At 39.5% G+C, this 55167-nt stretch carries 71 protein-coding genes (2 of these 71 only partly in view); 32 read left to right on the top strand and 39 right to left on the bottom strand.

Going from position 1 to position 55167, the window contains the following annotated elements; translation table 11 throughout:
* The 3 genes in view from JZ787_RS12495 to JZ787_RS12485 are tightly spaced (at most 3 nt apart) and all read left to right on the top strand, a layout consistent with a single transcriptional unit that may run on beyond the window.
* Nucleotides 1-306, top strand: the 3' portion of a protein-coding gene (locus JZ787_RS12495; RefSeq protein WP_346312465.1) for a glycosyl hydrolase 108 family protein. 216 nt of this gene lie to the left of the window's left edge; 306 of the gene's 522 nt are visible here — the last part of the coding sequence; its start codon lies off the left edge, out of view; its stop codon occupies nt 304-306.
* Nucleotides 307-309: 3 nt separating this feature from the next.
* A complete protein-coding gene (locus JZ787_RS12490) occupies nt 310-705 on the top strand; it encodes a phage tail protein (protein ID WP_346312464.1) in 396 nt (131 codons plus the stop codon).
* Entirely contained in the window at nt 706-1146 is a 441-nt protein-coding gene (locus JZ787_RS12485; protein WP_346312463.1) for a phage virion morphogenesis protein, read from the top strand. It begins immediately after the preceding gene.
* A 2-nt stretch (nt 1147-1148) separates the two neighbouring features.
* Here the strand turns inward: JZ787_RS12485 and JZ787_RS12480 are convergent, their stop codons facing one another.
* Genes JZ787_RS12480 through JZ787_RS12470 form a run of 3 tightly spaced genes read right to left on the bottom strand, consistent with a single transcriptional unit; the run spans nt 1149 to nt 2628 of the window.
* The gene (locus tag JZ787_RS12480) at nt 1149-1553 is read right to left on the bottom strand and encodes a protein-export chaperone SecB (RefSeq protein ID WP_346312462.1); all 405 of its coding nucleotides are present in this window, start codon (nt 1551-1553) and stop codon (nt 1149-1151) included.
* 11 nt (nt 1554-1564) lie between these two features.
* Complete coding sequence (locus JZ787_RS12475) at nt 1565-1972, bottom strand: hypothetical protein (protein WP_346312461.1); 408 nt, start codon at nt 1970-1972, stop codon at nt 1565-1567.
* Nucleotides 1969-2628, bottom strand: coding sequence for a hypothetical protein (locus JZ787_RS12470; protein ID WP_346312460.1), 660 nt, complete (start codon nt 2626-2628; stop codon nt 1969-1971). The genes JZ787_RS12475 and JZ787_RS12470 overlap by 4 nt, the downstream gene beginning before the upstream one ends.
* Before the next feature lie 528 nt (nt 2629-3156).
* Between JZ787_RS12470 and JZ787_RS12465 the strand changes: the two genes are divergently transcribed.
* From JZ787_RS12465 to JZ787_RS12380, 18 genes are all read left to right on the top strand, one after another.
* Nucleotides 3157-3975, top strand: a complete 819-nt coding sequence (locus JZ787_RS12465) for a Rha family transcriptional regulator (RefSeq protein WP_346312459.1) — start codon at nt 3157-3159, stop codon at nt 3973-3975.
* A 297-nt stretch (nt 3976-4272) separates the two neighbouring features.
* Nucleotides 4273-4791 carry a phage baseplate assembly protein V gene (locus JZ787_RS12460; protein WP_346312458.1) on the top strand — a complete coding sequence of 173 codons (519 nt, stop codon included), beginning with the start codon at nt 4273-4275 and terminating at the stop codon, nt 4789-4791.
* Complete coding sequence (locus tag JZ787_RS12455; RefSeq protein ID WP_346312457.1) at nt 4788-5153, top strand: GPW/gp25 family protein; 366 nt, start codon at nt 4788-4790, stop codon at nt 5151-5153. Before JZ787_RS12460 ends, JZ787_RS12455 begins: the two co-directional genes overlap by 4 nt.
* Nucleotides 5150-6049 (top strand): baseplate J/gp47 family protein, encoded by a 900-nt coding sequence (locus JZ787_RS12450; protein ID WP_346312456.1) that lies wholly within the window; start codon nt 5150-5152, stop codon nt 6047-6049. The genes JZ787_RS12455 and JZ787_RS12450 overlap by 4 nt, the downstream gene beginning before the upstream one ends.
* On the top strand, nt 6042-6566 hold the full coding sequence (locus JZ787_RS12445) for a phage tail protein I (protein WP_346312455.1): 525 nt from the start codon (nt 6042-6044) through the stop codon (nt 6564-6566). The genes JZ787_RS12450 and JZ787_RS12445 overlap by 8 nt, the downstream gene beginning before the upstream one ends.
* Nucleotides 6567-6574: 8 nt before the next feature.
* Nucleotides 6575-7498: a phage tail protein gene (locus JZ787_RS12440; protein WP_346312454.1), complete on the top strand. Its 924-nt coding sequence runs from the start codon at nt 6575-6577 to the stop codon at nt 7496-7498.
* Nucleotides 7483-7878, top strand: coding sequence for a hypothetical protein (locus JZ787_RS12435; RefSeq protein WP_346312453.1), 396 nt, complete (start codon nt 7483-7485; stop codon nt 7876-7878). The genes JZ787_RS12440 and JZ787_RS12435 overlap by 16 nt, the downstream gene beginning before the upstream one ends.
* A gap of 98 nt (nt 7879-7976) precedes the next feature.
* Nucleotides 7977-9008: a hypothetical protein gene (locus tag JZ787_RS12430; RefSeq protein WP_346312452.1), complete on the top strand. Its 1032-nt coding sequence runs from the start codon at nt 7977-7979 to the stop codon at nt 9006-9008.
* A 2-nt stretch (nt 9009-9010) separates the two neighbouring features.
* Nucleotides 9011-9619 carry a phage tail sheath subtilisin-like domain-containing protein gene (locus tag JZ787_RS12425; protein WP_346312451.1) on the top strand — a complete coding sequence of 203 codons (609 nt, stop codon included), beginning with the start codon at nt 9011-9013 and terminating at the stop codon, nt 9617-9619.
* Nucleotides 9620-9638: 19 nt separating this feature from the next.
* The gene (locus JZ787_RS12420) at nt 9639-10145 is read left to right on the top strand and encodes a phage major tail tube protein (protein WP_346312450.1); all 507 of its coding nucleotides are present in this window, start codon (nt 9639-9641) and stop codon (nt 10143-10145) included.
* 44 nt (nt 10146-10189) lie between these two features.
* Nucleotides 10190-10516, top strand: coding sequence for a phage tail assembly protein (locus tag JZ787_RS12415; RefSeq protein WP_346312449.1), 327 nt, complete (start codon nt 10190-10192; stop codon nt 10514-10516).
* Nucleotides 10513-10650: a GpE family phage tail protein gene (locus JZ787_RS12410; RefSeq protein WP_346312558.1), complete on the top strand. Its 138-nt coding sequence runs from the start codon at nt 10513-10515 to the stop codon at nt 10648-10650. The genes JZ787_RS12415 and JZ787_RS12410 overlap by 4 nt, the downstream gene beginning before the upstream one ends.
* Nucleotides 10647-13229, top strand: a complete 2583-nt coding sequence (locus JZ787_RS12405) for a phage tail tape measure protein (RefSeq protein WP_346312448.1) — start codon at nt 10647-10649, stop codon at nt 13227-13229. The genes JZ787_RS12410 and JZ787_RS12405 overlap by 4 nt, the downstream gene beginning before the upstream one ends.
* 10 nt (nt 13230-13239) lie before the next feature.
* Nucleotides 13240-13665 (top strand): phage tail protein, encoded by a 426-nt coding sequence (locus tag JZ787_RS12400; RefSeq protein WP_346312447.1) that lies wholly within the window; start codon nt 13240-13242, stop codon nt 13663-13665.
* Nucleotides 13662-14648, top strand: a complete 987-nt coding sequence (locus tag JZ787_RS12395; protein WP_346312446.1) for a contractile injection system protein, VgrG/Pvc8 family — start codon at nt 13662-13664, stop codon at nt 14646-14648. The genes JZ787_RS12400 and JZ787_RS12395 overlap by 4 nt, the downstream gene beginning before the upstream one ends.
* 94 nt (nt 14649-14742) lie before the next feature.
* A complete protein-coding gene (locus JZ787_RS12390) occupies nt 14743-15999 on the top strand; it encodes a DNA cytosine methyltransferase (RefSeq protein WP_346312445.1) in 1257 nt (418 codons plus the stop codon).
* Nucleotides 15999-18212, top strand: coding sequence for a sensor histidine kinase (locus tag JZ787_RS12385; protein WP_346312444.1), 2214 nt, complete (start codon nt 15999-16001; stop codon nt 18210-18212). The genes JZ787_RS12390 and JZ787_RS12385 overlap by 1 nt, the downstream gene beginning before the upstream one ends.
* Nucleotides 18209-19285 carry a response regulator gene (locus JZ787_RS12380; RefSeq protein WP_346312443.1) on the top strand — a complete coding sequence of 359 codons (1077 nt, stop codon included), beginning with the start codon at nt 18209-18211 and terminating at the stop codon, nt 19283-19285. Before JZ787_RS12385 ends, JZ787_RS12380 begins: the two co-directional genes overlap by 4 nt.
* A 51-nt stretch (nt 19286-19336) precedes the next feature.
* On the opposite strand, the gene JZ787_RS12375 is transcribed toward JZ787_RS12380, so the two are convergent.
* Together JZ787_RS12375 and JZ787_RS12370 are read right to left on the bottom strand one after the other, a co-directional pair.
* On the bottom strand, nt 19337-20062 hold the full coding sequence (locus JZ787_RS12375) for a hypothetical protein (RefSeq protein ID WP_346312442.1): 726 nt from the start codon (nt 20060-20062) through the stop codon (nt 19337-19339).
* Nucleotides 20063-20338: 276 nt separating this feature from the next.
* Nucleotides 20339-21409, bottom strand: coding sequence for a hypothetical protein (locus tag JZ787_RS12370; RefSeq protein WP_346312441.1), 1071 nt, complete (start codon nt 21407-21409; stop codon nt 20339-20341).
* Nucleotides 21410-21850: 441 nt separating this feature from the next.
* On the opposite strand from JZ787_RS12370, the gene JZ787_RS12365 reads away from it, so the two are divergent.
* The 4 genes from JZ787_RS12365 (at nt 21851) to JZ787_RS12350 (ending at nt 23342) form a co-directional block, all read left to right on the top strand.
* Nucleotides 21851-21994 carry a hypothetical protein gene (locus tag JZ787_RS12365; RefSeq protein ID WP_171264921.1) on the top strand — a complete coding sequence of 48 codons (144 nt, stop codon included), beginning with the start codon at nt 21851-21853 and terminating at the stop codon, nt 21992-21994.
* A gap of 186 nt (nt 21995-22180) precedes the next feature.
* Complete coding sequence (locus tag JZ787_RS12360; RefSeq protein ID WP_346312440.1) at nt 22181-22873, top strand: hypothetical protein; 693 nt, start codon at nt 22181-22183, stop codon at nt 22871-22873.
* Nucleotides 22863-23168, top strand: a complete 306-nt coding sequence (locus JZ787_RS12355) for a hypothetical protein (protein WP_346312439.1) — start codon at nt 22863-22865, stop codon at nt 23166-23168. The genes JZ787_RS12360 and JZ787_RS12355 overlap by 11 nt, the downstream gene beginning before the upstream one ends.
* Nucleotides 23169-23180: 12 nt before the next feature.
* Nucleotides 23181-23342: a hypothetical protein gene (locus JZ787_RS12350; RefSeq protein WP_171494584.1), complete on the top strand. Its 162-nt coding sequence runs from the start codon at nt 23181-23183 to the stop codon at nt 23340-23342.
* Between the two features lie 30 nt (nt 23343-23372).
* Here JZ787_RS12350 and JZ787_RS12345 read toward each other — a convergent pair whose 3' ends face one another.
* Entirely contained in the window at nt 23373-24146 is a 774-nt protein-coding gene (locus JZ787_RS12345; RefSeq protein WP_346312438.1) for a hypothetical protein, read from the bottom strand.
* Between the two features lie 77 nt (nt 24147-24223).
* The gene (locus JZ787_RS12340; RefSeq protein ID WP_346312437.1) at nt 24224-24580 is read right to left on the bottom strand and encodes a helix-turn-helix transcriptional regulator; all 357 of its coding nucleotides are present in this window, start codon (nt 24578-24580) and stop codon (nt 24224-24226) included.
* Nucleotides 24581-24686: 106 nt separating this feature from the next.
* On the opposite strand from JZ787_RS12340, the gene JZ787_RS12335 reads away from it, so the two are divergent.
* From JZ787_RS12335 to JZ787_RS12320, 4 genes are all read left to right on the top strand, one after another.
* Complete coding sequence (locus JZ787_RS12335) at nt 24687-24860, top strand: toxin-antitoxin system HicB family antitoxin (protein ID WP_004984342.1); 174 nt, start codon at nt 24687-24689, stop codon at nt 24858-24860.
* A gap of 131 nt (nt 24861-24991) precedes the next feature.
* Nucleotides 24992-25387, top strand: coding sequence for an ogr/Delta-like zinc finger family protein (locus JZ787_RS12330; protein WP_004984341.1), 396 nt, complete (start codon nt 24992-24994; stop codon nt 25385-25387).
* Between the two features lie 9 nt (nt 25388-25396).
* Nucleotides 25397-28132 (top strand): toprim domain-containing protein, encoded by a 2736-nt coding sequence (locus tag JZ787_RS12325; RefSeq protein WP_004984340.1) that lies wholly within the window; start codon nt 25397-25399, stop codon nt 28130-28132.
* 94 nt (nt 28133-28226) lie between these two features.
* On the top strand, nt 28227-28415 hold the full coding sequence (locus tag JZ787_RS12320) for a hypothetical protein (RefSeq protein WP_004984339.1): 189 nt from the start codon (nt 28227-28229) through the stop codon (nt 28413-28415).
* Nucleotides 28416-28442: 27 nt separating this feature from the next.
* On the opposite strand, the gene JZ787_RS12315 is transcribed toward JZ787_RS12320, so the two are convergent.
* Complete coding sequence (locus tag JZ787_RS12315) at nt 28443-29591, bottom strand: tyrosine-type recombinase/integrase (RefSeq protein WP_346312436.1); 1149 nt, start codon at nt 29589-29591, stop codon at nt 28443-28445.
* A gap of 349 nt (nt 29592-29940) precedes the next feature.
* Complete coding sequence (locus JZ787_RS12310) at nt 29941-30732, bottom strand: restriction endonuclease (protein ID WP_346312435.1); 792 nt, start codon at nt 30730-30732, stop codon at nt 29941-29943.
* A gap of 386 nt (nt 30733-31118) precedes the next feature.
* Between JZ787_RS12310 and JZ787_RS12305 the strand changes: the two genes are divergently transcribed.
* Together JZ787_RS12305 and JZ787_RS12300 are read left to right on the top strand one after the other, a co-directional pair.
* A complete protein-coding gene (locus JZ787_RS12305) occupies nt 31119-31346 on the top strand; it encodes a hypothetical protein (protein WP_346312434.1) in 228 nt (75 codons plus the stop codon).
* Between the two features lie 106 nt (nt 31347-31452).
* Nucleotides 31453-31800: a hypothetical protein gene (locus JZ787_RS12300; RefSeq protein ID WP_346312433.1), complete on the top strand. Its 348-nt coding sequence runs from the start codon at nt 31453-31455 to the stop codon at nt 31798-31800.
* Nucleotides 31801-31955: 155 nt separating this feature from the next.
* Here the strand turns inward: JZ787_RS12300 and JZ787_RS12295 are convergent, their stop codons facing one another.
* The 30 genes from JZ787_RS12295 to JZ787_RS12150 all read right to left on the bottom strand — a co-directional run bounded on the left by JZ787_RS12295 (nt 31956) and on the right by JZ787_RS12150 (nt 54365).
* Nucleotides 31956-32750, bottom strand: a complete 795-nt coding sequence (locus tag JZ787_RS12295; protein WP_346312432.1) for a glycosyl hydrolase 108 family protein — start codon at nt 32748-32750, stop codon at nt 31956-31958.
* 56 nt (nt 32751-32806) lie between these two features.
* Nucleotides 32807-33193 carry a hypothetical protein gene (locus JZ787_RS12290; protein ID WP_004980415.1) on the bottom strand — a complete coding sequence of 129 codons (387 nt, stop codon included), beginning with the start codon at nt 33191-33193 and terminating at the stop codon, nt 32807-32809.
* Nucleotides 33194-33282: 89 nt separating this feature from the next.
* The gene (locus JZ787_RS12285; RefSeq protein ID WP_346312431.1) at nt 33283-34077 is read right to left on the bottom strand and encodes a leucine-rich repeat domain-containing protein; all 795 of its coding nucleotides are present in this window, start codon (nt 34075-34077) and stop codon (nt 33283-33285) included.
* A gap of 3 nt (nt 34078-34080) precedes the next feature.
* Nucleotides 34081-37017: a vWA domain-containing protein gene (locus JZ787_RS12280; protein WP_346312430.1), complete on the bottom strand. Its 2937-nt coding sequence runs from the start codon at nt 37015-37017 to the stop codon at nt 34081-34083.
* Nucleotides 37001-37180: a hypothetical protein gene (locus JZ787_RS12275; protein WP_278345396.1), complete on the bottom strand. Its 180-nt coding sequence runs from the start codon at nt 37178-37180 to the stop codon at nt 37001-37003. The genes JZ787_RS12280 and JZ787_RS12275 overlap by 17 nt, the downstream gene beginning before the upstream one ends.
* Nucleotides 37181-37188: 8 nt before the next feature.
* A complete protein-coding gene (locus JZ787_RS12270; RefSeq protein WP_339420854.1) occupies nt 37189-37434 on the bottom strand; it encodes a hypothetical protein in 246 nt (81 codons plus the stop codon).
* Nucleotides 37435-37446: 12 nt separating this feature from the next.
* Nucleotides 37447-38301, bottom strand: coding sequence for a phage BR0599 family protein (locus JZ787_RS12265; RefSeq protein WP_346312429.1), 855 nt, complete (start codon nt 38299-38301; stop codon nt 37447-37449).
* Nucleotides 38298-39509, bottom strand: a complete 1212-nt coding sequence (locus JZ787_RS12260) for a hypothetical protein (protein ID WP_346312428.1) — start codon at nt 39507-39509, stop codon at nt 38298-38300. Before JZ787_RS12260 ends, JZ787_RS12265 begins: the two co-directional genes overlap by 4 nt.
* Before the next feature lie 23 nt (nt 39510-39532).
* The gene (locus JZ787_RS12255; RefSeq protein ID WP_346312427.1) at nt 39533-41992 is read right to left on the bottom strand and encodes a phage tail tape measure protein; all 2460 of its coding nucleotides are present in this window, start codon (nt 41990-41992) and stop codon (nt 39533-39535) included.
* Between the two features lie 59 nt (nt 41993-42051).
* Nucleotides 42052-42444 carry a hypothetical protein gene (locus tag JZ787_RS12250; protein WP_346312426.1) on the bottom strand — a complete coding sequence of 131 codons (393 nt, stop codon included), beginning with the start codon at nt 42442-42444 and terminating at the stop codon, nt 42052-42054.
* Between the two features lie 92 nt (nt 42445-42536).
* Complete coding sequence (locus tag JZ787_RS12245; RefSeq protein ID WP_346312425.1) at nt 42537-43256, bottom strand: hypothetical protein; 720 nt, start codon at nt 43254-43256, stop codon at nt 42537-42539.
* A gap of 79 nt (nt 43257-43335) precedes the next feature.
* Nucleotides 43336-43539 carry a hypothetical protein gene (locus JZ787_RS12240; RefSeq protein WP_110975126.1) on the bottom strand — a complete coding sequence of 68 codons (204 nt, stop codon included), beginning with the start codon at nt 43537-43539 and terminating at the stop codon, nt 43336-43338.
* A 17-nt stretch (nt 43540-43556) separates the two neighbouring features.
* Nucleotides 43557-43997, bottom strand: a complete 441-nt coding sequence (locus tag JZ787_RS12235) for a hypothetical protein (protein WP_346312424.1) — start codon at nt 43995-43997, stop codon at nt 43557-43559.
* Nucleotides 43998-44006: 9 nt separating this feature from the next.
* Complete coding sequence (locus JZ787_RS12230; RefSeq protein ID WP_346312423.1) at nt 44007-44477, bottom strand: phage tail tube protein; 471 nt, start codon at nt 44475-44477, stop codon at nt 44007-44009.
* Between the two features lie 73 nt (nt 44478-44550).
* On the bottom strand, nt 44551-44904 hold the full coding sequence (locus JZ787_RS12225) for a DUF3168 domain-containing protein (RefSeq protein ID WP_346312422.1): 354 nt from the start codon (nt 44902-44904) through the stop codon (nt 44551-44553).
* Nucleotides 44901-45419, bottom strand: coding sequence for an HK97-gp10 family putative phage morphogenesis protein (locus tag JZ787_RS12220; RefSeq protein ID WP_346312421.1), 519 nt, complete (start codon nt 45417-45419; stop codon nt 44901-44903). Before JZ787_RS12220 ends, JZ787_RS12225 begins: the two co-directional genes overlap by 4 nt.
* A gap of 10 nt (nt 45420-45429) precedes the next feature.
* Nucleotides 45430-45765, bottom strand: a complete 336-nt coding sequence (locus tag JZ787_RS12215; protein WP_346312420.1) for a phage head closure protein — start codon at nt 45763-45765, stop codon at nt 45430-45432.
* 2 nt (nt 45766-45767) lie between these two features.
* The gene (locus JZ787_RS12210; RefSeq protein WP_336956716.1) at nt 45768-46055 is read right to left on the bottom strand and encodes a head-tail connector protein; all 288 of its coding nucleotides are present in this window, start codon (nt 46053-46055) and stop codon (nt 45768-45770) included.
* The gene (locus JZ787_RS12205; protein WP_346312419.1) at nt 46033-46236 is read right to left on the bottom strand and encodes a hypothetical protein; all 204 of its coding nucleotides are present in this window, start codon (nt 46234-46236) and stop codon (nt 46033-46035) included. Before JZ787_RS12205 ends, JZ787_RS12210 begins: the two co-directional genes overlap by 23 nt.
* Nucleotides 46237-46283: 47 nt before the next feature.
* On the bottom strand, nt 46284-47480 hold the full coding sequence (locus JZ787_RS12200) for a phage major capsid protein (protein WP_346312418.1): 1197 nt from the start codon (nt 47478-47480) through the stop codon (nt 46284-46286).
* Nucleotides 47473-48132: an HK97 family phage prohead protease gene (locus JZ787_RS12195; RefSeq protein WP_336956719.1), complete on the bottom strand. Its 660-nt coding sequence runs from the start codon at nt 48130-48132 to the stop codon at nt 47473-47475. Before JZ787_RS12195 ends, JZ787_RS12200 begins: the two co-directional genes overlap by 8 nt.
* Nucleotides 48125-49360 (bottom strand): phage portal protein, encoded by a 1236-nt coding sequence (locus JZ787_RS12190; protein WP_346312417.1) that lies wholly within the window; start codon nt 49358-49360, stop codon nt 48125-48127. Before JZ787_RS12190 ends, JZ787_RS12195 begins: the two co-directional genes overlap by 8 nt.
* Nucleotides 49357-51042, bottom strand: coding sequence for a terminase large subunit (locus tag JZ787_RS12185; protein WP_346312416.1), 1686 nt, complete (start codon nt 51040-51042; stop codon nt 49357-49359). The genes JZ787_RS12190 and JZ787_RS12185 overlap by 4 nt, the downstream gene beginning before the upstream one ends.
* A gap of 8 nt (nt 51043-51050) precedes the next feature.
* On the bottom strand, nt 51051-51608 hold the full coding sequence (locus JZ787_RS12180) for a terminase small subunit (RefSeq protein ID WP_346312415.1): 558 nt from the start codon (nt 51606-51608) through the stop codon (nt 51051-51053).
* A gap of 237 nt (nt 51609-51845) precedes the next feature.
* Nucleotides 51846-52094 carry a hypothetical protein gene (locus JZ787_RS12175; protein WP_346312414.1) on the bottom strand — a complete coding sequence of 83 codons (249 nt, stop codon included), beginning with the start codon at nt 52092-52094 and terminating at the stop codon, nt 51846-51848.
* Between the two features lie 2 nt (nt 52095-52096).
* Complete coding sequence (locus JZ787_RS12170; protein WP_346312413.1) at nt 52097-52390, bottom strand: HNH endonuclease; 294 nt, start codon at nt 52388-52390, stop codon at nt 52097-52099.
* 2 nt (nt 52391-52392) lie between these two features.
* Nucleotides 52393-52569: a hypothetical protein gene (locus JZ787_RS12165; protein ID WP_171522828.1), complete on the bottom strand. Its 177-nt coding sequence runs from the start codon at nt 52567-52569 to the stop codon at nt 52393-52395.
* Nucleotides 52570-52620: 51 nt separating this feature from the next.
* The gene (locus JZ787_RS12160) at nt 52621-52794 is read right to left on the bottom strand and encodes a hypothetical protein (protein ID WP_262470321.1); all 174 of its coding nucleotides are present in this window, start codon (nt 52792-52794) and stop codon (nt 52621-52623) included.
* A gap of 118 nt (nt 52795-52912) precedes the next feature.
* A complete protein-coding gene (locus JZ787_RS12155) occupies nt 52913-53737 on the bottom strand; it encodes a restriction endonuclease (protein WP_346312412.1) in 825 nt (274 codons plus the stop codon).
* A gap of 331 nt (nt 53738-54068) precedes the next feature.
* Nucleotides 54069-54365, bottom strand: coding sequence for a hypothetical protein (locus tag JZ787_RS12150; RefSeq protein WP_346312411.1), 297 nt, complete (start codon nt 54363-54365; stop codon nt 54069-54071).
* 351 nt (nt 54366-54716) lie between these two features.
* Here JZ787_RS12150 and JZ787_RS12145 point away from each other — a divergent pair, with 351 nt between their 5' ends.
* Nucleotides 54717-55167: the 5' end (the start) of an AAA family ATPase gene (locus tag JZ787_RS12145; protein WP_346312410.1), read on the top strand. 1778 nt of this gene lie beyond the right edge of the window; the window shows 451 of its 2229 coding nt (coding positions 1-451); it begins with the start codon at nt 54717-54719; its stop codon lies beyond the right edge, outside the window.

The following is a 55167-nucleotide window of genomic DNA, read 5'->3' as shown; positions in this document are numbered from 1 at the left end:
TGGGATCGGATTAATGCCGATGACCTTCATCCAGCAATTGTGTTTCAGGTTTGGGATTTTGCCGTCAATGCAGGCATGGGAACGGCTAAACGTAAACTGCAAAAAGCCGTCAATGTGGCCGAAGATGGGGTCATTGGTCCAATGACCATTAAAGCCATCAAAAAAGCAGATCTCAATGATGTTTTGTTGAAATTCAATGCTTCAAAACTCAAGCACTACACCAGTTTAAGCACTTGGCAACGCTATGGCAAAGGCTGGACAAACCGCACCGCTGATCAGCTTCTTTATGCGGCATTGGACAATTAAAGTATGAAAGCTTTAATTCCCTTGAAATCATTTCTTGCAGAAAAATTGCCTGAAATGAGCCAAGACAAATGCCATTTACTCATCGTAAATGGCAACCAAGCTCATGGCTATATGGAATATACAGTACGGATTTTATTGCTGGATTATCGCGGTGATCCAGTTCAAGTCTTAATGTTAGTGCGTAATTGGCTGCAGTCTAAAAATCTTCATTTGGATGCGGCAAAAAAGGACATTCAAATTTCGTTTAGCAGCGAAATTATTGATACCAATACCTTTGACCTTGAAATTGACTTCCCACAACGAGACAAAATTGTTTCGGGTGAAAATGGGTACCATGTTTGCCCCGAAATGGTCTGGAGTGATGACCAGGATAAATTTGTCCCAGTAGGAACTGAATAAGTGGATGCGATCTTTGGCTTAAACCATTGGCTTGACCAAATTGCCCTTCGTTTAGAACCAGGACAACGACGAGAGTTAATGCGTAGACTGGCTCAAGGTTTAAGAGTTCGGCATCGTGATCGAATCAAGCAGCAGCGTGATCCTGATGGCTATCGATTTATTCCACGCAAGCGCAATCAGATCGGTCGGATTAAGCGTCAAGGCGCGTTGTTTCAAAACATTGGAAAGCAACTTAAAACGGAATATTCATCCGACCATGCTGCTGTTGGTTTTGGTGGACGTACAGCATTTGTGGCCAAAGTTCACCAAGAGGGGGAAAATATTAAGCCGAATAAATTTGCCAAGGCTACACAATACCCGATTCGAAAATTGGTCGGTTTAAGCAAAGACGATCAAGAATTGATTAAGCAAATTGTTTTAAAATATCTAACTCAAAAATAAATCTACTCATCTTTATTTTTGAACTTAGTAAAGTTAATTGAAGGCAAAATAATTGGTTCAAATCCAGCATTTAACAAAAATGTAGAAATAAATGCCCTAAAATAAGGAAATGCTATCGCAGGAGCATTAATTTTAGGGAAATTAGAATTCTGAAATTCATCATTTAAAGCCACATTTGCTGTAAAAGTAGAAGTATATGTTAATTTTAAAACAAATCCCTCCTTTAGCTTTAACTCAGATATAAAGGATATTAAAAAATGATTCAACTCTTGATCTATAGGGAACCTTGTCTCTACACCTAAAGAGAAGTCCATTGTCTCTTCTGAGTCTGGAATTTGATCATCCAATCTTTCTAAATGCAAACTTTCAACTTGTGAATCATGCAATTGAATACTTAAGTTATCCATTTTAAATCCTATTAAGCAGCAAGAGCATACTTTTCATCATTTTTGTCATCATACTTTTGAGGATATGCATTATGGACATCTGTATGCACGATACTTATTGATACACCATACTCTTCAGTTTTAGATGAAATAGGAGGGATCAAAGAAATAGTACGTAATTCAGCTGATGATTTTTTTGCTGATGCAGTATGCTTTAACTCTTTAATAAATGTGGTTTTGCTGACTTTAGTCACATAATGACTAAGATTTAATTCTAAATCTTTATTTTGGTTTAAGAATTCACCAATAGTAGTGCCACAGTAATTATTACCAAGACTGTTAAAATCTTCTAAAAATTCTTCTTTACTGACAGCATCAAACCATTCAGCCATTAACTTTAAAGATAGATCTTCTGGGGATAATTTTTGTAAGTCTTTCATAACTCATTCGTCCTATTTCTCAAGTTGGCCAACCTTTCAGCTGATGAAACTTGAATATGCCACTCGGAAACTACAATACAATCTCTATGATTACTAAATAAACAAAGTTGTTGCCTTGTTGGCAATATAACAACTTCACCATATCCATCATTAACAAATAAGAAATTCAAACTATCTCTAGGTTTATCAGCAGCTTTAATAGCAACATAGGGAAAAATGTTAAAATTTCCAGTTTTCTCTACTACCAATTTCAAATGTTCAATAACTTTAGAAATTGGGGTATTTAAAGCTGTACTTCTATCCAACCCTTTGTTTTCTGAGCTTCTTAAATATTGTTCAACTTGCTTATAAAAATAAACTTGCTGATGAACATTACCTACCAAATCTAATAGCTGAGTTACAGGAATACATATGTCAAATTTCGTAATGATATAACCATTAGGATATTTAAACTTTTTGCTTCCTTTACCATCATCTATTTTTAAACAGCCCCATTGATGAGCATAATGATTTGAATCAGTCCAAAAATAGTAACCCTGCCCTAACCATTGTTCTTTACTTACATCTGAATGGTAAGGAACTTCAGAGAGAATCTGTGTTTGACTCTTTCCACTCGCTAAATGACAAGTATGAAATCCCGAAATCGTTATACTCATCAAAAATAAGCCCTTACTTCCTGTCCCAGATAAATAAAGCTAAAGCATGTACAATGCAGTCTCTAGACTGCATTGTACATGGTAAAAAAATAAACATCTACCATTTTAACGACTTAACAAATTCATTGACATGAATTAGACAACATTGCTACATTGATAAGACCACCCACATGGTGGTCGAGATTGGCGTCTCGTTTGAATTTAGAGCAGACAAACCACTGCTTAAGTGGTATTTTTTTGTCTGAAGGTTTGATATGCCTTTTTATGGTAGATCGGACGATGGGACCTCGTGTCCACCGTCTTTGCTTTAAGTTCAGCGGTACGCCAACTTCGTTCGGTCTGCCACCTATTGGCGTGGGTTGGCAGAATTACCAGTTGAACTTAAAGGTAAAATGCTATGAATAACCATGTTCAGGTACAATCTCACCTTGATAAAATTTGTTATCAACGCATCCTATCAGCGGATTTCGCTCACCCTTCTATAAAAATAAAACTTATTGCCCTTCTTAAAAATATCGGAGGTGCAAAATGAATTCTTTAGACCTCAATACCGCAGTATTCATTCAAGATCAACAGATCAAAACCGATAGCCTGAAAGTTGCTGACGCATTTGGTAAACGTCATAAAGATGTATTAAAAAGGCTTGAAAGCTTAGATTGCCCGCCAGAATTCACTGAGCGCAATTTTGCGCCCAGTGAATATAAAGACGTGACTGGTCGAACATTACCAATGTATGAAATGACTAAAGACGGTTGGATGTTTTTAGTCATGGGCTTTACTGGAGAAAAGGCAGCTCAAATTAAAGTTTCGTTTATTGAAGCTTTCAACCAAATGGCAGATCTACTGCAAAAGCAGTTATTACAAATCCCACAACTGACAGCGGGTTCACTGGTACAACTCAAATCAGGCAGTCAGCAACTAACTGTCAGCCAAATAGAAAACGACATCGCTCAAGTCCATTGGTTTAAAAATGGCAAACTTTACGAACATTCATTCTCTGTTCATTGTCTTGTCCTAGACCGTGCCTTACCTCAAATAGAACAAGCTCAACAGCGCCTAAATGAATTTTGGAACGCCTTATTTGAAGCAGATATTCAAAAGTTTAATCATTCAAGCCAGTCCAATATTTTGGCGCTGAACCTGACTCAAATTTATAACACCATTCCAAACCTACCATTACGACAAAACATGCTGACTGATTTAGCCAGTAGCAATGCTCCATTTCCTCAGTATCTAAATCGAAATTTGCCTTATCGAAGTGCTATAGACCACCAAGTGTATAAATGCTGGATTTTTAAAAATCCGAAAACGGCTGTAGCAAATACTGACCTAGAGGCTGAATCATGAGAAATATCATTTATCAGCTTACAGAAGAAAACTATCAGGTGATCAATGAGGTTCGAGCGACTCTAAACATGATGGCAAGTATGGGATTATCAGATTCAAACGACAGTTGTAATGACCTATCAAAAGAAGATTTAATCTGCGTGCTCTCACAGGCTGAATGTAGACTCAAACAAGTCCTACAAAATACAACGTACAAATAAAAAATCCTGAATAAACGTTAAACAGGATACAGCTTCTCGCACTTTAAAACTAAATTGCCCATGATTTCGGTCATGGGCAATTTACGTTTATATGAGCATGAATAATCAACTTTTACGCCAGTTTCAGAATCTCGCTTGCATCGGTACAGTCATTGCCGTCGATGCATCTGCATGGAAAATGCGCCTAAAAATTGATGAAAATGAAACGGATTGGATTCCCATTCCAACGATGGCTGCAGGCATCGTCAAAATTTGGCGATGCCCATCGTTAGGAGAGCAATTTTCCGTATCAGCACAAGGCGGTGAGCTCACCAGTGCGGTACCACAAATCAGCCTTTTCTCTGAAACATTCCCACCTCCGAGTACAGATCCCAATGAAGTATTTGTACAAATCGGTGAGTATTTTTTTAAGGTCAATATCACTTCAGGCGAAGCTGTTTTCAAACTGAGTAAATGCATTTTTGATGTGCCTGAAACAGTCTTTACTGGAACTGTTCATGCTGAAAAAACTATTTCGTCAGATGTCGATGTCAAAGCTAAAACTATTAGTTTAGTTGGACATAAACATCTCAAAGTACAAAGCGGAAATAGCGTATCGGGAGAGCCTCAACCATGAAAGGTATGTCGCGTCATACAGGCAGGGCTATTTCAGATGATGGCCAGCTTCCTGCTCATTTACAGCAATCTTTGCATGATCTTTTAACGACTTTGATTGGTACACGTTTATGCCGTCGCCACTATGGCTCACTGGTACCTGATCTGATTGACCAACCCTGCAATGACTTTACCAAACTTAAAATAATGAATGCTTCGGCGACAGCAGTCATCCGTTTTGAACCACGTATCAAAATCAAGCAAGTTCAGGTTTCAAGCACAGACCAAGCCAGTGCTTGGGATATTACCATCATTGGAAATTACATCAGCCAATACCGCGTACTAGCATTTTCTCAGGCCTTTACTATTGGAGCTGCTGCATGAGTTCTCTCAATCGCGTCGATCTTTCGTCACTCCCCTTTCCAAATGTCCTCGAGCAGCTCGATTTTGAGGACGAACTACAGCAGTGTAAAAATGATATTTTGGCGCGTGATCCTGAGCTTGCTGAGGCACTTAATTTTGAAAGTGAACCGATTGTTAAAGTGCTCGAAACATTCGCCTATCGTCTTTTGCTTAAAACTGGCCAAATCAATGCTAAATCCAAAGCACTTATGTTGGCCTACGCAACAGGATCGGATTTAGACCATTTAGCTGCCAATCGTGGTGTATATCGACTGACGATTCATCCTGCACAGCCCAATGCAAATCCGCCTATTGAAGCAGTGATGGAGTCAGATGAATCTTTACGTCGTCGAACACATTTACAGCCTGAAAGCATGTCTGCTGGCTCAGTGGGTGCATATCAGTTTTGGGGACTGAGTGCGCATGGTCATGTCAAAGATATCTCCGTCGAAACGCCACAAGAAGGTCATGTCAATATTTGGGTTCAAAGCCATATTGATGAGGTTGCAGCCCAAACCTTACTGGATGCGGTAGACCAATCGCTTGATCCTGATACGCGTCGTCCTTTTACGGATGAAGTCGATATCAAAGCAGCCACACCACATGAATGGCAATTGAACGCGACCTTGGTGCTTTTCCCTGGTCCTGATTCTGCCGTGGTTAAAGCAGCTGCTGAAGCGGATGCTCAAGCGTATATTGAAACAATTTCTTCACTTGGTTATGACGTTGCTCGCAGCGGACTGTTTCATGCATTGCATCAAGGTGGTGTTCAAAATGTCCTTCTGAATAGTCCAGCTGCAGACATTATTTTGCCGAAGAATAAATATTCAAAATGCACAGAGGTCACAATCAATATTGTGGAGTTCCGCGATGTCTAAATTATTGCCTCCCAATGCAACCAAACTTGAAAAAAACATAGAGCAGCTTGGTGAAAAGATTTCCAACCTTCCAGTACCTTTTGTCGATTTACATCGTATTGATCGTTGTCCTGTTGCTCATTTACCGTGGCTTGCATGGCAACACCGCGTCGAATATTGGTTACCTGAATGGAGTGAGCAAGAAAAGCGAAATGCGATCCAACAAAGCCAATCCTTTAATGCGCAGCGCGGAACACGATCGTCCATTAAAAGCCTACTCAGTACCGTTGTCACGTTTTTCCAAATCAAAGCATGGTACGAATTTACCCCCAAGCACCAACCTTTTTCATTCGTGGTGATTATTGATCCACTCCACCTACTCAGTATTGATCAACTGTTACAAGTACAAACCGCAATTGAGGCAACCAAATCTGCGCGGGATAACTATTCCATTTCTGCCCATGTTCAATCCGAAGGCTATTTATGGTTGGGTGGTGCATGCGTCACGGGTGAAACGGTTTATATGGAAGCAATTTAGGAAAACATATGCCCTCTAAATATTATTTGACCTTGACCAATTATGGCTCGGATCTCATTGCCCAAGCACATGAGTCTACCCCACTCAATTTAAAAAACTTAGTGATTGGCGATGCCAATGGCATCCCCTATGACCCATTGACTGCAATTGACCGTACGCATTTGGTCAATCAAAAAGCCAGCGTCCTTATTCAAAATATAGATAAAGTTGAAAATGTTGTTCGTGTCACCGCCACTGTTGGGGCGAACATTGGGGGCTTTAATATCCATGAAATTGGACTGACAGATGAAACTGGCCAGTTGGTGTACATTGGCAATTACCATGGTGGCTATAAGTCTCTTTTTGAAGATGGTGCAGGTGGTGAACTTTCATTTTCAATCGACATCAAAGGCGAAGCTGCCAACAAGATTAATTTGACTATCGATCCCAATATTATTACTGCAACTCAAGCATGGGTAGCACGTAACTATGTCAAAGTCATAGATGTAATCGACAATTTAACGAGTGAAGATGCTGATAAACCCGTCTCTGCCAAGCAGGCTAAACATCTACAAGACCACAAGTTAGATAAAGATGAAAATGCTGTCAGTGCATCCAAATTAGAAACAGCCCGCATGATCAATGGCATTGAATTTGATGGAACACAAGACATTAACTTGCCCACATTAGGAACAAGGTCACCCGTTGATGTCACCGCTCTTCGTGCTTTAAATACGGTATATACCAACACTGATCCTACACCAAGATTTGTCTTCATCTTTGGTGGCCGCTCCAACAGTGCTCGTAACGAGATCATTGTAGATGGCGTCATCGTATCTGAAATCCAAGCAGCAAATAATTACTACGACTCTTCCACTATGGTTGGCGTCGTGAACCCGGGTAAAGAATATGAAGTTACAGGATCAGACATTTCGAGATGGGTGGAGCAATGAGAAATTTTTTTAAAAAAGATGGACGAATATATGAATTTGAGCCTGATGGTTCTCAAGATCATTTAATCACAGATGGGATGATTAGATTAACTGAAGATGAGGTTTTCCTGCATTTGAATCCTGTGCTTACGCAAGCTGAAAAAAGATTACAAATGCCGTTTCTCAAGCCCGCTGACTTTGAAATTAAACTGTATCAGGCGGGCAAGTATGAATTAGTTAAGGACTACATCGATACTCATGCCAGTCTACCCGTTCAAATTGCGTATAACAGAGCCACTTATTACAACCGAACCGACCCTTTTATCTTGGTGATTATGAATGATTTAAACATTACAGATGATGAAATGGACGCAATATGGGAGTCAGAATTAAAATTCTAAAATCCTGATTAAAGCTTATTCAGGATTGCCTTCATAGCAAAAGATAGCCCTTCAATTCATGATGATTTCAAAAGTAATTCAACTTTTATGGAGTCATCATGACAGAGTTTCACCACGGTATTACAGCGCGAGAATCCGCTGCTGGAAAAATTCCAATTCGCAATTCTGATACCAATATTATGGCGATGGTTGCCTATGCGGATGATGCAGATGAAGACGCATTTCCGCTGAATACCCCCGTACTGGTTACCTCGGTCAACCGTGTTTTACCCAAAGCCGGTGCAATGGGAAATTTACGAAAAAACCTAGAAATCATTAGCGCAATAACCTCTCCAACCTTGGTCGTGATTCGTATTGCTGATCCATATGCAGAGGGTGAATTTGATCAATCAGTCGTGATTGGTACTACCGCAGACAATGGCCAACGTACTGGCTTACAAGCCTTGCTCACCGTCAAATCACAATTAGGCATCACACCGAAGATTATTTGTGTTTCTGATACTGAAACCATCGATGTTGCAAACGCCTTAGGTGCAATCTGTAAAAAATTACGCGCTTATTCTTATATCACTCCGCGTGATGCTGATGGCGTGGTTTTTGAAGATCCTGAAGATGTGGTGAATTTCCGAAATATGTTGGCATTTCGAGAAATTGAATTGATCTGGCCTGAATGGACCAGTGGCAATGTACTGCTTGGGGAGGATACAAATACGGTCTTAAGTCCGACAAAGATTTATATTCAGCAAACGGATATTGATGGCGGAAATTTAACCTACGACCTCTATATTCAAGGCAATAAAATCGAGAGTAACGAATTCGTCAACACAATGGGGCAAGCTGACTCCCGTGCCGTCTTTTTTGATCTCGTTAAAAAAATTGTAGCCAATTACATACCGCCTATTCGTGTTGTTGATGCTGGCGGTGGTATCGGGCACTTTCAAGCTGTAGCTAACTACGTGACTGGTGGAAACGGTTTATCAGCACATGGCCTCATTCGAATTGTCTTAAAACGTAACTCCCAACAAGAACAAGACATATTCCCTCTGTTTATTGACCAAGACACAGGCCTTCCACTCGCTAGTCCTGTGGAACTTGTTTCACTTGGCGAGTCTATGTTCCCAGGATTTTAATTATGGCTCTTAAATACGGACCAGGCATTTTAACCGCTGCCGTTGTTGCTGCAGCGCTACGTGCAGAAACTGACAAAAAAGTCGGTTGGCATAAATCGCTTTCAAATATTCCAGTCGTCGGTCCGACTGGCATTAGTCAGCCGATTACATGGGATCTTGAAGATCCCGATACCGATGCGGGCTATCTCAACAGTAAAGATATCACCACCATGATTTTGCATGATGGTGCTCGTTTTTGGGGTAACCGCAATTGCTCAGACGATCCACGCTTTGCTTTTGAAGTGGCGACCCGAACTGCACAGTTCTTGTTAGACACCATCATTAATGGCTGTTTTCCATTTGTCGACCAACCGCTTACGCCTTTCTTGGCCAAAGACATTATTGATTCGATCAATGCCAAATTGACCGAGCATGTCAATGCCAAGCGCCTGCTTGGGGCTTCTGTTTGGTATGACCCTGCTGAAAATACTATTGAAAACTTATCGCAAGGTTTGATGTGGATTGACTACGACTACACCCCCGTTCCAACACTAGAAAACTTAGGTCTCAATCAACGCATTACCGACCGTTATTTGGTCAACTTTGATCAACTCATCAATAACGCGGCATAACGTATAGGAGCTGGATGCAATGCTTCCACGTACTTTGAAAAATTTTAATGTGTTCGTAGATACACATTCATGGGCAGGTGTCGCAGAAAGCGTCACCATTCCCAAAATCACCAAGAAAACCGAGGACTTTCGTGGCGCAGGCATGATTGGTGATGTGGCACTGTCAATGGGCTATGAAAAACTTGAAGGTGAAGTGGTTTATGCAGGCTTTGATGTCAAACAGTACCGCCAGTTAGGTGTCTGTGGCACATCGGATCTGCCTGTCCGTTTTGTTGGAATGTATGAACGTCAGGACAATTGCACAAAGCAAATTGTAGAAATTTATACCCGTGGCCAAGCGATTGAACTTGATCCTGGTGATTCCAAAAATGGCGAAAAGACAGAAATCAAAATGTCTTACAACTATACCTATTACCGCATGGAAGTGGATGGTGTAGTCGAAGTCGAACTGGATTTCATTAATGGTACTGAACGTTTCGGTGAAACGGATGTAGCCAAAAGCATCAAAGAATTGCTTGGTCTATAAGATCAGGCATTCCCTCTCCCTAATATTTCTAATGAGCATATGACATGACCCCTGAAGCACAGCAACAAAACCAAGACACGATTCAAGACCCAAACCTCCGCACCATCACTTTTGACGAAGGCTTTAAGCGCGGTGAACAGACCATTCTCGAAATCGTGATCCGTAAACCTAAAACCCGTGCCCTTCGTGGTCTGACATTGGTGAACGTGTTGCAACTCGATGTCGACACTTTGGCAAAACTGGCTCCACGTATTACCACACCGACCATGACTGAAAATGACGTTTATGAACTGGCACCTTCGGATCTCACCAAGTTGTCAAAGGAAGTGATCGGTTTTTTTGTGAAGGCCGAGGACGAAGACTTCCAATAAGTACCGATGAAATTATTGCAGATTTAGCCGTGGTGTTCGGTTGGACACCCGACGTCTGTGATGACTATGAACTGGATGAATTGATGGACTGGCATGAACGTGCGCGGGCACGTTGGGAAACAGAGAGCAAATGAGTCAAATTAGCCTAAAAGCCATGTTAGAACTGGTGGACAAAGCCACTGCCCCACTTAAAGACATCATGGGTTCAAGTGAAAAGACCTCAGATGCCTTGCGTACCCAACGCGAAGAATTAAAGAAATTGAGCAAGTCTCAATCTGATATTACCTCTTTCCGTCGTTTATCCAGTGCACTTAAAGGTACTCAAAAGGACTTAGAATCGGCACAGCAGACCGTTGCCCAACTTGCCCAAGAACATGCCAATGTTGCCAAACCTACTCGGGCAATGACCAAAGAATTTGAAAAAGCCAAACAAACGGTTAAGGATTTAAAACAAGCAGAGCAAGATCAACTTCGGCAATTGCAAATGCTTCGTACAGGCTTAAATCAAGCAGGTATCAGTACCAAATCGCTGAGTCGTGATGAACGTGACTTAAAGGCCAAAGTGGATACCGCGACCCAAGCTTTACAGCGCAAGAAAGCTCAACTCGATAAACAGGTTGCCAGTCAAAAACGACTCAATGACCTCGTTCAGCAACATAAAAATGCACAGGACTTAATTGGCAAAGTCTCTGATACTGGAGTACGTTCAGGTGCAGCAGCTGCAGTCGGTGCGGGTGCTTTAGGTGTCCCAATCAAAGCTTTTGCTGAAGCAGAAGATGCAGCGACGACTTTAAAAGTCTCCATGATGCAATCGAATGGCCAAGTGGCCAATGAATTTACAGCCATCAATGAACTGGCCAATAAGTTAGGCACACAGCTTCCTGGTACAACAGCAGACTTCCAATTAATGATGGCTAAGCTCGTCCAGCAAGGTATCAGCTACAAAGCCATTCTTGGCGGTGTTGGTCAGGCTGCGGGCTATTTGGCCGTACAACTGAAAATGCCTTTTGAAGATGCTGCTGAGTTTGCTGCAAAAATGCAGGATGCCACCAAAACCTCAGAAAAAGACATGCTCAGTTTAATGGATACGATTCAGCGATCGTATTACTTGGGTGTCGACTCCACCAACATGCTACAAGGTTTTTCCAAACTATCGGCAGGGATGAAAACCATTAAAGCCGAGGGCTTAGAAGGCGCTCACGCGATGGCTCCCCTCTTGGTCATGGCAGATCAAGCAGCAATGGCGGGTGAATCTGCAGGTAACGCCTACAGTAAGATTTTTGCATCGATGATGGACAGTAAAGGCATTAAAAAGGCCTTGAAAGGTTCAGGTATGGCCATGAACTTTACCAATGGTAAAGGTGAGTTCGGTGGACTGGACAATATGTTCAAGCAGCTTGAAAAGCTCAAAGGCCTTTCAACCGAAGCACGTTTACCGATCTTGTCGGATATGTTCGGCAATGATGCAGAAACTATCCAAGCCTTGAACCTACTGATCGACAAAGGCAAAGCGGGCTATAACGAAACCTTGGCAAAAATGAATGCTCAAGCCGACTTACAGACACGTGTTAATGAGCAGCTCGGCACGTTAAAAAATCTATGGGATGCAGCTTCAGGAACATTCACCAGTGCCATGACGAGCTTCGGTGCTGCAATCGCACCTGAGCTAAAACAAGTCGTCACTGGCTTAACGGATATGACTGAAAAATTGGGAGCCTGGTCTAAAGAAAATCCTCAATTGTCGAATGCCATTATGAAGACCATTGCCATTATCGTGATTCTGCTCGCTGCGTTTAGTGCCCTATCGCTTGCACTGGTGACCATACTCGGTCCAATGGCTTTATTACGTCTGACGTTTGGCGTACTTGGAGCCAAAGGCTTCGGTCTGATTAATATCATCAAGCTGATTGGCTCGGCCTTTATGTGGCTCGGTAAAGGGATCTTTTTTGTCGGTCGCTTAATGATGGCTAACCCTTTATTTTTAGCGATCGGACTTTTGGCCACGGCAGCCTATTTGATTTATCGCAATTGGGGTTCGATCAAACAATTCTTTGTGGACATTTGGAATTCCATTGGCACGTCGGGCATGACGACCACACAAAAGATCGTTTTATTTTTTCAGCTTGCCCTCCAAAAAATTACCACCTTCATTTTGAACTGGTCTCCGATCGGATTGTTTTATCGCGCCTTTGCTGCGGTGATGAATTACTTTGGGGTGCAATTACCAAGTACATTTACAGGCTTTGGCCAAATGCTCATGCAAGGACTGGCCAACGGGATCAGTAACGGCATTGCGGGTGTGATTGGCAAAGCCAAAGCTGCTGCAGCTCAAGTCACCAATACAGTAAAAGGTGCTTTTGGCATCCACTCCCCTTCCCGTGTTTTTACACAGTTGGGGGCATATAACATGCAAGGTTTGGCGAACGGGATCTCAAACAATAGCCATCTGGCCAGCAATGCAATCGGCACAGCCAGTCAGGATATGTTGGGCTTTTTTGATACCAGTGCTTTTAGTTTTGACCAACGTCCATCTATTTCAGCCAGTACCAAAAATGTCTCTGCAACAGCAGCTCCAGTGCAACAAATTTTTAATATTTATGCTGCACCAGGTATGGATGAAAATGCGTTAGCACAATTGGTGGCAATGGAAGTGGCCAAGGCGCAGCGCATGCAACAACCAAGCAACGTCCGCAGCTATAGCGACAACGATTAAGGGGACAATCATGTTGATGAGTTTAGGACAATTCATTTTTAAGACCAGTACATTGGCCTTTCAAGAGATCCAACGCCAACGTTCATGGAGCTATGCCGAAAATGCCGTGGCGAATGGACGTGCGAAAAAGCAGTTCACTGGTGCAGGTTCAGACACGGTGACAATGCCTGGTCTCATTTATGAAGAATACGGCTTCGGTACACGCTTTGCGCTGGATGAATTGGCGAGCATGGCTGATACAGGACAAGGCTATGTGTTGATGGACGGTTCAGGTTATTTATACGGTGTCTTTGTCATCGACAGCATCGACGAAACCAAATCCATTTTAATGGACAACGGTGTCTCGCGTAAGGTTGATTACACCCTCAAGCTGAGCCGTGTTGATGACGAACGCATTGAAATGCAATCTGCTCCACAGCAAGAAGGTTCAGCATGATTAAAACGCCTATTTGTATGATTAGCGCAGACAATAAACCGTTAAATGAGCTTATTTCTAAGCGAATTTTAAGCGTTACTGTGACAGATAATCGCGCCAATGAAGCAGATGAGTTGAGTATCGTTCTTGATGACCATGACGGTGCATTACAACTGCCGAAACGTGGTGTACGTCTTAACTGTCTGATGGGTTTTAAAGGCGAAGGCTTACACGATAAAGGCGATTTTATTGTCGATGAGACTGAATGGTCGGGTACACCCGATCAAATCACCATTAAGGCATCTAGTACCAATTTTAAAAGCAATATCAAAGAAGCTAAGTCAAAGTCATACCACCGCAAAACCTTTGGGGCTATTGCAACTGAAATCGCGCAAAACCATAAACTGACTTTGGTCATGACCGCAGCTCTAAAGGCGATTACTTTAAGCCACATTGACCAAACCAATGAGTCGGATCTCAACCTACTGCAACGACTGGCCAAACAAAATGGTGCAGAGATGGCTGTGAAAAAAGATCGGCTTTTAATCTTTACCGCAGGCAGTGCAAAGACGGCTTCAGGTAAAGATTTACCCACCATCATTTTAACTAGGAACAGTGGCGACCAATTCCGTTACAGCGAACAGGATCGCGAGTCTGACCATACTGGTGTATCAGCCAGTTATCAGGACACAGGTAAAGCCAAACGCGAAAAGGTGGTGACTGGTGATAAAGGCAAGGTTAAGCACTTAAAAGGGACGTTTGCCAACAAAGCTGAAGCGGAACGTGCCAGTGCTGCAAAGATGGCTGAGATTAAGCGTCAAATGGCGAAATTCAGCATCAATTTGGCTTATGGGCTACCTGAGATCAGTACGGAGTCCCCAATCAAAGTAGAGGGTTTTAAGGCTGAGGTAGATAAGCTGAAATGGATCGTTGAAAAAGCCACACATAACTATGCTAAAAATAGCGGTCTAACGACCCAGTTAGAATTAGAATCGCAAGTATAAATAATAGCTTTTCAACAAATTAACAGTCTATAATGCCTGGTAAAGATAATCCTTTATTGTTATCCTGGTTTAAATAATTAATTATAGTCTGTATATGTCTAATGTCTTAAAATTTCTGGATTTATTCGCTGGCGCTGGGGGACTTTCCGAAGGTTTTATCCGTGCTGGCTTTGAACCAGTTGCCCATGTTGAAGCTGATGCGTCTGCGTGTTATACCTTAAAAACACGCCAAGCTTTTCATTGGTTGAATAAGAATAATAAAAGTAATATTTATACAGATTATCTAAATAATAATATTACGAGAGATGAGCTTTATAAAGCTGTGCCTCAAAATGAGATTAATTCTGTTATCAATAAATTTATCGATAAGGAAACATTGCCTGGAATTTTTCAGGAGCTAGATAATATTTTAAATAATGAAAAGATCGATTTAATTATTGGTGGCCCACCCTGCCAAGCTTATTCGCTCATTGGCCGTGCGCGTGGCAACATGGTCAACGATGCAAGGAATCACCTCTATATTTATTATGCAGAATTTCTAAAACGCTATTCTCCTAAATATTTTGTTTTTGAAAACGTACTTGGCCTACTTACAGCTAAAGATCCCAATGGACATTTATATTTCGACAAGATGAAGGCCTTGTTTGTCGAAATTGGCTACACGATTGAGTATAAAGTTCTTTCTGCCAATGAATACGGTGTATTACAAAACCGTAAGAGAATTATTTTAGTCGGCAAAAAGGATCATTTATCTGATGACTCTTTCTATCCTGAGCCTGAAAAATGGAGTCCCGAAGTCAATGTATGGGAACTCTTTGCTGACTTACCCAAAATTCAAGCTGGTGGCGGTACGCCAGCCCCTCAAAAATATGTTCGTTATAAAAGTGAGTGGCTCGAAAAATCAGGTATTAAAGGAAAATTCCCTCTTACTTGGCATCAAGCTCGCCCTCATTCTGAGCAAGACTTAGAGATTTATCGTTTTGCTGTCAATTTATGGAACGATGAAAAAAGGCGCTTACATTATAATGACTTACCTTCACGCTTAAAAAGCCATAAAGGTACCGACTCATTTGTCGATCGTTTTAAAGTTGTTGCTGGGGACCTTCCTGCAACCCATACAGTTGTTGCTCACATTTCTAAAGATGGACATCACTATATTCATCCAGACATTGAACAAAACCGTTCAATTACTCCAAGAGAAGCAGCGCGAATTCAAACCTTCCCTGATGATTATTATTTTGAAAATGTTTCGCAGAGACCTGCACGTACAAGTGCATTTAAACAGATTGGAAATGCTGTACCCGTTTTACTTGCACAAAAAATTGCAGAACAATTATTAAGGAATTGGTAATGACTGATCAAAATATAGTAGAAAATAAAACTATTGGCTCTTATAAAATTCGTCCAGCTGGAAGACACCTTGCAACTATTGGCAAAGAGCTAATACAAAATGAAGCTGCTGCAATTATTGAACTAGTAAAAAATGCATACGATGCAGATGCAGATGAAATCAAAGTTGAAATTGAATTAGATAGCCAATGTAAAACTGTTGAAATCACTATTAGTGACAACGGGCATGGTATGAACCTAGAAACGTTTTTACATAAATGGATGGTTCCCTCAACAAACGATAAACTCATCAGAAGAACTAGTAGTCATAAAAATCGTATCATGCAAGGTCGGAAAGGCATTGGGAGATATGCTGTTGCCGTATTAGGCAATATATTAAAAATTAATTCTGTCACTAAAGATCTAAGTTCAACAACTGCGGAAATTGATTGGGATATCTTTAATAAAGTTGATTATTTAGATCAAATAGATATCAAAGTTGAGAATGAAACATTAAGCGTAGGAGACCAAGGTACTATTCTGAAGATATATGGAAATGAGGAATATTTTGAGTCATGGACTAAAGACAATATAAGAATTTTAGAGTTTGAATTAAAAAAACTTATTTCTCCATTAGATTCAAAGAAAAATGATTTTAAAATTTATTTAAAAATTAGTGGTGCCGACACCTCAACACTTAATGATGAAATATTTCAGGAACAAAGTAGTTTCAGAGAAATTAAACCTTTTCCAATTGTTGATTTTTACGATTATCGAATACATGGTGAAATAGGTAGTGATGGAAAAGGAAAGCTGACTTATTCTTGTCAAAAAGAACCAAATTTACCTTCTATTGAGATCGATTATAACTATTACCAACCAACTAACTGTGGTTCACTCAAGATTGACTTTCGTGTCTATGATAGAGAAGTTGATGCTTTAGATGATTTAATTGAAAGAACAAAAGAAACTGATAACGGGGCCCTAGCAAGAAAGGATATTCGTGCCCTTTTAGATACATATCATGGTGTGGGTGTTTTCAGACACGGCTTTAGAATCAGGCCACTTGGAGATGTTGGATATGATTGGATGGATCTTAACTTCCAACGTGTAAATAACCCATCATTACGAATCAGTGTGAATCAAATTATTGGGTACGTTGTCATTGAGTCAGAAGAACAATCAAATTTATTTGAAAAAAGTGCTCGTGATGGATTACGTGATAATGAGGCTTATAAAAACCTTATAGCAATTTCAGGTCAAGTCTTAAAACAATTAGAAGTAAACCGATTTAGATATCGTGAAAATACGGGTAAATCCAGAAAAAAAGAAACTATTGAAGAAAAATTGACTAATATTTTTTCAAGTGAAAAATTGTCTGAGAAAATTCAGACTACCTTAGGTAAGTCAGATATTGATAATGAACATAAAGATAAAATTTCTCAAGATATTTTAAATCTTGTTGTTGAGGATGCTAAACAAAAAACAAAAGACTTAGAATACATTAAAAGAGCAATAGCAATTTATCAGGGTGAAGCAACGCTAGGCAAAATTATCAATAGACTAGTTCACGAAGGACGTAGACCTCTTAACTTTTTTCAAAATGAAATTCCAATTTTAAAAAAATGGAAAACCATGTTTGATAAAAGCCATGATGAAAAGCACTTAGCGAAGGTGATTGAAAAGGTTGATGGCGTTCTTGATAATTCAAAACATTTTGTTTTACTTTTTAAAAAAATAGATCCACTTGCTACAGCAAGAAGACCTAATCGAAAAGATGAAAATTTAAAGGATATTATTAATCAAGCAATAGGTGTTTCCGAAACAGAAATTAATGAGAACAATATTCAAATAACGGTTTCATGCCCTGAAAATTTAAGTTTCTTATGCTGGAAACAAGACATTATAGCAATTTTATTTAACTTACTTGAAAACAGTATTTACTGGCTAACTTCAACGAAATGGCCAAATAAGCAAATAACCATCAAGGTGATTGAGAATAATGGTGTATTTCAATCTCTAACTTACCAAGATTCTGGTCCTGGTCTCAAAGCAGAGGATATCGAAAGCCATACTATTTTTACTCCTGGCTTTTCTGGAAAACCTGATGGTGGCACAGGCTTAGGTCTTGCTATAGCTGGTGAGGCAGCTATTAGAAATAATCTAAAGCTGCAAGCTGAAGAAAGCGATGATGGTGCGCTGTTTAAACTTATTAATAAGGGGGATGTAAAATGAGCAACTTAAACATATTATTAGTAGAAGATAACGATACTGATATTAGTACATTTGAATCCTCATTAGAAATCTTTGAGGTAGAGAATCAAATATCAATCAGTTTAAGTATTGCCAAAGATTTTGAAACTGCTAATAGTCTAATACAACAAAATATTTTTGATGGAATTGTTTTAGATCTATCATTAAATGATGGTGATCAAGGTGGCAAGCAAATTGTCACAACTATTCTAGAACAAAAAATGATTATCCCTATCATTGTATATACAGGCACACCTGATGATATTAGTGAATATAGTTTCATTGATGTATACAAAAAAGGGGAAAAAGAAAGTGTTATAACCGATATTTTAGAAGATCTAAAAAAGACTAAGGACTTTGGTTTTAACGATTTATTCAATGCAAAGGGGGAAATCCAAGATTTCCTAAAAGAAGTTTTCTATCAAAATATTTATCATCAGAAAAAGCATTGGATTGGGTATGAAGATAGAGAATCTGTTAAAAAAGCAATTCTACGCCATACCTTAAACCATTTGACACAACATATTGATAAAACAGACAATATGTATTTTCTCGAAGAAATGTATATATATCCACCAATTGATAAAACAATAAAAACAGGAAGTATTATCAAACAAAATTCAAATAATAATTACCATATTGTATTAACCCCTGCTTGCGACTTTGCCAATTCGAAAGCTCGATGCATTCTTCTTGCAGAAATTATTGCACCATTAATATACATTAGCCAAAATTTCCCTGGAAATACAGCAAATAATAAACGAAGTGATAAATTAAAAACCTTAATTAACAATAAAAAGCAAGAATTTCATTATCTTCCACCATTATCACCATTTCTTGGAGGCTTTATTGATTTCACGTCAGTTGCAAGCTATTCATTAGAAGAGCTTCAAGGCCAGTTCAGTGAAGTAAAGATCCAAATCTCGCCATATTTTATTAGTGATATTTTAGGAAGGTTTTCAAGCTATTATGCTAGACAGGGCCAACCGGACCTAAGACATAAAGATAGTTATATTTCAGAATTATTGTCTCAAGACACAAGACCAACAGAATAATTATTCTTTAAAAGAAAAACTGGGCTTTACGCCCAGTTTTCTGTGGAAAGTTCAAACGTATTGCTCACTTTCTCTCAAAATTTCTAATGCCCTAGATCTTAAACTATCTAAATCATTGGGATTCAGTCCATTCTGTGAAATTAGCATTTCAAGTTGATAATCAATATCACCACCCAAATCAATGATTCTTGAAGTGATAAACATCATCCTGTCATCATCAGTTGAGTCAAACACTGTAGCTACAAATGAATATTTCTTGTCAGGCTTTTCTTCACACATGTATATGTGATTATTGTCTTCAAAGTAATATCGAGTAAACAGTACTTGCCTTTCGCCTCTATTAGGTGAAATAAGAGGAAAATGACCATGACTGTAGCTATGCACTGCATGGAAAACTATTCCATGTTTCAGAATATTTTGTCCATTTTTTGCAGGATCATAACAAATAGGGGTTCCATCACTATATAAGTTGTGTTGACCTATTTCTTCTAACAACCTTTTATAAGCACTTTTACTTAATAAGATTTTTAAAATACAGCGCAATATATCATTTAAGTCATTTGGATCCCAAAAGTCATTAATTTGATTATTGAAAATTTTTTCAAGTAGAAATTTTCGATTACTCTTAAACTCCTCAATATAAACTTCTCGTTTAGCCGATTTAGCGACTAAACCATCAATAATCTTTTCAATTAGCGAATCTTGGGTTAGACCTAGTTCCTTAACTGATACATTAAGTCGTTCAATCAATACATCACTTTCAGCATAGTTAATCATGCCTTACTCCTAATCATTAAGAAATTTGAAGCACGCTAATCATATTCATGGCTATAAATATGAGTAAACTTGCTAGATAATAAAATTTTCAACAATTAAAAGAATGAGTAATTCTGATCTATCCACGACTATACCAATAGCATCTTTAATTTTTTTAGCAAGAAAACTTTGTTAAATTTATATTGCAATTAAACCAATTGTATTTTTTTTAAACACTTGGCTTAATTTACTCAATAAAAAAGCTTTCCACGGAGAGCTTAAAAATTCATATACAGTTTAACCGTCACCTTCAGACTTGGTCTTATCTTCAGCTGAAGTGTTATTTGGTTTGTTGCTTATTGTCTTATCTACACTTGTACTAAGTGTTTTCACATTCTTAACCATTTCAGCACTTGCCTTAATCAATTCGGTACCTGCTGCTAGCTGATCTTTCATCAAGTCCCCAACTTTATCATTCTGAGTTTGATCAATTTCTTTACCAAAATACTTTTCAGCTAAATTCTTATAAATTACAGAATGCTCGGCCTCATCTACATTTCGTAAATAGAGAGGCAAAGCTTGCAACTCCAGTGATGTTTGATTCGCTTGATCATGTAATTTTCGTAAATGACTAGCTTTCCGTAGAAAAATTGTACCAGTTGTAACAATAATAGAAACAGTTAAAACTTTATAAAGAACATAGTCAACAATATCTGTTGAACCATATGGAAAATGAACCAGACTTACTATCGTTACCAGTATTGCAGCAAAAAAAATTAAATAGAAAGACCACTCGTAAATTCTGGCAGTTTCAAGATAATTTTTGCTCGCTTGTGAATATATTAACTCAGTTCTTTGGCTGTTAATTCTTTGTAATTCAGCTTGCGATGCTTTGATTTTTTTATTTAAACTTTCTATTTTTCTATCATGCAAAATTTGAGTATTTAAAAATATTTTGTATGAAGTTAACCATTCGCTAAAGTCGTAACTTGCTTGAGCTACATCATCTAAAACTAGCAAAGCAATGTCTCTGTCTACTTTTTGGCAAGCTTTAAAAGCTTCAAGTAAAACTCGTTTTAAACGGAACAACCGTAATCTTAGAGTTCTATTTTTATGACTTGTAGTAATATACGATCTGTATTCAGATATTTTAAGAAATTCCGCATATTCTTCCAACATATTTTCTATGTCTAAAAGATAATTCTTTAAATCATTTTTTTCTTCTTGGTTGAAATACGTGCTGCTCTCTAGATTCAATAATATACGAAATATATTTTTTAGATTTTCCATTATATCTTGAGTATACCCAGTGACTACTCTGACTTCTTTTTCAAAATCCTCAACTGGTACTATTTTAGAATTTTCCATTAACGACCACTATAAAATTATATAACCTGCCCCCATGCATCGTATCAACATGACCCGATCCATTAGCTCACAATGAGCCAAAGCATTGTATCAAAAAGAACTTTTCTTCTATATATAAATAGAATAAAGAATAGAGTTATAAAAGAATGATCAAAGTTAAAAACAGTTGACTAAAAAAATATTTAAATTATATTGTCCATATCACAGCAAAATCTGTGATCAGATGTGGAAGTCTGTTTATTATCTAGAAGCGCAAAATCACAGTCGCTTATGCGGCATTTTTTTTGCCCACTGTTTAGTCAGTCGTTATGGCAGGCTATGCAGGGCAGCCTTGTGCTGACCGTTACTTCTAGAACGGTACTTCCACCCCTGTGTAGTCTGCCACCATTCTGTGGAAGGAATGTTGGTAGGTGTTAAAACTTACTAGAAGAGTAAACGACTATGAACACTCAAAATAAAAGTGTGCATTCAGCACCTGTACGCCTCGACACCCTCTGTCTACAACGCTTACAAGCATCTAACTTTGCTCAACCCCAAATTCATAAACAAATTTTAAATTTTATTCGCCTACGTTTCACACGTTAAGGGGAATCGTATGCCTAAAATTTATATCAACACTGAACTCGGTACAGAAAAACGCTGCACTCTATGTGGCGACTACTATCCTCTCGACACAGACTTCTTCTATAAAAATGGTATTTGGCGGGGCAAAACACAATGGCGATCACATTGTAAAGCTTGTTTCACTGAAACCTATCGGGGAGAAAAATAATGAAAAATATCCTCCTTCAACACCAAGAATATCCACTCATTGCCTCCCCTCAGCTCGCTAAAGAGCTGGGGACTGCAGCAGCCACATTCTTGCAGAAATTGCACTTCCTCATCAGTGAAACACGTAAGTACAAACAAAAGAAAAACCTCACTGTCTACCTAAACCGTAAGTGGTGGTTTCACACCTTTGAAGAATGGCAGTCGACACTGGGTTTGTTCAGTATTTCGACCATCAAAAGAGCTGTGGCCAAACTCAAGGAGCTCGGCTTAATCGAGATCAATAAGCTCTCAAAAATTAAGTCTATGCGGGTGAATTACTACACCATCAACTATAAAAAATTAAAGCAACTCTTTGGCATTGGCACATCACAGCCAACTAAAAAAGATCCTAGTACTCCATCCCCGGCTGAGCCAATCAATGGGACTGATACTCCAATTAATCCAGTTGCAGCAAAAGAAGATTTATCACTTTTCCATAGCGACTATCGCTCACTGTATTTACAGCTTCGCCAGTACAAACTGGACATTGCCCATGACGATCCTCGACTAAACCAGTGGCTTAACATCGCCCGAAAAATAATTACCTACACTGCTTCAGCACCAACAAGGTTAAACATCAACAGATGGCAATGGCACACGCCAGAACAAATACTACCAACCGAATTTTTACGAGGGACTGATCATGGGTATTGAAAAGCACGTTATGCGCCTACAAGAGCCAAGTACCAAGAAGCGTAAGTTCTTCATCAGTTCAAAGCATTTGTACCGCTTGCTCGACACGGACGTGTCATACAAAACATTTGTTGAAACCAACATTACCTGGTCTCGCCTTCGTGAGCATATCGACTACCATTTCAATGAGCAGCATGAGACCTACAACCTTTCTATCTGTGCTGTACAGGCAATTTTGATATTAGAAAATACAGAAAAAAGCTGGCGATTCTTCAATGAACTGTCCGACCTGATAAACAACGGTTTTAACCGTTAGAGGGAAAATATCATGGATATTCAAACAAGATTATCATTATTAGATCAGCACTTATCTTTACTCATTGAGTCGACGGAAAGCTGTGATTCTTTAACTGGAGAATCGGTAGCTGCGACATTATTTATTATTCAGGAACAGGTACGACAGATTCAAAAAGCTGTAGATAAAGAGTGATAAAAAAGCCCTCTTAGGAGGGCTTTTTTATTAGTAGCGTCTTCTATATTCACTGTAGTTTGAACAAGTAGAATTACTTTGCATATCTAATTTTTCTCTGTCTTCTTTCTTCTTTTGTTCATCATAAATTCTATATGCATTGTAAAACCTGGACAAAAACATGGATGTATCATCCATTGCAATAGCTAACATCGGAAAAAGAAAGGCTAAGAAAAAAGTAATGGTTCCAAAAATCACAGGAAATGCAAAATCATAAAAGTTTGTCGAAGTTAAAACTAAATATGAAAAAAATAGTGAATATAAAATCAACACTATAAAAAATGCATAGAAGCTTATGCTTGCCATTTTTTTTGTATTTTTGACTTTTTCAACATTTGAATAATATTGCAGGCTATTACTTTTACTAAATCTAAAGCTAAAACACTCATAGATATCGATATTTTTTTCATATTTTAAATATCCAAATTTGTATCCTCTTTTGAACAAATACATCATTTCGTTTAAATCTATAAGCTTTCTTTCATGTAACTCTAAGAATAGATCAACTAAAAATGAATCTACATCTTTACTGCCAACTAGATCACAAGCAGCTGCATCTTTAACGTGCTTGGAAAAATTATTTTTTCTAGCATTCTTAGAAAATTTTTCATCATACTCAATGCTAGATTTAAGCTTCTTATTCAAAGAATTTTCATGATGATTCTCAAACTCTTTAAATTTGTAAAAAATCATGGCTATAGCAGTTAATGCAGAGAAAAATACACCTCCGAATGCCAATAAATTTTTTATATCTTCTGGAGCCATAAATACCACATATTATAAAGATAATTTTAATTATGAATTGAATGAGTAAATTCTCACTTACTCATTGTTAAATATGATTATTTTTTACCAAAACTTTCCGCAAAATTACGCACTAAAGTCATTAAAGTTTGACGCTGTTCAGGATCAACCTGATCCCAATATTTCAACAACTCTTTTGCTTCATCAGAAAGTAAATCAGGCTGGGTCCGTTCACCAGTGATCAAGTACCAAACATCCACACCCGCTTTATGCAGCGCTTCTAAGTCTTCCTGCCCCATAACGCGCTCGCCTTTCTCGTAGCGCATTACAGCCATGTTTTTCTTACCAAATAACGCAGCGAAATCTTTTTGCGACAGATCTAAGCGTGATCGTTCCTGACGAAGGCGTTCGCCTCTTTGATCGTTATTCTCATTTACCATTTGGGATAAATCCATATATTAATTATCCCAATTGGGATAATATTGCTTTGCTTATTTACCATTTTAACAAAGTTCTCTATTCACCACAGTTTAATAACTGTGGACTCAAAAGGAAACAAACATGGCTACTCAAGAGTCTCAAAAAGAAGTACAGATCAGCTTTCGCACTACACCAGAAAATCGTCGTCTCGCTCGTATCGAAGCAGCAAAGCTCAACATGTCACTGAACGAATGGATTAAAAGCCTTGTTGAAGCTGAACTAGAAACTTCACCTCAAGAAACAAAATCATCATAAGGCACACCTTTTGAGCCACTCACAGATTTACGGGGTTCTGTTTACATATTTTTACAATTCTGTGTAAAGCAAAAAATATTAAGTACTTGGTGTCGGGAGCAACAACTACTTAATTCAATTCAGAGGTAATGATGAGTAAATCAATTGGTTTCTACTGCCCGCACTGTGGAAGACGTATGTATGTATCTAGTCGTAAAAAGCCCTCTCCTCTTTTACACGAACTGATTGTGAGCTGTCAGAACGACCAGTGCCTTGCCAGCTTTGCAGCCAGTCTAGAAATGGTTCGCCCAATTCAAAACAGCATCAATCCAAACATCGAAGTTCAAACCGGGTTACCGCAGCACAAACGTCAATGGGAAGTAGAACTAGAACATCACCTGTCCAGTTTAGAAATGATGACTGTGATCGACAAACAACAAGAAAACTATGTTGAAGGCTTTATCTCTGCCTTATTCCACTCATCCACGATTGATTTGACCAAAGCCAGTGTCTACCGCAATCGGCTTAAACAAATCAGACTCTTATAAGGCGTAGATATGTATCACCTACAGCAACGGATAGATGACCGACTCAACCAGTTATTCCATTTCAAGAAAAAAGGTGAATGGTATCGAGAGGGAGTCTGTCCGAAATGTAAAGAAAAAGAACTCTATACGCATGCAATCACCCCACGTATGGTGAAGTGTGGACGGATCAATAAATGTGGCTACGAAGAACATGTCAAAGAGATCTGTGAGGAGCTTTTTAAAGACTGGTCTGAGTATCACCCGCAAACAACAGCAAACCCACATGCAGCAGCAGATGCTTACCTCAAAGAAGGCCGTGGTTTTGATATCTCAAAGCTCAAGGGGCTGTATACCCAAGAGCTGTATCGTTCACCTAAAAACCGAAGCCTCGTTACAGCGACCGTTCGTTTTAAATTGGCTGAAGGTATTTATTGGGAACGCCTGATCGACCGCCCTGAACGCTTCGAACGCATGAAGGCTAACTTCATTGGAAAGTGGTCTGGCCTTGCTTGGACAGTGCATGATTTAGATGCACTGTGTAACGCAGGCAGTATTTGGATTACTGAAGGTATCTTTAATTCGATCGCACTTAGTCAATCAGAATTGATCAGTATGAGTAATATGAACAGTGGGAATTACCCTGCTGTACTTTTAGAGCAAATTAAGAACCGCTGTCATGAACTCAATAAAAGTAGACCGCGTTTAGTTTGGGCTTTGGACAATGATCCTGCAGGGAAAAAATATCTAGCGAAACACCATAAACGCGCAACGGATGAAGGGTGGATTTCTACTGCTGCCCTACCACCTGCGCCAATGAATGGTAAATCAGTCGACTGGAATGATTTGTTCCAAAGAGGACAGCTCACAGAAAAAGACCAGGATAAATATCTGCACTTCGGAAAGTTACAGATTTCAGAAACGCCTGAAGAAACAGGTTTATTAATTTACAATTTTTACGGTAGCAGTTTAAGCCAATTCTTTTTTAATCACCGTTTCCGTACCTACTGGTGGGAGCTTGATTATGAAAAATATAACAAGGCTGTTCAGTATGTAGAAGAATCTCAAAGCACTGTACTGACTGAAGAAGAAATACGGATTCAAGCATTAAAGACCTGCTCTTCAGCAAAAGAGATTTGTAATGCTCAGCTTGAGCCACTTTATTTCCAACGAAATGAAATTACCGATGAGTCCTGGTACTACTTTCATATTCAGTCACCGTGGGGTGAAGTTAAAACCACATTTACCGCAGAGCAAATGTCCTCTCGCAGCAAGTTTAAACCACGTGTATTAGCCGTATTATCGGGAACTATTTGGTCAGGTAACGACCATCAGCTAGAAACATTCATCAAGCGTAAAACAGAGCGTCTACGTGAAGTAAAAACTATCGACTTTATTGGCTACTCTAAAGAATATGAAGCCTATATTTTTGATAAGTTTGCTGTGCATAAAGGTCAAGTTATCCACAAAAATCAGCATGACTTTTTTAAAACAGGCAATAAGGAAATCAAAACCTTAGCTGCATCCCCTGTTATTCATTTAAATGCGAAACAAGAGTTTTCACCGACATGGTGGAAAGACTTTTATGCACTTCAAGGAGAGAAAGGATTAATCCTTTTAGCTTGGTGGACAGGCACATATTTTGCCGAGCAGATCCGCGCTATCAATTCCTCTTATCCATTCTTTGAGTTCGTCGGACAAGCTGGCTCAGGTAAATCTACCATCATTGAGTTTTTATGGAAGCTGAGTGGCCGTGAAGCCTATGAAGGTTTCGATCCAAACAAATCAACCAACGTGGCGATTTACCGTAACTTTGCCCAAACCTCCAATATGCCAATCGTACTAATTGAAGGTGACCGTAACGACCAGGCTGGATCTCAAAAAGCAAAGTTCAGTTGGGACGAATTAAAAGATGCTTATAACGGTCGAGCAATTCGCTCTAAAGGCCTAAAAACCGCAGGAAATGAAACCTACGAGCCACCTTTCCGTGCTGCGGTAATGATTAGCCAAAACACCCCGATTCAAGCATCTGAAGCAGTGTTATCTCGTACGTTGCATATTTCTGTAGACACTAAAAATCACAGCTTAGAGAAAAAGCACGTTGCCACTCGACTGACACAGATGAGTTTAGAAGATGCATGTAAATACATGACCTTTTGCTTAAAGAATGAGGAAAGCATCCTCAAAACTTATACCGAAAAACATAAAGAAATTGAAATTGAGCTACATCAAAAAGGCATTACCAATACCCGTATCGCCCTCTGTCATGCCCAAGTGTCAGCCATGATTGATGCCATTGCGGAGCACGTCTTTAAAGATGCAATCGATTTATCTGACATCTGTGATGCCAAAAGATATTTAGAGGGTATGGCCATGCGACGTATTGAAGAAATTGCAGCAGATCATCCATTTGTTCAACAGTTTTGGGATGCATTTGAATATCTCAATAGTATTCGTGGTACCAGCTTCCAATTGAACCATTACGCAACTACAGATTCGCAGATCGCCATCAATCTGAATGAGGTCTACAAAGTTGCTGCACGTAATTATCAGGCACTACCTGAGATCAATGAAATGCGGAATTTATTAAAAACAAGTAAGCGCTACAAATTCATTGAGGCAAACAAAACCGTTCGTTCATCACACCAACCTGCAGATGAAAGTAAAGCTATTCAAGGCTATGGCAATCAACCAAGTATTAAAGAAGACCGTATCGTCAAATGCTGGATTTTCTCTAACCCTTATCAAGCTGCAGGTGGGAAAAAATGAATATGACCGAAGTAACAATTTTATTAAGCACTTCAAGCTTTTGTGGTGCTGTCTATTTTTTGACTGAAACAGTTAAGTAAAGAGGGAAACTATAATGAAAGAAACTTCATCTACGATCGTAAAATGGTACTCAATGAGACAAGTGGCTGCTGAGTTAGGTATGGCAGTCAATACATTTAAAAAACACTATTTGGAAAAATACCCACCTGATCGATCATCAGATAAATATAAAGGATGGACCGAAACGTCCTTAAATAAGATCAAAAAAGAAATAGGCGCTTAAAGCGCCTTTTTTACTTTCTTTTAATTGTTAGACAATCCACTTTTCAACTTCATTGCTATACCAGTTCATTAATTCAACGCGCTCTGGCCAGTATTCAGCTCTGTTATAAATCTTGCTCGTTTTATCTGCTTTTGTCGTTTTATTGACATGCGCAATTTGATAATCAATCACTTCTGCCCTAAACAGCTTACTTTCATTTGCATGGGTAGAAAATAATGTCCTAAATCCATGTGTGACCATCTCATTTGCATAACCGTTTCTTTTTATGACTGCCAAAGGCGTTTCAGAAGTCATATGCTTCCAAGGCTCACGTGTATGTTTGAAGATAAAGCCGTCATCACTCCGGGTGTGAAATAAAGCCATAAATAGATCATAGACTTGAGGTGATAAAGGAACCATTAATTCCTTTCGTCGTTTCATACGAAATGCTGGAATTAGCCACACTTTATTTTCAAAATCAATTTCACCTGAATCCCATCTCGCTTTTAAAAGCTCGCTGATTCGAGTACCAGTAAAACAGGCCAGTTTTAGAACAACTTTAGTAATTGGAAACGCATTACATTGCTCTAAACGTCTAAAAAACTCAGGCATTTCACTCGCAGGTAAGCACGGATAACTTTGAACCTCATGCTCAGGAATAAGCTCACCGACTAAAATACATGGGTTCTTTTCTGTATATCCTGATGCGATCGCAAAGTTAAAAACTGCATTGAGTAAACGTAGACAACGTGTGGCTGTTTCGAGTGTTCCTTTGGCCACAATTTCTTTTACTTTGGATGAAACCTGAAAGCGAGTGATTTCATCTAAAGGCAACTCTAAAAAATCTTCAGTGATGTAGTCCAAACGGTATTTAACCGTGCTGATATATTTTTCACTAGACCACTGCGGACTCATTAATTCAAACCATTCATCACACACTTGTTTTAAATGATGAGAGACCTTTGATTTACCTGAAACCTCGGCCTTAAAGTCCCTTGCAATTTTTCTTATGTCTTTACAGCCTACTTCGGGATATTCACCCAGTTGTTTTCTGGTCTGCTTTCCTTCAATTCGATATGAAAGTACCCATTTCTTTTTCCCAGTAGGAAAAACCTCAATAGAAAGCCCTTCCCCATCTGCTATTGAATATCGCTTTTCTTTTGGTTTAAGACTTTTAACTTGGATGTCTGTAAGCATTCTTATTGTTACACGCGTGTCACTATTGTGTCACAAGTATATTTGATAGAAAGCAATTATCAATGACTTACAATAACAGACGCTGATAAACAACAGGCAGAAAAAAAGCCCTGATTTATTTCTAAACCAAGGCTTTTATTCACTTTTTTGATTAAATCTGATCATTAGCGATCATCTTTAATCGGGAATTTTGGTGGAGGTGGCGGGAGTTGAACCCGCAAACATCCAACACAATAAAACTCAATCAAACTTAGACCTTTTAAATACAAGGGTTTGTACTTTTAATTTCTAATAGAATGTGACTGTTTTACACGTCAGTCTGTCAAAAAACCTGTCACTTTTGATTCCCTTAGGCCTTTTCAAGAACTGGCATTTCACCTATATAGTATTGGTCACCCAGCACCTCACTTGACGTACTCAAACAAATAAATGGATCTCTCTTCGACATTTCAGGTGCAGCAAATAAAATTGATACCCCGCAACCTCGGCTTTCAAAAAACTGAAGCGTTAAGAGAAAAGCCCTAAATACATATTGTGGCATACCCCTGATACACCAATTTTTAGTATCAAGTTCTGCTTCTTTAAAGAATCTTTGTGCATGTTCCTTAGAGTAAAATAAAACTAACTCATCACGATTAGTTTTAGAATTATTAAATGCGTAATAGCTACCAGTAACACTTCCATTTCGTAATTCCATGATTGTCCAAAATGGTTCGCCAACAGTTGTTTCATCTGGCAATGCTACTGATTTAATGCGCCCAGCTATTAACTCATTTAACTTAGGAAGATCATCAATAGTTAGCAATAAAACATCATTATCTTCTGCAATTTCCTTAGCTAACTTCTGATAGCCAAATCTTGAAATCATTACTTTTCTTATATCACCAGCATTTTGTAATTTCCCATAAAACGCTGCAACTCGATTATTACAAATTGGCCTTTTATGGTCCTTGCACTCTATTGCTACCTTATGAATTACCCCAGCTTTTTCAAATTGGTAAAAAACATCAACCTGATGTGGTCGCCCAAACTTGTCAACAATTTGGACATTATGCCCGACCACAATTCCTTCATCCTTCATATTTAAAAGAAAGGAATACACTTCCTGAACATGTTTCTCTAATTCCTTCCCATTATTCATACTTTTTCAGACCATATAAGTGAGCTTTATTCAACTTTATATAACAAATATCAATAAAAGGCTGAAAATTAACTTTATCTTTATGTTTTTTCTATAATTTGTATAAGTGCCTGCAAAATAAATGCAAAATTCCTGCAAAACTATTATCGAAAATATAGAAAAGATTGACCTTTTTGACGTATGGAAATTGCTATAGTTAGACTCGGATCCCAGCATTAAAATAAGAATGAATCAAAAATGAAAAACTGGCTTTACTATCACATTCAACATACTTTGAGTATTGCTGAACCTTTCTACAAATACCTCGGATATGGAGTACTTAATACGCACCATGTACACCATGTGCGAGCTATAAATGAATTTGTGTTAAGCGAGGTAAAAAGCTGATGGCCTACATAGTAAAAGACGGCAAATGGCTTGCCTATCGAGATGCAACACAAGAAATACTGGAATATGATGATTTTTCAGATATCCAGCAAGTCTATGAGCCCGAATGGTTTTGGGTTGATGATAAGGATCATGCCAAAGTATTTCATGCTGAAAGTATCGCGAGATCATTTCTGATTCGACGACGCGGGGAGTTTTGGAAAGGCGCAAAGGTTGTTAGTAAGTAAAATTCTAAAATATTTATTTTAAATGTTAAAATTCAAGGATTTTATATAAGATATTTAATACCAAAAAATCAAAATTATACTTCTGAAATTTAAATATGAGGAAAATATGAAAACTTGTCCAAAATGTAATTCCAAAAGCATTGAAAAGCGTAATTATGGAAAACGAACTGGTGCCGTTATTGGTGGGACTTCAGGTGCTGTTGGTGCTGCTGCGGCGACGCTAGCTGGAGCAGCAGCTGGTGGGAAAGTTGGTTCAGAGCTAGGTGCTTTTGCAGGTCCGACAGGTAAGCTTGCTGGTCTCGCAATTGGAACTGTAACAGGAGCAATTACAGGGGCCCTTACTGGTGGAGCAACTGGTGTTGCACTTGGGTCATTTACAGGGCGTCAAATTGATAAGCATATTCTTGATAACTATAAATGTCTAAAATGCGATTATACGTTTAATGAGGCGTAGCCCTCATGCTCATTTGATACGATAGGACTAATATAAAACAACCTTTAGTTAGTGAACTTTCTTAATTCACACACTGCACACAAACACTGATATGAACTTTTGTCGAAATCGAATGCGTTGTGCAGCCTGATAGTAGACTGCACAACAACATGTGGTTAGTTATCCTGAGCAGCATATTTCAAGTTATCCGCTACACGATTCGTCCAGCCTTTGCCATATGTAGACCATGTACCTAGTGAGGTGTAGAACTTCAACCGTTCTGCAGTAAGGCTGAGCAATACATCATTCAGATCAAGTGCATTCACAGCAGCAATAGTTTTAGGACCAATCATGCCGTCAGCAGCCACACCAGCAACTTGTTGTAGCTCAATGATTGCTCGCTTCTTCCCGGCATTAATTGCAAAGTCCCAAAGCTGAAATGTAATGGCTGAATGCAGACCGTGACCACCTAATTTATCCCACCAATCTTTCTTATAAATTTGTTTTGCTTGGGCTAATGTGATGTTTTTAATATCAAGGCTTGGATAGGTGTTAGCAGCCAAGCCGAACTTTGTGCCTTTTAATGTGCCGACACCAACCTTCCCCCCAGTCCAGTTCCCCGGATCACGCTCATCACTGCTGTACCCACCTTCATGGCCAATCAATCGTTGAAAGGCCTGATCAAAGGTAATCGAATTTGTGGGCAGTGTGGTAAAACCTAATAGCTTTGGTACAGGGTGAATTTCAGGTTGCTTTTTCAAACGTGCAAGAACCATGGCCACACCAACAAACATCCCCATCCACTCAGCAACGTTTTCAGGGATCTTATTTTTAAGGTCTTGTGGGATTAAATTCCACACTCCTAAAAACTGCTCTGATAATAAAATCAAGGCATAAAAAAAGGCGCTTGCTGCGCCCACTTGTACTGACTTGAGTTTCCAAGCCTGTTGCCAATTTTCAATTAATTTCATTTCGCTTTCCTTCAATTATTAAAAAACCGCCCTAAGGCGGCATATCATTTGGTACATTATTTCTTCAAATCTTCTCTGGCTTCTTTAAGCTCTTTCACCACTTCAATAATGGTCTTCCCTTCCTGTTTATTGATGAAGTTAAAAGTCCAACGAACCACAGCCCAACCCGGTAACCCACAGACGAAGAAGAATCCACCTAAAGCAATCATCCCCCAAATATCTGTCACCCACTCATGTAACCCCCATTTCACGATAATGAAAGCTCCACCAGTCAGACTTGATACAACCGTACAAATTAAACCCACAGCCCACTCTTGTGGTGAACGTGGCAAACGCATCATGATGACAACTGTTGCAACTAGTGCTATCGCTAAAGTGACCATAATTGCTGCACCGTAGAACTTTAAAAACGCAGCAAAACCACTTGTAGACACTGGTTCCATTTATTTCCCCTAATTTTTGGCAATAAAAAAGCACCTTGAGAAATGCTGTTTTGCAAGGTGCCAATGTTATTAAGTTCACAACTATTTACTTACACACCTACCAGTTTACTGGCATGTGCTGACCACCCATTTGCTGCTTGATACGCAGATAAACTTGCCAGCGGCACTTTTATTACACAAGAAGAATTAATATTTGTAAGTGCGTTTGGAGCCAAAGTAGGAGGTGTTATGGAGAGTACTATCAGCTCAATTAAACTGGTACACCCACTAAATACTAAACTTCCAATATTTGTTGTTGAAGCAGGGAGAGATGCACTTATTAGAAATGCACATTGATAAAACATGCCAGCAGGAATAACGGATAACCCATTAGCAATGGTTGCTTTTGTTATTTTTGCGCCATTAAAGACATAATTGCCCCATGTTTTACCTGCTGGAACAACAACTTCTTGAGATTTAATAACTAATTTAAATGCATAATCACCTATTATCTGTAAGTTAGAAATTGCGAGTATGTCTTGAATTAAAACATTCGAAAATTCAAAAGCATTCCTTCCTATTTCACTACACCCAATAATATTTATTTTCGTTGCTGCTCTAGCAATCATGCCATCATATGCAGTTCCAGTACCAATACAAGAAAATGCATAATCTTGTAACCGACCAGACATAATTATATTAACTTCTTCAATATTTTTTGGGAAATCTTGCATACTCCCACTGAAGGTTAAGCCTGGAAGTTGACTTGGTGCATTAAACTCAATTGATTTTGTTGCACCATCTTTTTCCGCTGTAACAGTAACTTTTTGGCCACTTGTATACGAAGACGAAAAAGGGACAATAAAGTCCCCATTTGCATCAGCTACTCCCGTGTACATTGTCATTTTTTATTCCTCAATATCTACAGTAATTGTTGAACCTGGTTCGGCTTTACCTGAGATGCCTGCTGCATCAAACGTTAGATTTGCGCTTAGTGATTCATCTACATCTACCGTCACATTAGCAAGCGGAACTGTATTTCCTGCAACATGATTACCATCTGTTGTTGCTGTCAGAATCAAGCTAGCAGATTCAACAAAAAATGAATGTTCAAAAAAATTGTAAGAGGCATACCCATCTCGAACAGACCATATTCTTAGCCGGTGTGGCTTGTTTTGAATCAGCACAGCAGCTGGAATTACATAGGTATTCGCACTTATATCAACTGCTTGGTGTAGTACTGTTTCATCTGCATAGATTTCAATAGAATAAGTCACACCTGTTTCTAATGTGATGCCTCCTTCGTAGAATCCTAAAATCTCACCACCAGTTTGCTGTAGTCGATTTCGATGAACCCAAGTCAAAACAATGTCATTTGAAATGACGCTTGTTTCAGGGAAATATGCATCATTTATTTTCACATTTGCCGGTGGATAAGGTCGGATCGCACGTGCTTTGATTTCAACTTGCTGCATATCAACATCATCAATCCCTAAAACACCACTTGGAGTAGTAGTCAGCGCCTTCACGCCAATCACTTCACCTGTGACATATTCAGTAGAATCAACAGTGATAAAGCCATCCGCAAAATAGAGTAAACTGCCTGCGATATGCTTTAGAGGTATGCTATCTAGTGCACCACGTTTTACAGTCAGCAATCCCGTTTCATTCTCATAGGATTGATACACCATGATTTCGTTATTCACGATAATCTGTGTTCCGGTAGTAACCATGTCAATATCACCCGCATTCTTTACAATAAATGCAGTATCTGTTTGCAAAATGTCTTGGTCTAACTCAGCTGTTTCACTGTACTGAATCGTTCCAACCCGCTCAATATCATTGCCAATCCCTGTGTACATCAATGCATTTAATGAATTATTTTGTGGACGTTTCGCCATTACAGCGACATAGCCTGTATCTGAATTAAATGCTAATTCGTCATCTACTGCCTTTTGTCCATTTAATTGCACTGCCTCTAGATAAGACAGCTCTATAGCCTTAAATAAAGCAGGCTGTGGAGGTTTAGGTGTGGTATCGACTGGCGTATCAATCACAATGTTCGAAGAAAGATTGCTTGAATAAGGCACGATTTCTACAAAATCAATGGATACTTCTGTCCCTGTACCCAAGTTGATTTTCATGATCCGAACCAAAATGGTACCACTCCAACGTCTTGGCCATTCAAGCTTTAATACATCATATCGATTCCACTTCCGAGCTTCATAAAATCCCGTACTAAAAGTTCCTTGCCAAACAGGAGTAGATATTTGTTTCAACTTCCATTGGCTCACAACTGCAGCATTACGCTGTACCATGAAGTATGGAAACTTAGCCTCTTCTGGGTTTTCATGACCGTTTAAATTGCGAATAGATGCATTTTCCGATATGGAAAAAGATGAATTTTTAATTGATTCACGATTGTAATAACTCACATTCAACTTATTAATCAGCTCATCTGCAGATGTTGCTCCATCCAACTGCATACTCTTAATTTTGTTGACAGGCAGTGTGTGAACTTCATTCTCTGCAAACCAATCATCACGAAATAGAACCATCTCATATAAGCCAGTTTGACGATTCATTCGGACACCTGCTTCAATGTGTCCGCACAATTCATTGATTGCCTCAAGGCATGATTTCTCTGTTACAGACCAAGATATTCCCAGTTTTTCGGTATAAAGCACATCTGCGGCTTTTTTGAAGTTAACATCGTTGATATCGGACTCAGGCTTATTCATAGCCGTATCATCTGTGAGAATTTCACGAATTTTATGGATAGGATTTATGTCAAAATAGCTGACCTCAGTTTTTGAAATGACATATAAAATAGCATCGGTGATCTGAGTAGATTCCCCCTGTACGATGGGGATTTCATGCTCCATATTATGAAAAGATGCAAGACTACCTATGGTTCCAACGCCTACACCCGCAATTTTTACAATACTACTCACTGATGCAATGTTTTGCTGAGCTGCGCCTACTTCACTCATTGCGCCATCAGATACGATAACCACTAAATCACTTGTGACAGGATTTGTCAGATAAGCAGGTACATCTGCAAATGCCTGTACTGCGTTGGTTAATCCACTCGCATTTAATGCACTAATTGCCCTTGTTAAAATAATAAGGCACTCATTTTTGTTGGCGGCATAAAAACTTTCATGGCTACTTGAGAAGATCGTAATCATCATTTGACTAATTGCAACCACACCAGATTCAATCGAAGAAGCCAAATTCTCAAGCGCTACTTTTAATGCATTTAGTTTAGATCCACTCATCGATCCTGAGTTATCGAGTATGAGTGCAAATCTATTAACTCCTCCTTGCACTCCTTTGATTGTGCCTGCAAAAATTGCAGCCTTGCTGTCATACCACTGCGGTTGCCCATCATTACGCACATGGACGCGTTGTGGCCAAAGCAACATTTCTTTCATGTAGCCTGAGTTGCCATGATAAAACGAGTTGTTATAGTGCTTAGGCGAACCCTGTGTAAATTGACCGATCCCTCCGCTTGTTGCCGGCTTTTTTCCAAGACCACGGAACAACAAATAAGATTGAAAGGGATAACCTGACACCTTTGGAAAGTCAGCGCTATAAGTGGTGTTAGGCAACTGATTTGCAGTTCCTGTATGAATATCAATAAACCCAGCAACCCCACCTTCTTTATCCCCGTATAGATTTGGACTTTCTACACGCAGAAAGGATTCATCATTATCGGGTTTAAAAATCCAGCCGCGATTATCAAAGTTAATCCCAATAAACTTTTCAATTGGATTTCCAATAAAGGTCGTGAGTTTGGCGAAGTATCTTTGACCAATTGTTTGCTTACTGCTTCCGCCCATTTTTTACATACTCCACAACTTGCTGCGCCATGGCATCATTGGTTTGTTCAACAATTTCGATATCGATGCCGTTTTCAAGAAAGGTTGACCAGTCCCAACCTTGAGATAAAAAAAATGCCCGCGATCCGCGAGCACACATTCCTGCTTTTCGAATATCTGACATGTAAATTTTCACTTGCCACCTTTCTGTTTGATATCCGTCGTTGTATGCCCCCAAATATGCGTAATGTTTCCATACATGTGTGGGCTTCCTGCTACGTCTGAAAAAGAAACACCTTCATCAGCAATCGTTCCATCAAGCTGATTGGCGGTTTGCTGGTTTTTCTTTTGCGCTTTGCGCATGGCGTAGTAGCTATAGGCTGCTGTGACCACCATCAGCGCAAGCATGGCGTAAATCACCCAAGGTGCAATAACCATTCGACACCTCGCTTACTTAATCAATTGGGTAAAGATTGGATTGCTGTTCGGGATGAATTGATGCCCGGCATAACGCGCCCAATTGTTAAACTTTTCATCACACATTTTTTTAGATTGGTCGCAACCAGGTACAACTGAGAAAACATCACCCACCGCTAAACCCACATGTTGACGATACAGCGTAAAGCTATTCGTGGTACTAGTCGTGATTAAGGTATGTACTCCACCTTTCAGCATCAACCCCAAATTCAGCCATTGTTCTGGGTAACTCTTGGTTTCCATTATGGCTTGTCCTTCTTCATCAAACATTGGATTGCCATCTGCATCCAGAACCTGAGTGGGAACCACATTGAAAGAAACCTTTAAGCCGTCAATCGCAGTCACTTCAACCTCAAATGACCACTCCTCAAACTTAAGCCCGCACCAGCGGTCATAGATTGAGTTTGGGCAAGAGTACTGAAACTTGCGCGTCAAAATATTACGATTTAGGTAAGATTCTCCCGTTTCACACACCAAGGTCACGGTATCTGCATCTTCATCATACTTTGGCTGGGTCACACGGCCTTTATGCAGGACCAATGTTTCGCCTTGGTAAAGCTCAAGGATGGTAATCGTCACACCACCATAGAAGATCTTGCCTGCAAAGATAGCAGCCAAATCTTCACCCTCAGCATTGAGTAAATGCATCTGCGGAAAGGTCACTTCGGTATCACATTTATCAATACTTTCATCTTCAATGGCTGTTCGTTGCAGTCCACGGATCGGCAGATACTCAATCCCTGCATGTGTGATCGCTTTGCGATGATCCGTAAAATACCAAGCACGTGCACCATGCTTGAGTTGATATAACTCGGCTCTGTTTCTCATGATGATAGTTCCACAATAAGCACCGTCACTTGTGTAATCTGTGCACCTAAAAATTGAAATTCGATTTGATCTGCATCAAAACGGTGTAAGCCCAAATAGCAAATGGTTTGGATGTCGTTGCTGTGTGCATTGATTGCAGGTGACACCGTTAAAGAACCGCCAGTTTTTGCAGTAACCTCATGCGCGGTCCACGTTCCATTTTTACGCTTTACCGCAATATGCTTACGATCGGCCTCAAGCAAATACTTGGTATTGGTACTCAGTGAAGTGGTGATATTTGCCGTATTCAAAATATTGAGATGTTTCTCATATAAAGGCATCCAAAAGGCTTGATAACGCCCCATGCGTCGAAATAAAAATCGGCGGTATTCGCTATATTGATCCCAACCCTTCAGCACAGACTTAAATGGTTTTAAGTAACGGGGTTTCTTCCAGTGGGTGAATTGTTGAAATCCGCCCACATCAGCATCCACAATGTTTTGGTGCTGCATCAGCGTCATTTCTAAAGCGCTGCCATCCAAAAGCAACGGTTTAAAATAGATATCCTCGCCCTGGTACTGTGCAGGAACATCACCGCTATGCTCGGGTGAATCTTCGGCCAATACGCGAAAAACTACGGATGAGCTTGACCAAAACCCGCCTGTGCTAATCGATGCATCACCCTCGATGATGCAGATCCGCAGCGGCATGATTGAAGCATTTGATACAGTCACATTCCGGGCTAATCGGAATCCATCCTGATATTCCGTTTCTAAGGCTTGAAGAATCTCATCTGTTTCAGGATCTCGGATTTCTTCCTGAGTAATGATGTATCGGCCGACTGCAGTAATCTCTACAACCTGAAAACCTGCTGCTGATTCAATTAAAGCAAAGCCGACTCTGAGGTCGGCTATATGGGCTGCTGTAGACAGTGGGATGTAATCACTCTCATCAAGATCTGGAATCAATTGTCTGAACTGGGGTAATGGAATTCCCCATAGATTACGCAAGTTGGCATAGAACATATGAAACATGTCGCCCATCACTTTCTGCATATTCACGTAATTGAAACTGAGGACCTGTCTTGGTGCATCCCGCTGGATGTAACGATCCTCACTACTGTCATAAGCCTCATGAACTTCGGTTTTAAACTCCAATCGCTCAGTCGAATTCAATAGCGGGCAATTTGTTAATACATGCACCTCACCATACTGGGTTTGTATTTTCATTTTGTCCTCAAATTACTTAGGATTTAAACTTTGCTTTTATTACGCTTCATGTGATAAAGAAAGGCCTTCTCCCCATCAGCGCTATAGAGCATATCTTTAGCCTCACTCTCATCTTTAACCATAATGACTCGAAGATTGTTATTGATTGGCTGGCTTTTCGGTGACTGAGAACCCATTTGGTTTAAATAACTTGTCAAATCCTTGTTCTGACGCGCATTTAACACACGCTCCCCTTTGTCGAGCAACCATGTTCCCTCACGTGGCACATTATCAATACCATCATGGGCCATACCTGTTAAGCTCACCCCCTTAATTTTTGCTGCTTGTGCAACCTGTAATGCTGCAGCAGCCGCACCAACAACTGGTGCAATGTAAGGCCCGATGTAAGGTGTTCCAACCACGGCGTCATATGCCTTCGAATATGCTGCAGGAATATTCAACATTGCCTGAGCAACAGCAAATGCTCTTTGAGCAGCAAATAGCACAGCATAGGTTTTTGAATTCTCATCAACTAATTCAGCAAAACCACCGAACATCCCTTCCATGTAGCTTGCAGTTGATTGCATTTGAAGTTGAAGTTTTGCATTTTGATAAGCCTCTTCATTCAGTAAATCCAGTTCCCGCATTTTATCCAACACTTCAAACTGCTGGATTAGTGGTGACTCATCAAACCCCATTACTCCACGATAATCACTGATTGCATTATCGCGCTCATAACTCTGTTCAATATTTTGGTCCGAACTAGCCTGCTGTAATAAAGCCTCCCTCTTCTCAGGCGAATAACTTGCAGAATTGAGGATTTCTTCTCTAACAAGTGCGTAATACTCTTGAGCGTATTCCGTTGCTGACATCCAGTTGCGCTTAGTCTCAAGTAACTGCTTCTGTTGAGAAATTTTGAAAGCAGATTCCTCTAACTTAAAATTTTCTCTCAGAGCTTGAAGTTTGGCTTTTTGCTGTTCTTCGGTCAGCCTTGTGTCTGCAATAATTTCTTGCCGCTTTATTCCATAACTAAATTCAAGTTTCTGTTTTTCGGTAAATCGGTGTTCTGAAATCTCCCAGCCGAACTGCATTTCAGCAAGCTTTTTCTCTTCAGCATAACGTGCCTTTGTAATAGGGATAAAATCAGACATTCCTGCATCAGTTAATCTCTTAACCTCATCATTCAAATCCATTTCCATTTGTTGAGGAAATGCAGAATAGTCGTATAAGATACGATTGCGTTCTTGTAGGATGCGATTTTGATCTGCAAGAGTTTTACTTGTTTGCTTTACTGCTTTCGCTACTCCATTCTGTTTATCTGCTAACTCGCCTAAACCTGAATTTGTATTATGGATTGTCTCACCTAACTCCCTGACACCGCGCAGCTGCTCAGACTTTTTTGATGTTCCACTATTCCACATTTTATCCAAGCGATCTGCAGCACCCATGATAGTTTCATGCATATCACCTTTGATTTCAGAAGTCAGAGCCGCTATTTCACCACGTGCTTCATATGCTGCTTTAGCAATTCCAATTGGATTCATCTCATACCAATCAGTTTCATTCCACACAGCACCTCCAATTGCGGCCAAACCGCCAAGCGCTTTACCAACTAATTGAATAGCTGTAACAGCGCCAATGGCTATAGACGCAAGGACTTTAAGGGTCTTAGAAATTCCTTCCGCAACCTCTTCAAATTGTACGCCCTGTTCTGATCCTCCAAAAAATGCTTCAGCAATATCAACAAATGCAGGTATTACAGCTTGCATCAATTGGTTTTTTGCCCCCTGCATTTGTAGATCAAGCATGTACACCTGATCCTTTAACGCTTTTGCTGATTCAATGGTTTGGTCTGTCATGATAATGCCAGCTCGTTCAGCCATATCAGCATAAAGCTTTAAACCTTCACCACCGTTTGCAAGAAGTGGATACAAGTCTGTTAGATCGGATGCCATTGATTCAAGATAAAATGACATCTGCTGCTGTGTAACACCAGCTTCTTCAAGCTTGTTAACATACATTTGCAAAGCTTCTGGACCACTAAGCTTTTGCATATCTAAAATTAATTGCTGAGCAGCTTCCGATGATCCTTCAGTTTTCATTGCAATTTGTTCAAAGAAATCTACACCACCACCTGCACCTATTGCAGTTAATTCCCCCAGCTTCTCATTAAAGTCTTTCATCATGTCACTGAGCTTATCTTGCTCAATACCAAAAGCACCCGCACCAGCGGTCATCTTTTGGAATTCTTGGGTAGTTGTGTTGGCCCTAAATGCAAACTTTTCCAACTCTACCGCTTGTTCTGAGGTTGAATAAGCCATACCGGCAAGTGCTGTAACCGCACCCGCACCCATAGCAACTAGTGCAGCACCATAGGTATTTACATGTTGGCGCATGTTTTCAAAACTTACTTTGACTTGCTTTTCGCCATCTTTAATAGGCCCTATAAAGTTACCAATCTTAGTAACCAAATCTAGTGTAAGTGTTCCAAGTTTGGTGCTCATATAAAACCTCAGGCAATAAAAAACCGCCTAAATAAAGGCGGTTTTTAAATCAGTTGGAATTAGATCATACATTCTACGTATAACTGGCTAGCATATTCAGATGCAGTTTTATCCAGGTTCTTCCCACTGTAAGAAATAGGGTATTTGAAGGTATCTGCAACTATTAATTGCATGGCTCTTTTAACAATAGGTTCTTCTGTATTAATCACAGAAAACATTTGCTCTGCTTTGACTCCATTTTGCCGAGATTTAAAAGCACTTTCAGCAAATTTCGAAAGCGCTGCGCAGTTTTTATTTTTTATAACTGGATCTCCGGAATCCTCAGTCTCATTCAAGGTGCCATCGGATGTGTAACTGCTATTTTGTAGAATCTGACTATATTTATCTATAAGATCCGCATTACTAAATGAACAAACAAAAATTGATAAGAAAATTAATATTTTACTCTTCATAGCTTACCCTAAATTTATAAATTAGAATAAGATACTAATTCGGTGTGCAAAAAGAAACCTCCCGAAGGAGGTTGTATTTTTGGTGAATACTCTTAGAAGTTGTAACGCAAACCTGCTTTATAGGTTACACCATCATAGTCGCCAATATAATTTGACGAATAGTTATAATCAATTCCGCCATGCCATGAACATGTACCAGAACCTGTACTATCACTCCATGTGCCATCATTACAGCGAGTTTCTTTTTCACCAGTTATATTAAATGACCACTTATAACCAATTCCTCCGTATAGAGAGAAATTAGGAGTGAATGTATAACCGGCTTCCAATCCAACAGGAATTGTTAAATAAGATGATGTATCAAAACCATCCGCATCCAACACACTAAAGCCTGTACCTAAGGTACCTAATGCATAAAAACCGTTTAGATTAATGAAATTTAGATGACCACCAAATGAAAACTCATATGCATTCCCGTCATATTCATTATTCTGCTGATATTCAAATTTACCCCAAAGACCTTTTTTATGTGGAGAAGTAGAGAAACCTACACCAAAACCTGTAAGATCTTCATCTATATCATTCTCAAACTTTCCGTTCTGCGATGAATATTCCAACATTAAAGACTTATTAAGTGCAGCTTCATTCTTATAACGAACTGGTTGCAATGGCTTATACTGCGTTGCTGCAACTGGTGTATCAGATGCATTTGATAAAGGTGCAGGTTCACCCTGCTGGATCATCAAAGGCTTATTTGCAAACCCCATTGAAGAAGATAAAGATAAAGCCCAGATTACTAAATATTTTTTCATAATACCCCCTTAAAATTATGGAGATAAATTAATCATTATTTAACAAAAAGTCCACTCAGTAGAAAGAAACCAACCTAAGTCAGTTCCCTAAACCTTTCGCAAACATCTCATCGACACTGTATTCAATTTCATCGGGATGATCTTCATGCATCATAAAAGCATAAGCATCAACATCCTTAGCGCCATTGAAAGCAAGGAATGATGCGATTAAATTCCCCAACCCCTGTTCAATTCTCCGCCCAAAAAAAAGTGAGCCATATTTTTGACGATAGGCCCACCACATTTTGTACTCTTTCGGACTTACTTGTCGCTTGGCTTCTTCAATGGTTCTTCCGCCAATTCCGTTGAGGACGAGCTCGCACCAGAACTCTTCTGATTTGAAATCCACTTCTTTCCCGAAAAGTCATTGACCTCATCAACTGCTTTCAACATCGCGCTAATGATTTCAAAGTTCACAGCACCAGTGTCTTTAATTTCAGGAAAGAACTTTTCATCAGGTGATGAGTACACAGATACAAACAATGTTGCCTTTGAGTGCTGATCAACTGTCGCTTTGGAGTTATCATCTAAATTCCATGCGTCAATTGCACTTTTAAGCTCAGCGTGTGATAGGCGTTTTACTAAAATTTCACCTTCAAAAGCCTTACCTTTAGAATCAACAAAACTAATTGTCTTTTCGATCAGCTCGCCTACCCCCGCAGCCTTCTTCGCAGTGGCAAGCGTTAATTTTTTCTTAGCCATAACCTACCCTTAAGGAATTGTGCGCATTGTTTCGTTAACACTAGAAGTGCGTTTAAGCGGATAGTTGTAACCAACAAACTGCCCCTTTTCGAATGTACGTGCAGGTGTTTTCAAATAACTCTCGAAAGCCCACCACATACGGCTAGGTGGAAGAGTGACTACTCCAGCTGCAACTGTTGGTGGTGCATCAGAATGACTTGAACCTAAATACCACATTACTTTTTTTCGTGGATTCGTTTTGGACAATGCAAGAATCTTCAAATGTGATTCATTTTCATCATCAAAGTCAGTTCCTAATGACCCTTCACCCGGTGTTGTTTTCCCTGGATCGAAATTATCTTCGGCATCATCAAGACAAGTCACATCAATATCTTCTTCCGTGTCATCGCCAAGGTTTAGGTTTTTTGCACATTGCACAGCGATAACTTCATCACCATCCACATAGTACAACTGTGATTTTTGTACTTTAATACGCGCCATGAGTAGCTACTCCTCAATTTTTTGGCATAAAAAAAGCACCTCTATAGGTGCTAAATAAAAATTAAATTAAGTGTTAGCGATCGAGCCACCAACTCCCTGAAAAACCACGAGCAAAAAGCTTTGCATTTGACTCGTAGTGACCGATACGTTGTTCGATCAAGCTGTGTTCTTGAAGCACATTACATACAGCTGTTCGAATATCTGAAGCTGTCTTTTGGTTTGGGCTATAGACCATCACCTGATACAAAACATTATCTTGATTAGTGATGTTATCCAGTGAGGTATTTGGGGTGCCCGATAAGTCAGACCAAACCAAATAAGGTGGTGGTGTCTTTTCAGGTGCCACATCTTCATAAATATGCTCACCCAACATGCCAAATACTTGAGCATCAGCCTTCAAGATTCGATAAATAGGTAATTGCTTCATTCGGTCTTGCCCTTCTTGATTGCGGATTCAATCGACTTCATAAACGCCTTGTTAAATTCAGCCGTTACTGCATCAATGTTTTGAGCTAATGCTGGTCTTAAAAATGGAACTGGCGGTGAAGTTGATGTACCGAACTCAATAAAGCGCCAGTAAAAAGTATCGCCGCCCGGGTTCTTGCTGCTTCCGTCGGTGGTGTACTGCTTACCAGCGCGCCCCTTACGAATATTTTCCTTGGTGTTGGCATAGTTTTTCGCCCCACCAAGCACCCCAACTCGCATACGAACGGTGTTTATATCGCGGCTTTTACCATTACGAATCACTAAGTTTTCTTGAATGCTTTCCCGCGTATCAGGATCATCAATACGTGAAGCTCCAACCTTGGCAGCAAAGAGCACTAGTTGCATGCCTTTACGTGCAGCGGATCGAGCACGGCGGTTAACGGCTTTGCCATCTGTCAAAGTTTGGAGTTTTTTTGAAAGTTCATCCATGCCCTCAATCTTAAATTCGACAGACATAAGCACTTCCTTATTTCTCTACACCATGACTGAGCATCAAAGTGCAATAGATTTTTCCATTCTCAGCATCGGGTAAAGGCTCACCAGTAATGCTATAAATTTTCCCATCGTATACAACACGCATGGTTGTATCGATATCGGATCGTTTACGGATCTTACAACGCGCGACAATTTCAGAATTATTGGCCTGTGCAACTAATGTGTCTTTGACAGAAAGCCATGTGACCTTCGCCCAAAGAGTTGCATGTGTGGTCCATAATGGATCTAGGATGTTGCCATCGTCATCACGCGCTGAAGTTAACTTTTCAATACGGATGCGGTGGCAGAGTTCAGGGGCTAAATCCATGTCTATACCCCCATTTCCCTAAACTTTTGCAATAAATCCCAATATGCCTTTGGTTTCCCATCTGCACTGCGGCTATATCGATATTGAACAAAGATAAGACGAGCCGAATCCAAAGCGGCATTATCAACTAGATCAGTTTCATTCACCCGATCAGTTTCTGTTGCAATAATCTTGCGATCGAGATCATTTTGAATAACAACCTCTGCCTCATCAATCCATTGGGTTAAAAGGTCATCTTCTACATCATCATCGATACGACAATGTAATTTAGCTTTCGGAAGGTCGATCATTTTGATTTACCTTTTTGGTTGGAGTTTTTGCTGCTGGTTTTGGTTTATCACCTTCACCCAACTCAACTAAAATACCCTTGGCAACAAGATGCTTTACATCAACCGGATTGGCTTCACGTTGCTCCCCAGTAAGGTAAAACTTATCACCAAGATGCTCACGCATTACTTTATATTTAGTCAATTTCTGCCTCCATAAATTAGGGGCTAATAGCCCCTAATTGGCGTTTATTAAGGTCCAGCAGGAACGATATCACCGTAAATAAATGCTTCTGGGCGATAGACAGCAAGTGCTAAGCGCTCTTCGGCAAGAATCGTGACTAAGTTTTTAACAAAGTCATCTTCGTTCTCTGTAGCAACTTCCACACGCGAAAGCCAGCGGTCAAAAATTTGAGCACCCATTGAAAATGCGCCAGTAAGAAACTTATTGACCGTAATTGCCTGAGTCTCAACTACTGGCAACTTCCATAGTGTTGGGTTGAGCGCACCTTGAGGATTACCAATGATGTATTGGCCTGATGTGTCCTTCAGGGTTTCAATCGCTGCCCAGTCAATTGGGTTTAGAACATGCCCACTTGCAGGATATTCAGCAAGTACTGCTTGCAACATTGCAAAGCGTAGAGTGTCGATTTTACTTTCTGCTGTTGTAGTAACACCTGTAGGTCGAACATATGGTGTTGCTTGCGGGATAATGCCCAGTAAGTTTTGACCTGTACCATCACCATTAAGGATTTGCTGTTCTTCTTTGAATGCCAAACCGTAACGAAGACGACCATCAATATAAGACTGCAACTGTGAAGAATCGTCCAGAATTTGGCGAGAAGCCTTCATAAAGTGGGCAATCACTTTGGCTGTTGTTGATTTAAGATCAAACTTAATATCAGATTGAGCCTTTTTAGCACCTTCTGCTACAACATCAGCATTATTGGTAAACCCAGTTTCTTGAACGAATTCAAGAGCATTACCATCCATACGACCCGGCATAAGCAAATCACGAATTGTAAGCTTACGATCAGGTGGTGGAATAATTCCCGGAATACGTGTAGCTTGCACTAAGTCACCAGCAGATCCGGCCGCATCAGTGGTTGCTGATGTAATGGTTGCTTTAATTTCTAAGTTTGCTTTACCACGCTGTCCTGCTTCACCTTGCAAAGATTTAAACTGCTCAGATTCCACAAATTGACGTCCAAGTGATTTATGCTCCTCACCACCTTCTTGTGGTCGGCGAGCCATTTTCTGCTCTAGCTCATCAATACGGGCTTTTGTTTCATTCAGCTTAGTAATTGCTTCATCGGCAGCTTGCTTTGCACCTTCAGCAATTTTGTCACCATGTTCACGCTTACCTTTGAAGTCTTCGGCGATGCCTTTTACTTCATCAACTTGTTTTTTAAACTCTTGAGCGAGTTGTTCTAAATTTTGATCAGGCATTGCTGACTCCTTTTAAAATATTTAAGGCATTTGAAACTGATTTCGCTTCTTTGATTTGTTCCTCTGACTCGCTCAGAAGAGAGCGCAACCCTTTGCTAGCGATGGCAGTAGATTGCGATTTTGAAAATCCTGACTCTCTCAGGAATTTTTCGAATTCTGGTAAGGTCGGTAACTCACCGTCTTCTAATTTGTTTTTTACAGAAGTAATAAGACTTCGATCATTTGCGGGTTGTGTGACAATCGAAATTTCACCAATATCCACTTCGATTAACTCTCGAACCCCATTTCCTTGCTGATTTGCCTTCTTTGTTGAATAACCAATACTTAAGCCATCAATAGCGCCAGCTTTCAAAAGCGCATATGTCGATTTGGCTCTTGGAACATCATCAATAAGCAATTTCCCTTCAACAAATAGTCCTTTCTCATCTTCATAAATTTGTGTGTAAACACCGATTGGCTCACTGTCGTTGTGATTCCATAGGACTGGCGGCATCTTATTTTTGGACTGCCATTTTTCGAGTGACGCTTTAAATGCACCTGGTAAAATCACATCGTTGTACCAGTCAACATTTCCGAAAACTGCACCATACCCCGAAAAAAAACCGTCCTCTTGGACGGCTTTAAGCTCAAAATTAAAACTTTTTCTAGTCATTAGGTTTCCCCTGTTCTTGTCCCAAAGGCACCATTTGCATTTGCACCATGAGTTTATCGGCTGATGGATCGTCCGCCTTTGGCATATCCTCAAGCTCACGGACTTCATTACGGGTATATAGACCGTTTTGCGTCATCTTCACGTAAAATTCCGCCCTTGCTGTATTGTTAGCTCGCAACAAACCGTCAACCGCGAATTTAGGTCTAAATTGATATTTTTCATGTGGTAGCAAAAGTTTTCGCGCAATGGTTTGTTCGTAACGTACTAACTGAGGATTCAGTGAATAGGTCAAAAATCCCTGATTTGTTTGTTCTAAGCTAGATGCCCATGAACTTGCTTTGTTGGTATGGCCAATCAATTGCGGCGGTACGCCAAAAGCTCTACAAATTTCCTCAATACCAAAGTAACGTGACTCTAAAAGCTGTGCGTCTACTGGGTTAATTCTGATGTTGCTGGCAGAAGATAGTTTCATACCTGCCTCAAGAATCATATATTTCCCTGAATTCTCAGGTTTACTGAATTTTTCCAAATGATTGCGCATTTTTGTGCGTTGCTCACCAGTTAAAGTCTTCTCGCCTGTTTCAAGAAACCCACCAACCTTAAGACCGTTCTTAAACCAATCTTGTGCTTGATTGTTGGCATCAAATTGCATACCAATTGTTTGCGCAAAAAATTGGATTGCTGATAGCCCCACATAACCATCTAAAGTGAATCCTTTAAAATGTAGAATTTCATCATCCTTATAGATTTTTACTTTCCCATTTTCAGTGTAATGGTATTCAAAACTTCCATCTTTTAAGCGTTTTTTAACCATTTCGCTTGGAAACAATGGCTCTAAAGATATAACGCTTCGGTTATTGCGACGAGCAATATAACTATAAGCATTGCCCCATAAATCTAAACACGCCGACTGGATCTGCCAATATTCACTTGCACACATATCTGCATTCGGTGAATCGTGCAAAATTCTATACAGATCATGATCTTTAGCGATCTTCTTATTTGAATCGTATAAGTGTAAAGGCAGTGTTGAAATAGTTTCAGCGCGTAATTTCACACAAGCCCAAACTGCTGAAAGTTTTAGCGCTGTTTCAGGACTAACAACCGCACCACCTGAAGACATATAGCTGTCAAAAGGATGTGAAGTATCACCTTTTCTAAGTTGGGTTCTTCCAGTCAATCGTGACCAGAAACGGGACCAAAAACCCGTATCTTGTAAATCGCTCATGCTATCACGACGTCCTCTAAATACCCGTCAATATCAAAATCCTTAACTTCAGGATTCAAACTCATCAATGCCACGGCGTTAAAAGTCGCAATTAACGGATCAATTTTCCCAATTCCCGAATCTTGCTTTGTAATCCGCATTCCATTGCCGACCATCACGACCCGAGCATTTCCAGCACACCAGGTCATTAGGTCTTGCCCTGCATGGTATAGATTGCCCTCTGCTAACTTACGCTCGGTTGTCATGATATAGCCCATCAACTTATGACCCTGAGGAACTGCGAACATACTTTCTTGTGGGATTCCAACATCAAGAAGACCATCTAAAAGCCCACCGAGCCCTAACGGATCCAGCCCAATTTTGTTGAGCTTACCGCTGTCATAAACCTGCTTTGCAATTAAGGCTAAGTCATCAATATCTTCACCCACTTTTTCAACAATTGTTAGGCTCCCCTCATCCTCAAAGTCTTGGTATTTAGGAATGTTTTCTTTTCGGCGTTCTAAGGCAACTTTATTTGCCCATGCATGATTCCAAAGCCACCAAATACGCGGATCTGCTTTCAAACGACCAAGAGCCGAAAAGCCCAACAAATCATCAAGTCCACCACCATCAATACCTAAAGTAATAACTTCTGATTTCTCTATTAATTGTTCAAGCTTGATTTCTTTAGACTGCTCTAACCAATACTCAGCACCCGCCCAACGGTTTGCCCGTAGATTTATCCCAATTTCTACATTTAAGCGTTTGGCTAGAAAGTCTCGGAAGTCTGTTTCCTCTCCATCGCGGGATTGATCAAAGTCATCTTCAAGCTGTACGGGATCTACAGAAGTTCCATAGTTTGGATTAGGAATATGAAAATTCTCTTTTTTAAGATGCTCTCCATCCTCAATCCACTGTTTTGGAAACTCATAAATCAAAGGTAAAAACTTGTTGTTTTCCTTTATGCCATCCCGAACATCTCGTGCGTAATCTAGTTTCTGCTTGAAAACACCGCATGGTTGTTCATTTGCTTGTGTTGTCAGGTAAATTACACAACCTTCAGGTCGTGAAGCTAAGCCACCTGTAGCCTCACGGAACATACTCGCAGCACCGGCATTCTTTTGAAATAAGTGCAACTCATCAATTAAAATCCACGACGCTTTTTTACCACCTACCGTATTCGACTCTGCTGCAACCACCTTCAGGGTTGCGTTTGTAGATCGATGTGTAATTGTCTTGGTATGCTCTGAAATATTTAGTAATTCACTTAACTCATCATCTGCCTTAATCGCATCACGAATAGGATTGAAAGAGTTATCCGCTACTTCTTTAGTTGGGGCCAAAATAATGAGCTCAGCTGAACCACGATCATTCATAATTAATGCAGTTAGCATAATGAATGCAGCAAGCGTAGATTTTGAGTTTTTCTTTGGTATCAAAAGGAAAAACTCACGTATTAACCGCCGACTGTCATCTTCACTATATGCACCAAAAATCGAAGCAACAAACTCAAAAACCCATGGACGTGTGATTTCACCCATGGTTGGTTGGCCAATCACATCCGTTACAATTAAACTTTTGAATACCTCTAAAGCCATTTCAGCCTCATGAGGAAATAAAGGCTCACAAGGAATTAATGATTTCCCTTTGACGATCTTTTCTTCCCAATCGGGGCAACTGGTACTCCAACTGAGTTCTGTCATTTTATTACCTAACTATAATTTGCTTTACGTGCAGCCCGAGTAGCAAACCTACCAGTGCCTTTTGCTGCAGCATGGGCTTGCTCTTCTTGAGATTGCTTTTTCCCTTTATCTGCCACTTTTCCATGAACATATGGCAATGCTGCTTTCGCACATGAAGCTCGAAGTTCGGGATCTTGTCTATCATCAGTCCAAATAGATTTTAGATATTCAAGTGGATCTTGAATTGAACCTAGTGGTATCTCATCACGACCTACGAAATGGCCTTGTGCTTGTTCAGGTCCTGATTCAATTTTCTCTACCTTAACTACCTGAACCTGTGACTCCTTCTTCAATCTTGAAGAAGTTAACTTTTCATCCTCTTGAGTTAACTTTTTACTTTTTGGAGTTAACTTTTTAGCAGCAGTTAACTTTTCAATATAGGCGATTATTTCAGGATTTTTCGCAAGTTTTGCTCCTTGCTGCATGGCAGTTTTTTCACTATATCCTGCTGATATTGCTGCATCTTTGTTACTCATGCCATCAGCAACAGCTTGAGCAAATGCTTTACCTTTTGCTGTTAAAGCCATTGCTGCTCCTCAATACGAAAAGTTAACTTTTAACTGAGAAAATTATCTCTTCAAAATGTTTCTAAGTAGGCTAAAACCCTTTGGCTTCAAGCATCTTGTGGATTTCCTGCCAATCGAAAAGTTAACTTTTAGGGCAAAAAGTTAACTTTTGCTGAAAAGGGAAATTTTTTTGTACGTGCGATGGGGGGTGGTGTCCGAGGGCAAAAGGTTTTGAACTTTTGACCTCCCCCCTACCTATTAATCATTTATTCGCGCAGCTTTCGCTTGCTCTTTCATAACGCTTACAAGCATATCCAACTGATCTTCGTAGCTATCACCACACAAGTGGAATAGATCTGCTGAGGCGCGCAACATGATGGTTGAAGCAAAAACTTCTTTCCCTTCATTTTTCTTTATCTCGTCAGAAAATGGCTTGAGCTTTTCATCATAAAGACGATTAGCTGAACGTGATGCAATAACACCTATTTGTGTGATTTGTTTACGCATACTTAAATTCCTCTAGATTCTTTTTGTGTCTTCTTCTTATGACACTCAACGCACAACGATTGCAGGTTCGATTCGTCATCGGTTCCACCCTGTGCAACGTTAACAATATGGTCTAGTTCTAATTGTGTAGTAACACGGCGGCAATGCTGGCATGTCCAGTTATCACGTAGATGAATCTTTTCTTTAAGTCTTCGCCATGGCCTACCACCGCGACCTGATCCCCAGTTCTTTGGCGGTCTAGGTTGCTTAGGTGTGATGGCATCCAGTCTGCTCTGCAATCGCTGTAGCTTTGGCATATTTACTGATCCATATACTCATGGCTGTTTGGTTCTTCCTGCTCTTCGAGTGTTAACAATAATTCGTTGTTCAGGTTCGTCTGCACTTGCAGATGATTGATCAATTGATTGTTCTGTTTTACCACCTCGGTTAGTAAGGTTAGTAATTGCTTTTGTGATGGATTCTTTTGACTGCTCATACATTGCCTTCAGTTTCTGTCGACGTTCTTCACATGATTTACATGACATGATTAATCACCATTCAGATTGGTTTCGATGTTGTGAATCTTACGGCGCTGGTCACGAATGAAATAAGCCAACCCATCAACCAAATGTTGTGGCATATCCATTGGGTGAATCATTGATGCGCCCTTTATGTTTTGCTCATAACGTTCTTTGTTTCGCTTTGCTTCAACTTGATCCATATGCACCACTCCTATTTCATATAGGCAATAAAAAACCACCCGAAGGTGGCTTGAATTTGGAAAAAAATTGATTTGTATACTTTTAAATCATTATTTAATTGGATGTAATTACTTTAAATCACAAAATTATTGTTCCACCCAACCACGTTCCAAATCCTGCAGGGGATAATCTTTGTTGTGTACATAATGAAAACTTAGCGTAATTTCCCCAAAAATCAGGATGAAGATTACTCTCTGATATTGCATCTTGAACAATACTATTCCAAGTTATCATTTGGTCATGATGCAAAATCTGCCACATATCACCCCAACCATGCGGCTCAACAAAATTGAACTTCTCAAAACAACGTTTGCACCCATAAGCAAATAAAAGCTGATCTCCATCAACTAAAATCATAGTCGCTAATGACAATGGGATCATTTTATCTGTAAGAATATCTACCCCACATTCCATGCAGGGCAAAGGATGATATGCTTCGGCTGATACATGCTGTACAAAACCAACCAAGGTTGGCGGTCCGTATTTTTGTAAAATAAACAGCGGCATCCGCCCAACATAAGAACAAATTTCTGAATAGTCATAAACAATAAACTCATAAGAGAAATTTGGATTAAGTGTTATTTGTTCAAACCTATTTTGAAGAGCTGTAGAAACACTAGTTGAATAAAATCCTATAAAGACCTGACAATTATGCTGAGCTAATCGCTCTACAAGTTGGTCTTCATGTTGCTGACCTACTGCTTTACTAGAATTTAAATAGTGTTTACAACTTACTAAACACCTTCTATCATTTTGATCGACAACTATTAAATCTTTTCCACCATCAGGCCCTCTGGATACTCCGCTAATTAGCCTATATCCGAGCCAACCGAAGAAATCTTGAGCAAAAAACTCCCATTGTTCTGGAGTTAATGGTTTAAAAAAATCATCGTACCTATTCATGAATTAAAATCGTTTTGCTAATTATTAAGTTTAATATTCACCAGTGAATGTATACAAATACTAATGGAAACACAATTTTTTGTTTATAAGAACCAAAAAAACCAGCATATTCGAGGTTTAAAGATAGCGAATTCTCCAAAATTAAAAATAACTCAAAAACTTTAAAATATCTTTACAAAAGAAGATCTGAAGTTCGCTTTTGTATGACCTTATATATTTCTTGCAAGAGTTACTTGATCCACGAAACCTTCACCATCAATCGTGTGATCAATCTCACTTGCACCATGAAGGCCAAATAAATACATTAACAATCGGAGCATTTTGCAATCTCTTATTTTCGAGTATTCCAAATTTTCACAGCAAAATTTACAGCTTCTCGCTCATCTTCCCAGTCCACATCGTCATATTGATTACATAACGTATGATCAGGCCATTTAGCAATTTCTGGATCGGAGGATTGTGCACCACACTCATGACAGCTTGCTTGTGCCGACCATAGATTAATGTGCTCACCCTTAAAAAGAGTGGAATCAACCACCACTGAGTCATGTCCACACCATGGGCATGCCAATGGCTTAACATCAGGACGCATATTATTTTCTTGATCAGCATGCCATCGATTACCCATAAAAGACTCCAATGAAGTGAAAACAAAAAAGCCCGACCATTTGATCGAGCTTTGATGTAAGTAAATATCTGGGAGGCGGCATTAAAATTTAAACCACTACGAATAAAGTTAAGCCGCCATTGGGTGCCTTGATATTGCTTTCACGGAACATTTCTCAAGGCAACAAAAAGCCCATCGAATGATGAGCTTTTAAATCAACCAAGTGCGTTAAATACACTTCGGTCACTTATAACATAAATATACACATATATGGTGCACCAAGCAAATATTATTTTGAAAACTTGTTCTCTAACATAAAATCATATAAAACAATGCATTAACTTCTTAAATATAAGCTTAATTGAGTTAAGAATGATTAATTCGTTACATATCAAAAAAATCGCCACATATAATTCTATTGGCGTAGAAATAAATGAACTAAATAAAGTCAATTTTATCTATGGTGGAAACGGTTGTGGAAAAACAACTATTTCAAATTTTCTATTTAATCGCACCCATCCTGATGAATCTGATAACATTTATTCTTCTTGTGAAATTGCATTTAAAAACCAAGAAAAGGTAAAAATTTTAACTTACAATAAAAAGTTCAGGGATCTAAATTTCTATAAAGATGCTGAAATACCAGGTGTTTTCACCTTAGGGGAAGCCTCAGTTGAACAAATACAAGCCATAAATAGCAAAACAGAGGAATTAAATCTAGCGAACAAAGATTTAGGTAAAGTTCAAACTCAAATTGCTAAATTCACAAAACTTTCAGATGATCAAGAAAAAGAATCGATAGATAAATGTTGGAGCGTATTTA

Origin of the sequence: Acinetobacter sp. BWR-L5, assembly GCF_039655985.1 — a bacterium.
GTDB lineage: Bacteria > Pseudomonadota > Gammaproteobacteria > Pseudomonadales > Moraxellaceae > Acinetobacter > Acinetobacter johnsonii.
This window is presented reverse-complemented; position numbering and strand designations above follow the sequence as displayed.

What these genes read in the sequence shown, in the direction of transcription:
- JZ787_RS12460 (WP_346312458.1), top strand. Translation starts at nt 4,273, where the DNA reads ATGAATAATCAACTTTTACGCCAGTTTCAGAATCTCGCTTGCATCGGT.
- JZ787_RS12295 (WP_346312432.1), bottom strand. Translation starts at nt 32,750, where the DNA reads ATGAAATTAATTGAAAATTGGCAACAGGCTTGGAAACTCAAGTCAGTA.
- JZ787_RS12280 (WP_346312430.1), bottom strand. Translation starts at nt 37,017, where the DNA reads ATGGGCGGAAGCAGTAAGCAAACAATTGGTCAAAGATACTTCGCCAAA.
- JZ787_RS12345 (WP_346312438.1), bottom strand. Translation starts at nt 24,146, where the DNA reads ATGGCTCCAGAAGATATAAAAAATTTATTGGCATTCGGAGGTGTATTT.
- JZ787_RS12395 (WP_346312446.1), top strand. Translation starts at nt 13,662, where the DNA reads ATGATTAAAACGCCTATTTGTATGATTAGCGCAGACAATAAACCGTTA.
- JZ787_RS12215 (WP_346312420.1), bottom strand. Translation starts at nt 45,765, where the DNA reads ATGGATTTAGCCCCTGAACTCTGCCACCGCATCCGTATTGAAAAGTTA.
- JZ787_RS12150 (WP_346312411.1), bottom strand. Translation starts at nt 54,365, where the DNA reads ATGGGTAATCGATGGCATGCTGATCAAGAAAATAATATGCGTCCTGAT.
- JZ787_RS12255 (WP_346312427.1), bottom strand. Translation starts at nt 41,992, where the DNA reads ATGAGCACCAAACTTGGAACACTTACACTAGATTTGGTTACTAAGATT.
- JZ787_RS12340 (WP_346312437.1), bottom strand. Translation starts at nt 24,580, where the DNA reads ATGGATTTATCCCAAATGGTAAATGAGAATAACGATCAAAGAGGCGAA.
- JZ787_RS12440 (WP_346312454.1), top strand. Translation starts at nt 6,575, where the DNA reads ATGCCCTCTAAATATTATTTGACCTTGACCAATTATGGCTCGGATCTC.
- JZ787_RS12220 (WP_346312421.1), bottom strand. Translation starts at nt 45,419, where the DNA reads ATGTCTGTCGAATTTAAGATTGAGGGCATGGATGAACTTTCAAAAAAA.
- JZ787_RS12400 (WP_346312447.1), top strand. Translation starts at nt 13,240, where the DNA reads ATGTTGATGAGTTTAGGACAATTCATTTTTAAGACCAGTACATTGGCC.
- JZ787_RS12290 (WP_004980415.1), bottom strand. Translation starts at nt 33,193, where the DNA reads ATGGAACCAGTGTCTACAAGTGGTTTTGCTGCGTTTTTAAAGTTCTAC.
- JZ787_RS12235 (WP_346312424.1), bottom strand. Translation starts at nt 43,997, where the DNA reads ATGGCTAAGAAAAAATTAACGCTTGCCACTGCGAAGAAGGCTGCGGGG.
- JZ787_RS12160 (WP_262470321.1), bottom strand. Translation starts at nt 52,794, where the DNA reads ATGGATCAAGTTGAAGCAAAGCGAAACAAAGAACGTTATGAGCAAAAC.
- JZ787_RS12455 (WP_346312457.1), top strand. Translation starts at nt 4,788, where the DNA reads ATGAAAGGTATGTCGCGTCATACAGGCAGGGCTATTTCAGATGATGGC.
- JZ787_RS12380 (WP_346312443.1), top strand. Translation starts at nt 18,209, where the DNA reads ATGAGCAACTTAAACATATTATTAGTAGAAGATAACGATACTGATATT.
- JZ787_RS12155 (WP_346312412.1), bottom strand. Translation starts at nt 53,737, where the DNA reads ATGAATAGGTACGATGATTTTTTTAAACCATTAACTCCAGAACAATGG.
- JZ787_RS12190 (WP_346312417.1), bottom strand. Translation starts at nt 49,360, where the DNA reads ATGAGCGATTTACAAGATACGGGTTTTTGGTCCCGTTTCTGGTCACGA.
- JZ787_RS12285 (WP_346312431.1), bottom strand. Translation starts at nt 34,077, where the DNA reads ATGACAATGTACACGGGAGTAGCTGATGCAAATGGGGACTTTATTGTC.
- JZ787_RS12435 (WP_346312453.1), top strand. Translation starts at nt 7,483, where the DNA reads ATGGGTGGAGCAATGAGAAATTTTTTTAAAAAAGATGGACGAATATAT.
- JZ787_RS12315 (WP_346312436.1), bottom strand. Translation starts at nt 29,591, where the DNA reads ATGCTTACAGACATCCAAGTTAAAAGTCTTAAACCAAAAGAAAAGCGA.
- JZ787_RS12320 (WP_004984339.1), top strand. Translation starts at nt 28,227, where the DNA reads ATGAAAGAAACTTCATCTACGATCGTAAAATGGTACTCAATGAGACAA.
- JZ787_RS12370 (WP_346312441.1), bottom strand. Translation starts at nt 21,409, where the DNA reads ATGGAAAATTCTAAAATAGTACCAGTTGAGGATTTTGAAAAAGAAGTC.
- JZ787_RS12390 (WP_346312445.1), top strand. Translation starts at nt 14,743, where the DNA reads ATGTCTAATGTCTTAAAATTTCTGGATTTATTCGCTGGCGCTGGGGGA.
- JZ787_RS12250 (WP_346312426.1), bottom strand. Translation starts at nt 42,444, where the DNA reads ATGAAGAGTAAAATATTAATTTTCTTATCAATTTTTGTTTGTTCATTT.
- JZ787_RS12245 (WP_346312425.1), bottom strand. Translation starts at nt 43,256, where the DNA reads ATGAAAAAATATTTAGTAATCTGGGCTTTATCTTTATCTTCTTCAATG.
- JZ787_RS12305 (WP_346312434.1), top strand. Translation starts at nt 31,119, where the DNA reads ATGGCCTACATAGTAAAAGACGGCAAATGGCTTGCCTATCGAGATGCA.
- JZ787_RS12240 (WP_110975126.1), bottom strand. Translation starts at nt 43,539, where the DNA reads ATGTGGTGGGCCTATCGTCAAAAATATGGCTCACTTTTTTTTGGGCGG.
- JZ787_RS12420 (WP_346312450.1), top strand. Translation starts at nt 9,639, where the DNA reads ATGCTTCCACGTACTTTGAAAAATTTTAATGTGTTCGTAGATACACAT.
- JZ787_RS12230 (WP_346312423.1), bottom strand. Translation starts at nt 44,477, where the DNA reads ATGGCGCGTATTAAAGTACAAAAATCACAGTTGTACTATGTGGATGGT.
- JZ787_RS12335 (WP_004984342.1), top strand. Translation starts at nt 24,687, where the DNA reads ATGGCTACTCAAGAGTCTCAAAAAGAAGTACAGATCAGCTTTCGCACT.
- JZ787_RS12385 (WP_346312444.1), top strand. Translation starts at nt 15,999, where the DNA reads ATGACTGATCAAAATATAGTAGAAAATAAAACTATTGGCTCTTATAAA.
- JZ787_RS12355 (WP_346312439.1), top strand. Translation starts at nt 22,863, where the DNA reads ATGGGTATTGAAAAGCACGTTATGCGCCTACAAGAGCCAAGTACCAAG.
- JZ787_RS12490 (WP_346312464.1), top strand. Translation starts at nt 310, where the DNA reads ATGAAAGCTTTAATTCCCTTGAAATCATTTCTTGCAGAAAAATTGCCT.
- JZ787_RS12275 (WP_278345396.1), bottom strand. Translation starts at nt 37,180, where the DNA reads ATGTCAGATATTCGAAAAGCAGGAATGTGTGCTCGCGGATCGCGGGCA.
- JZ787_RS12180 (WP_346312415.1), bottom strand. Translation starts at nt 51,608, where the DNA reads ATGGCTTTAACAGCAAAAGGTAAAGCATTTGCTCAAGCTGTTGCTGAT.
- JZ787_RS12310 (WP_346312435.1), bottom strand. Translation starts at nt 30,732, where the DNA reads ATGAATAATGGGAAGGAATTAGAGAAACATGTTCAGGAAGTGTATTCC.
- JZ787_RS12225 (WP_346312422.1), bottom strand. Translation starts at nt 44,904, where the DNA reads ATGAAGCAATTACCTATTTATCGAATCTTGAAGGCTGATGCTCAAGTA.
- JZ787_RS12470 (WP_346312460.1), bottom strand. Translation starts at nt 2,628, where the DNA reads ATGAGTATAACGATTTCGGGATTTCATACTTGTCATTTAGCGAGTGGA.
- JZ787_RS12450 (WP_346312456.1), top strand. Translation starts at nt 5,150, where the DNA reads ATGAGTTCTCTCAATCGCGTCGATCTTTCGTCACTCCCCTTTCCAAAT.
- JZ787_RS12260 (WP_346312428.1), bottom strand. Translation starts at nt 39,509, where the DNA reads ATGAAAATACAAACCCAGTATGGTGAGGTGCATGTATTAACAAATTGC.
- JZ787_RS12360 (WP_346312440.1), top strand. Translation starts at nt 22,181, where the DNA reads ATGAAAAATATCCTCCTTCAACACCAAGAATATCCACTCATTGCCTCC.
- JZ787_RS12375 (WP_346312442.1), bottom strand. Translation starts at nt 20,062, where the DNA reads ATGATTAACTATGCTGAAAGTGATGTATTGATTGAACGACTTAATGTA.
- JZ787_RS12350 (WP_171494584.1), top strand. Translation starts at nt 23,181, where the DNA reads ATGGATATTCAAACAAGATTATCATTATTAGATCAGCACTTATCTTTA.
- JZ787_RS12475 (WP_346312461.1), bottom strand. Translation starts at nt 1,972, where the DNA reads ATGAAAGACTTACAAAAATTATCCCCAGAAGATCTATCTTTAAAGTTA.
- JZ787_RS12170 (WP_346312413.1), bottom strand. Translation starts at nt 52,390, where the DNA reads ATGCCAAAGCTACAGCGATTGCAGAGCAGACTGGATGCCATCACACCT.
- JZ787_RS12175 (WP_346312414.1), bottom strand. Translation starts at nt 52,094, where the DNA reads ATGCGTAAACAAATCACACAAATAGGTGTTATTGCATCACGTTCAGCT.
- JZ787_RS12165 (WP_171522828.1), bottom strand. Translation starts at nt 52,569, where the DNA reads ATGAGCAGTCAAAAGAATCCATCACAAAAGCAATTACTAACCTTACTA.
- JZ787_RS12265 (WP_346312429.1), bottom strand. Translation starts at nt 38,301, where the DNA reads ATGAGAAACAGAGCCGAGTTATATCAACTCAAGCATGGTGCACGTGCT.
- JZ787_RS12270 (WP_339420854.1), bottom strand. Translation starts at nt 37,434, where the DNA reads ATGGTTATTGCACCTTGGGTGATTTACGCCATGCTTGCGCTGATGGTG.
- JZ787_RS12195 (WP_336956719.1), bottom strand. Translation starts at nt 48,132, where the DNA reads ATGACTAGAAAAAGTTTTAATTTTGAGCTTAAAGCCGTCCAAGAGGAC.
- JZ787_RS12445 (WP_346312455.1), top strand. Translation starts at nt 6,042, where the DNA reads ATGTCTAAATTATTGCCTCCCAATGCAACCAAACTTGAAAAAAACATA.
- JZ787_RS12415 (WP_346312449.1), top strand. Translation starts at nt 10,190, where the DNA reads ATGACCCCTGAAGCACAGCAACAAAACCAAGACACGATTCAAGACCCA.
- JZ787_RS12365 (WP_171264921.1), top strand. Translation starts at nt 21,851, where the DNA reads ATGAACACTCAAAATAAAAGTGTGCATTCAGCACCTGTACGCCTCGAC.
- JZ787_RS12330 (WP_004984341.1), top strand. Translation starts at nt 24,992, where the DNA reads ATGAGTAAATCAATTGGTTTCTACTGCCCGCACTGTGGAAGACGTATG.
- JZ787_RS12300 (WP_346312433.1), top strand. Translation starts at nt 31,453, where the DNA reads ATGAAAACTTGTCCAAAATGTAATTCCAAAAGCATTGAAAAGCGTAAT.
- JZ787_RS12405 (WP_346312448.1), top strand. Translation starts at nt 10,647, where the DNA reads ATGAGTCAAATTAGCCTAAAAGCCATGTTAGAACTGGTGGACAAAGCC.
- JZ787_RS12200 (WP_346312418.1), bottom strand. Translation starts at nt 47,480, where the DNA reads ATGCCTGATCAAAATTTAGAACAACTCGCTCAAGAGTTTAAAAAACAA.
- JZ787_RS12465 (WP_346312459.1), top strand. Translation starts at nt 3,157, where the DNA reads ATGAATTCTTTAGACCTCAATACCGCAGTATTCATTCAAGATCAACAG.
- JZ787_RS12480 (WP_346312462.1), bottom strand. Translation starts at nt 1,553, where the DNA reads ATGGATAACTTAAGTATTCAATTGCATGATTCACAAGTTGAAAGTTTG.
- JZ787_RS12325 (WP_004984340.1), top strand. Translation starts at nt 25,397, where the DNA reads ATGTATCACCTACAGCAACGGATAGATGACCGACTCAACCAGTTATTC.
- JZ787_RS12185 (WP_346312416.1), bottom strand. Translation starts at nt 51,042, where the DNA reads ATGACAGAACTCAGTTGGAGTACCAGTTGCCCCGATTGGGAAGAAAAG.
- JZ787_RS12210 (WP_336956716.1), bottom strand. Translation starts at nt 46,055, where the DNA reads ATGATCGACCTTCCGAAAGCTAAATTACATTGTCGTATCGATGATGAT.
- JZ787_RS12430 (WP_346312452.1), top strand. Translation starts at nt 7,977, where the DNA reads ATGACAGAGTTTCACCACGGTATTACAGCGCGAGAATCCGCTGCTGGA.
- JZ787_RS12425 (WP_346312451.1), top strand. Translation starts at nt 9,011, where the DNA reads ATGGCTCTTAAATACGGACCAGGCATTTTAACCGCTGCCGTTGTTGCT.